The organism is Acinetobacter guillouiae CIP 63.46 (assembly GCF_000368145.1).
Lineage (GTDB): Bacteria > Pseudomonadota > Gammaproteobacteria > Pseudomonadales > Moraxellaceae > Acinetobacter > Acinetobacter guillouiae.
Genome location: NZ_KB849281.1, coordinates 73,712 through 131,382, shown reverse-complemented (window position 1 = coordinate 131,382; position 57,671 = coordinate 73,712). Strand labels below are relative to the sequence as shown.

Annotated in this window: 57 protein-coding genes and 1 pseudogene (1 of these 58 cut by a window edge); 31 read left to right on the top strand and 27 right to left on the bottom strand. The window is 37.8% G+C overall.

Features of this window, described 5'->3' with window-relative positions:
• From F981_RS00640 to F981_RS00630, 3 genes are all read right to left on the bottom strand, one after another.
• Window positions 1-27 carry the start of a GNAT family N-acetyltransferase gene (locus F981_RS00640; RefSeq protein WP_004717236.1) on the bottom strand. The gene continues 525 nt to the left of window position 1, outside the view, so only the first 27 of its 552 coding nucleotides appear in the window; its start codon is at window positions 25-27; its stop codon lies beyond the left edge, outside the window.
• A 153-nt stretch (window positions 28-180) separates the two neighbouring features.
• Entirely contained in the window at window positions 181-735 is a 555-nt protein-coding gene (locus F981_RS00635) for a GNAT family N-acetyltransferase (RefSeq protein WP_004717234.1), read from the bottom strand.
• 24 nt (window positions 736-759) lie between these two features.
• On the bottom strand, window positions 760-1,254 hold the full coding sequence (locus tag F981_RS00630; protein WP_004717233.1) for an Lrp/AsnC family transcriptional regulator: 495 nt from the start codon (window positions 1,252-1,254) through the stop codon (window positions 760-762).
• Between the two features lie 116 nt (window positions 1,255-1,370).
• Here F981_RS00630 and F981_RS00625 point away from each other — a divergent pair, with 116 nt between their 5' ends.
• The 6 genes from F981_RS00625 (at window position 1,371) to F981_RS00600 (ending at window position 9,773) form a co-directional block, all read left to right on the top strand.
• Window positions 1,371-1,976, top strand: a complete 606-nt coding sequence (locus F981_RS00625; protein WP_004717231.1) for a LysE family translocator — start codon at window positions 1,371-1,373, stop codon at window positions 1,974-1,976.
• A gap of 483 nt (window positions 1,977-2,459) precedes the next feature.
• Window positions 2,460-3,212, top strand: coding sequence for an electron transfer flavoprotein subunit beta/FixA family protein (locus tag F981_RS00620; RefSeq protein WP_004717229.1), 753 nt, complete (start codon window positions 2,460-2,462; stop codon window positions 3,210-3,212).
• Between the two features lie 17 nt (window positions 3,213-3,229).
• On the top strand, window positions 3,230-4,162 hold the full coding sequence (locus F981_RS00615; RefSeq protein WP_004717227.1) for an FAD-binding protein: 933 nt from the start codon (window positions 3,230-3,232) through the stop codon (window positions 4,160-4,162).
• A gap of 734 nt (window positions 4,163-4,896) precedes the next feature.
• On the top strand, window positions 4,897-5,715 hold the full coding sequence (locus F981_RS00610) for a zinc ribbon domain-containing protein (RefSeq protein ID WP_228129004.1): 819 nt from the start codon (window positions 4,897-4,899) through the stop codon (window positions 5,713-5,715).
• 526 nt (window positions 5,716-6,241) lie between these two features.
• Window positions 6,242-9,265, top strand: coding sequence for a DNA gyrase subunit A (gyrA, locus tag F981_RS00605; RefSeq protein WP_004717223.1), 3,024 nt, complete (start codon window positions 6,242-6,244; stop codon window positions 9,263-9,265).
• Between the two features lie 193 nt (window positions 9,266-9,458).
• Complete coding sequence (locus tag F981_RS00600; protein WP_004717222.1) at window positions 9,459-9,773, top strand: YqfO family protein; 315 nt, start codon at window positions 9,459-9,461, stop codon at window positions 9,771-9,773.
• Window positions 9,774-9,830: 57 nt separating this feature from the next.
• Here F981_RS00600 and F981_RS00595 read toward each other — a convergent pair whose 3' ends face one another.
• Together F981_RS00595 and F981_RS00590 are read right to left on the bottom strand one after the other, a co-directional pair.
• A complete protein-coding gene (locus F981_RS00595; RefSeq protein ID WP_004717220.1) occupies window positions 9,831-10,589 on the bottom strand; it encodes a nitroreductase family protein in 759 nt (252 codons plus the stop codon).
• Between the two features lie 98 nt (window positions 10,590-10,687).
• Window positions 10,688-11,488 (bottom strand): enoyl-CoA hydratase, encoded by an 801-nt coding sequence (locus tag F981_RS00590; RefSeq protein WP_004717217.1) that lies wholly within the window; start codon window positions 11,486-11,488, stop codon window positions 10,688-10,690.
• A 101-nt stretch (window positions 11,489-11,589) separates the two neighbouring features.
• On the opposite strand from F981_RS00590, the gene F981_RS00585 reads away from it, so the two are divergent.
• Entirely contained in the window at window positions 11,590-12,156 is a 567-nt protein-coding gene (locus tag F981_RS00585; RefSeq protein ID WP_004717215.1) for a nicotinate-nicotinamide nucleotide adenylyltransferase, read from the top strand.
• Window positions 12,157-12,218: 62 nt separating this feature from the next.
• Complete coding sequence (locus tag F981_RS00580; RefSeq protein ID WP_004717213.1) at window positions 12,219-12,782, top strand: YceI family protein; 564 nt, start codon at window positions 12,219-12,221, stop codon at window positions 12,780-12,782.
• A 92-nt stretch (window positions 12,783-12,874) separates the two neighbouring features.
• Here F981_RS00580 and F981_RS00575 read toward each other — a convergent pair whose 3' ends face one another.
• Window positions 12,875-13,786, bottom strand: a complete 912-nt coding sequence (locus F981_RS00575; protein WP_004717212.1) for a LysR family transcriptional regulator — start codon at window positions 13,784-13,786, stop codon at window positions 12,875-12,877.
• Window positions 13,787-13,883: 97 nt separating this feature from the next.
• Between F981_RS00575 and gstA the strand changes: the two genes are divergently transcribed.
• The 3 genes and pseudogenes from gstA (at window position 13,884) to F981_RS23825 (ending at window position 15,094) form a co-directional block, all read left to right on the top strand.
• On the top strand, window positions 13,884-14,489 hold the full coding sequence (gstA, locus tag F981_RS00570) for a glutathione transferase GstA (RefSeq protein WP_004717210.1): 606 nt from the start codon (window positions 13,884-13,886) through the stop codon (window positions 14,487-14,489).
• An 11-nt stretch (window positions 14,490-14,500) separates the two neighbouring features.
• Window positions 14,501-14,701 (top strand): 2-hydroxymuconate tautomerase family protein, encoded by a 201-nt coding sequence (locus F981_RS00565; protein WP_004717208.1) that lies wholly within the window; start codon window positions 14,501-14,503, stop codon window positions 14,699-14,701.
• Between the two features lie 19 nt (window positions 14,702-14,720).
• A pseudogene (locus F981_RS23825) lies at window positions 14,721-15,094 on the top strand (nuclear transport factor 2 family protein).
• 39 nt (window positions 15,095-15,133) lie between these two features.
• Here the strand turns inward: F981_RS23825 and F981_RS00555 are convergent.
• Window positions 15,134-16,024: a LysR family transcriptional regulator ArgP gene (locus F981_RS00555; protein WP_004717203.1), complete on the bottom strand. Its 891-nt coding sequence runs from the start codon at window positions 16,022-16,024 to the stop codon at window positions 15,134-15,136.
• Between the two features lie 181 nt (window positions 16,025-16,205).
• On the opposite strand from F981_RS00555, the gene F981_RS00550 reads away from it, so the two are divergent.
• Window positions 16,206-16,805: a LysE/ArgO family amino acid transporter gene (locus tag F981_RS00550; RefSeq protein WP_004717202.1), complete on the top strand. Its 600-nt coding sequence runs from the start codon at window positions 16,206-16,208 to the stop codon at window positions 16,803-16,805.
• A 154-nt stretch (window positions 16,806-16,959) separates the two neighbouring features.
• Here the strand turns inward: F981_RS00550 and F981_RS00545 are convergent, their stop codons facing one another.
• From F981_RS00545 to dapD, 6 genes are all read right to left on the bottom strand, one after another.
• Entirely contained in the window at window positions 16,960-17,421 is a 462-nt protein-coding gene (locus F981_RS00545) for a peroxiredoxin (protein WP_004717201.1), read from the bottom strand.
• Between the two features lie 9 nt (window positions 17,422-17,430).
• Window positions 17,431-18,123, bottom strand: a complete 693-nt coding sequence (locus tag F981_RS00540) for a Dph6-related ATP pyrophosphatase (protein WP_004717197.1) — start codon at window positions 18,121-18,123, stop codon at window positions 17,431-17,433.
• Between the two features lie 65 nt (window positions 18,124-18,188).
• Complete coding sequence (locus F981_RS00535; protein WP_004717195.1) at window positions 18,189-18,599, bottom strand: hypothetical protein; 411 nt, start codon at window positions 18,597-18,599, stop codon at window positions 18,189-18,191.
• Between the two features lie 13 nt (window positions 18,600-18,612).
• Complete coding sequence (gene queC / locus F981_RS00530) at window positions 18,613-19,284, bottom strand: 7-cyano-7-deazaguanine synthase QueC (protein WP_004717194.1); 672 nt, start codon at window positions 19,282-19,284, stop codon at window positions 18,613-18,615.
• A 36-nt stretch (window positions 19,285-19,320) separates the two neighbouring features.
• Window positions 19,321-20,031 carry a 7-carboxy-7-deazaguanine synthase QueE gene (gene queE / locus F981_RS00525; RefSeq protein WP_004717192.1) on the bottom strand — a complete coding sequence of 237 codons (711 nt, stop codon included), beginning with the start codon at window positions 20,029-20,031 and terminating at the stop codon, window positions 19,321-19,323.
• Between the two features lie 109 nt (window positions 20,032-20,140).
• Window positions 20,141-20,962 (bottom strand): 2,3,4,5-tetrahydropyridine-2,6-dicarboxylate N-succinyltransferase, encoded by an 822-nt coding sequence (gene dapD / locus F981_RS00520; RefSeq protein WP_004717190.1) that lies wholly within the window; start codon window positions 20,960-20,962, stop codon window positions 20,141-20,143.
• Between the two features lie 304 nt (window positions 20,963-21,266).
• Between dapD and carO the strand changes: the two genes are divergently transcribed.
• The gene (gene carO / locus F981_RS00515) at window positions 21,267-22,010 is read left to right on the top strand and encodes an ornithine uptake porin CarO (protein ID WP_004717188.1); all 744 of its coding nucleotides are present in this window, start codon (window positions 21,267-21,269) and stop codon (window positions 22,008-22,010) included.
• An 89-nt stretch (window positions 22,011-22,099) separates the two neighbouring features.
• Here the strand turns inward: carO and F981_RS00510 are convergent, their stop codons facing one another.
• The 7 genes from F981_RS00510 to F981_RS00480 form a co-directional block, all read right to left on the bottom strand.
• Window positions 22,100-23,317, bottom strand: a complete 1,218-nt coding sequence (locus F981_RS00510; RefSeq protein ID WP_004717186.1) for an OmpP1/FadL family transporter — start codon at window positions 23,315-23,317, stop codon at window positions 22,100-22,102.
• A gap of 238 nt (window positions 23,318-23,555) precedes the next feature.
• On the bottom strand, window positions 23,556-24,485 hold the full coding sequence (locus F981_RS00505; protein WP_004717184.1) for a CysB family HTH-type transcriptional regulator: 930 nt from the start codon (window positions 24,483-24,485) through the stop codon (window positions 23,556-23,558).
• Between the two features lie 55 nt (window positions 24,486-24,540).
• On the bottom strand, window positions 24,541-25,602 hold the full coding sequence (locus F981_RS00500; protein ID WP_004717183.1) for a sulfate/molybdate ABC transporter ATP-binding protein: 1,062 nt from the start codon (window positions 25,600-25,602) through the stop codon (window positions 24,541-24,543).
• A 10-nt stretch (window positions 25,603-25,612) separates the two neighbouring features.
• Complete coding sequence (cysW, locus tag F981_RS00495; protein WP_004717181.1) at window positions 25,613-26,509, bottom strand: sulfate ABC transporter permease subunit CysW; 897 nt, start codon at window positions 26,507-26,509, stop codon at window positions 25,613-25,615.
• On the bottom strand, window positions 26,506-27,339 hold the full coding sequence (gene cysT, locus F981_RS00490; RefSeq protein WP_004717179.1) for a sulfate ABC transporter permease subunit CysT: 834 nt from the start codon (window positions 27,337-27,339) through the stop codon (window positions 26,506-26,508). Before cysT ends, cysW begins: the two co-directional genes overlap by 4 nt.
• 80 nt (window positions 27,340-27,419) lie before the next feature.
• The gene (locus F981_RS00485; RefSeq protein ID WP_004717176.1) at window positions 27,420-28,025 is read right to left on the bottom strand and encodes an RBBP9/YdeN family alpha/beta hydrolase; all 606 of its coding nucleotides are present in this window, start codon (window positions 28,023-28,025) and stop codon (window positions 27,420-27,422) included.
• A 43-nt stretch (window positions 28,026-28,068) separates the two neighbouring features.
• The gene (locus tag F981_RS00480; RefSeq protein WP_004717173.1) at window positions 28,069-29,079 is read right to left on the bottom strand and encodes a sulfate ABC transporter substrate-binding protein; all 1,011 of its coding nucleotides are present in this window, start codon (window positions 29,077-29,079) and stop codon (window positions 28,069-28,071) included.
• Window positions 29,080-29,242: 163 nt separating this feature from the next.
• Between F981_RS00480 and pabC the strand changes: the two genes are divergently transcribed.
• From pabC to F981_RS00440, 8 genes are all read left to right on the top strand, one after another.
• On the top strand, window positions 29,243-30,064 hold the full coding sequence (gene pabC, locus F981_RS00475; protein WP_004717170.1) for an aminodeoxychorismate lyase: 822 nt from the start codon (window positions 29,243-29,245) through the stop codon (window positions 30,062-30,064).
• A complete protein-coding gene (gene mltG, locus F981_RS00470; RefSeq protein WP_004717168.1) occupies window positions 30,057-31,118 on the top strand; it encodes an endolytic transglycosylase MltG in 1,062 nt (353 codons plus the stop codon). Before pabC ends, mltG begins: the two co-directional genes overlap by 8 nt.
• A 9-nt stretch (window positions 31,119-31,127) precedes the next feature.
• Window positions 31,128-31,727, top strand: coding sequence for a dTMP kinase (gene tmk / locus F981_RS00465; protein WP_004717166.1), 600 nt, complete (start codon window positions 31,128-31,130; stop codon window positions 31,725-31,727).
• A gap of 448 nt (window positions 31,728-32,175) precedes the next feature.
• Window positions 32,176-32,592: a PaaI family thioesterase gene (locus F981_RS00460; RefSeq protein WP_004717165.1), complete on the top strand. Its 417-nt coding sequence runs from the start codon at window positions 32,176-32,178 to the stop codon at window positions 32,590-32,592.
• Between the two features lie 485 nt (window positions 32,593-33,077).
• Complete coding sequence (locus F981_RS00455; protein WP_004717163.1) at window positions 33,078-34,058, top strand: hypothetical protein; 981 nt, start codon at window positions 33,078-33,080, stop codon at window positions 34,056-34,058.
• Between the two features lie 4 nt (window positions 34,059-34,062).
• A complete protein-coding gene (locus F981_RS00450) occupies window positions 34,063-34,944 on the top strand; it encodes an arginase family protein (protein ID WP_004717161.1) in 882 nt (293 codons plus the stop codon).
• A 108-nt stretch (window positions 34,945-35,052) separates the two neighbouring features.
• Window positions 35,053-35,433 carry a hypothetical protein gene (locus F981_RS00445; protein ID WP_004717160.1) on the top strand — a complete coding sequence of 127 codons (381 nt, stop codon included), beginning with the start codon at window positions 35,053-35,055 and terminating at the stop codon, window positions 35,431-35,433.
• An 18-nt stretch (window positions 35,434-35,451) separates the two neighbouring features.
• On the top strand, window positions 35,452-36,225 hold the full coding sequence (locus tag F981_RS00440) for an AraC family transcriptional regulator (protein WP_004717158.1): 774 nt from the start codon (window positions 35,452-35,454) through the stop codon (window positions 36,223-36,225).
• 269 nt (window positions 36,226-36,494) lie between these two features.
• Here the strand turns inward: F981_RS00440 and nadB are convergent, their stop codons facing one another.
• Window positions 36,495-38,138 carry an L-aspartate oxidase gene (nadB, locus tag F981_RS00435; protein ID WP_016539132.1) on the bottom strand — a complete coding sequence of 548 codons (1,644 nt, stop codon included), beginning with the start codon at window positions 38,136-38,138 and terminating at the stop codon, window positions 36,495-36,497.
• Between the two features lie 226 nt (window positions 38,139-38,364).
• Here nadB and F981_RS00430 point away from each other — a divergent pair, with 226 nt between their 5' ends.
• The 4 genes from F981_RS00430 to F981_RS00415 all read left to right on the top strand — a co-directional run bounded on the left by F981_RS00430 (window position 38,365) and on the right by F981_RS00415 (window position 44,641).
• Window positions 38,365-39,765: a Do family serine endopeptidase gene (locus F981_RS00430; protein WP_004717154.1), complete on the top strand. Its 1,401-nt coding sequence runs from the start codon at window positions 38,365-38,367 to the stop codon at window positions 39,763-39,765.
• Window positions 39,766-40,132: 367 nt separating this feature from the next.
• Complete coding sequence (mdlC, locus tag F981_RS00425; protein ID WP_004717152.1) at window positions 40,133-41,719, top strand: benzoylformate decarboxylase; 1,587 nt, start codon at window positions 40,133-40,135, stop codon at window positions 41,717-41,719.
• Between the two features lie 33 nt (window positions 41,720-41,752).
• Window positions 41,753-43,444, top strand: coding sequence for a D-lactate dehydrogenase (gene dld / locus F981_RS00420; RefSeq protein ID WP_004717150.1), 1,692 nt, complete (start codon window positions 41,753-41,755; stop codon window positions 43,442-43,444).
• Window positions 43,445-43,498: 54 nt separating this feature from the next.
• Window positions 43,499-44,641, top strand: a complete 1,143-nt coding sequence (locus F981_RS00415) for an alpha-hydroxy-acid oxidizing protein (RefSeq protein WP_004717148.1) — start codon at window positions 43,499-43,501, stop codon at window positions 44,639-44,641.
• Between the two features lie 436 nt (window positions 44,642-45,077).
• On the opposite strand, the gene F981_RS00410 is transcribed toward F981_RS00415, so the two are convergent.
• From F981_RS00410 to F981_RS00400, 3 genes are all read right to left on the bottom strand, one after another.
• Window positions 45,078-46,547: an aldehyde dehydrogenase family protein gene (locus tag F981_RS00410; protein ID WP_004717145.1), complete on the bottom strand. Its 1,470-nt coding sequence runs from the start codon at window positions 46,545-46,547 to the stop codon at window positions 45,078-45,080.
• Between the two features lie 4 nt (window positions 46,548-46,551).
• Window positions 46,552-47,880: an MFS transporter gene (locus F981_RS00405; protein WP_004717144.1), complete on the bottom strand. Its 1,329-nt coding sequence runs from the start codon at window positions 47,878-47,880 to the stop codon at window positions 46,552-46,554.
• 371 nt (window positions 47,881-48,251) lie between these two features.
• Window positions 48,252-49,154 (bottom strand): LysR family transcriptional regulator, encoded by a 903-nt coding sequence (locus tag F981_RS00400; RefSeq protein WP_016539133.1) that lies wholly within the window; start codon window positions 49,152-49,154, stop codon window positions 48,252-48,254.
• Between the two features lie 395 nt (window positions 49,155-49,549).
• Here F981_RS00400 and benA point away from each other — a divergent pair, with 395 nt between their 5' ends.
• From benA to F981_RS00375, 5 genes are all read left to right on the top strand, one after another.
• Entirely contained in the window at window positions 49,550-50,941 is a 1,392-nt protein-coding gene (benA, locus tag F981_RS00395) for a benzoate 1,2-dioxygenase large subunit (RefSeq protein WP_004717140.1), read from the top strand.
• Complete coding sequence (gene benB / locus F981_RS00390; RefSeq protein WP_004717138.1) at window positions 50,938-51,447, top strand: benzoate 1,2-dioxygenase small subunit; 510 nt, start codon at window positions 50,938-50,940, stop codon at window positions 51,445-51,447. Before benA ends, benB begins: the two co-directional genes overlap by 4 nt.
• Window positions 51,448-51,543: 96 nt before the next feature.
• The gene (locus tag F981_RS00385; protein ID WP_004717137.1) at window positions 51,544-52,800 is read left to right on the top strand and encodes a DcaP family trimeric outer membrane transporter; all 1,257 of its coding nucleotides are present in this window, start codon (window positions 51,544-51,546) and stop codon (window positions 52,798-52,800) included.
• Between the two features lie 236 nt (window positions 52,801-53,036).
• Window positions 53,037-53,261: a PDZ domain-containing protein gene (locus F981_RS00380; protein WP_228129011.1), complete on the top strand. Its 225-nt coding sequence runs from the start codon at window positions 53,037-53,039 to the stop codon at window positions 53,259-53,261.
• 90 nt (window positions 53,262-53,351) lie between these two features.
• A complete protein-coding gene (locus F981_RS00375; protein ID WP_004717131.1) occupies window positions 53,352-53,798 on the top strand; it encodes an acyl-CoA thioesterase in 447 nt (148 codons plus the stop codon).
• Window positions 53,799-53,894: 96 nt separating this feature from the next.
• Here F981_RS00375 and F981_RS00370 read toward each other — a convergent pair whose 3' ends face one another.
• Window positions 53,895-54,428, bottom strand: coding sequence for a carboxymuconolactone decarboxylase family protein (locus F981_RS00370; RefSeq protein WP_004717130.1), 534 nt, complete (start codon window positions 54,426-54,428; stop codon window positions 53,895-53,897).
• Window positions 54,429-54,545: 117 nt separating this feature from the next.
• Between F981_RS00370 and F981_RS00365 the strand changes: the two genes are divergently transcribed.
• Window positions 54,546-55,409: an AraC family transcriptional regulator gene (locus F981_RS00365; RefSeq protein ID WP_004717128.1), complete on the top strand. Its 864-nt coding sequence runs from the start codon at window positions 54,546-54,548 to the stop codon at window positions 55,407-55,409.
• A 108-nt stretch (window positions 55,410-55,517) separates the two neighbouring features.
• Here the strand turns inward: F981_RS00365 and F981_RS00360 are convergent, their stop codons facing one another.
• Together F981_RS00360 and F981_RS23820 are read right to left on the bottom strand one after the other, a co-directional pair.
• On the bottom strand, window positions 55,518-56,378 hold the full coding sequence (locus tag F981_RS00360; RefSeq protein WP_004717127.1) for a glycerophosphodiester phosphodiesterase family protein: 861 nt from the start codon (window positions 56,376-56,378) through the stop codon (window positions 55,518-55,520).
• 84 nt (window positions 56,379-56,462) lie between these two features.
• On the bottom strand, window positions 56,463-57,671 hold a 1,209-nt coding region (locus F981_RS23820; RefSeq protein ID WP_004717124.1), incomplete at its 5' end, for an autotransporter outer membrane beta-barrel domain-containing protein.

Sequence of the window (57,671 nt, the reverse complement as noted above, 5' to 3'; positions counted from 1 at the left end):
ACGATCTGTACATAATTCATAAATCATTTTTATTGAACATCCTGATCAAAGTACTGCTTAGATAGAAAAGGGCGATAATTTTTAACGTATTTCCTCAGTCTTATTTAGCTCGATATGCAGATCTTTGTTTTACGATATAAAATTTTGCATCGCCCAAGATAACCCGCATATTGACCAGCGTTACAGCTTTGGATTTTGTATACAGTAAAGTACATGTTCAGCCAAAGCATGGTTTTTGTCTAAAGCGGGATGCATAAAGTTCTCGACATAATCCATACCAAGTCGTTGCATTACTTTTTCCGAAGCTTGATTCAGTACAGATGTGAAAGAAACAACCTGTTCTAAAGCTAATTTTTCAAATGCAAATGCTAAACATTGCTGAGCGGCTTCCGTCGCATAGCCCTGATGCCAATATTGTTGTGCAAATCGCCAACCAATTTCAACACAAGGAGAGAAAGTAAATTTTTCCGCTTGATTGGCTAGACCCACAAAACCGATAAATTGCTGATTTTCTTTTAACTCAACCGCCCAAAATCCCCAACCACATTCGGTAATTGAGTCTTGAAATCGATGTGCCAAAAGGTCACTTTCATTTTTTGACAAGGTCGCTGGAAAATACCGCATAACCTCTGGATCAGCATTTAAATCTGCAAAAGCTTCAAAATCACGAGTTTGCCATTGTCTAAGGATAAGTCTGGGTGTTTCTAATCGAACAGGGCGATTAAATGTTTTCATATTCACCTAATACGTATTTTTGAATTACAGATCTTCAAGAGGTAGCTGAAAGCTTTGTTTAATAATTTGACTTGGGACATCCGTTTTTACACTGGTAATACCATTCTTTTTGGTCAAATGTGTCGATTGAAATTTACGATAGCTTTCTAAATCAGGTACTACCACTTTTAACATCGCATCACATTCACCCAGAATAATATAACACTCCATGACTTGAGGCAGTTCTTTCATTGCTTCAATAAAGGTATCAATGGTTTCAGCATCTTGGCCTAACAACCAGATTCTTGAGAATAACATCAATTGAAAGCCAATTTTTTGTGGATCCACCACTGTTGTATAGTTTTGGATAACTTTGGCTTCTTCTAAGAGTCGAACTCGTCTTAGACATGATGAGGGCGAGAGCCCAATCTCACGAGCAAGATCATTATTTTGGATTCGACCATTGGCTTGTAAAGCACGAATGATATTTTTATCAATACGGTCTAGCTTAATTAGAATAGTCTTAGATGAAATTTTCATAAATTAGAATTTAATTTGAAAAATAATCATCATTATAGAATATTTGAAATCCTATTTTAAGCATTTTAAAAGATACTGTTTTCTTCTCGCAGTCAAACTTCAGAAAGGGAAAAGAGATGTCTGTATTTGTACTTTTTGCCTTAACGGTACTTCCGTTAATTTTCACACCAGGACCAGATATGTTATTTATCCTGTCACAAGTGATAGGTAAAAATGCGAAAGCAGGCATGATGGCGACAATCGGTATTTGTTCTGGCTATCTGGTTCATTCGATTCTGGTTGCGCTTGGAATTGCTGCAATTATTGTTTCATTCCCAGTATTGTTTGAGACGATTCGATATTTGGGGATCGCCTATTTATTGTATTTGGCATTTCATTTGATTAAATCAGTATTTAGCCAAAAGACATTACGTATTGAGCAGAAAGCAGTTTCAAATCCTATTCGCAAAGGCTTTGTTACGGCATTGTTGAATCCAAAAGGCATGTTGATCTATTTTGCGATTTTGCCACAATTTATCGATAAATCAGGCAACACTGTGTTTCAAGGCTTAGCCTTGTCAGCAATTTTTATTGCTTTGATATTCTTGGTGTATTGTGGTTTGAGCCTTTTGATTGCTCAATTGACCAAAGAGCAGCACATCAATGAACGTAAGCAAAAATGGATTGATGGTGGTTCAGGGACTTTGTTGACCATTGCAGCCGCATGGTTATTGGCAAATTAATTCAAGCAGAAACAAACGGGTGATTCTGAAAAGAAGCCCGTTTTTGTATATTTAGTATTTTGTTACAAGTTTAATGCCAAAAAGTTCACAAATTTAATCAATAAACATACTTAGAAAAATTGCTGAATCTGTCTAAAATGACAGAGTGTAGCAGTATCGATGAACGGGTGGTGTCATCCCTTTGATTGATTGATAATTTATCTTAATTCTTTTGATTATTTATACAGAATCTATACAAATAATGTTATTTATCAATATATAAATATTGTCGAAATAGTAGCCTTACGTGTCTAAGTTAAAATATTTAGAAAAAATGTGAACTGTACGTTCAAGCTTTTTTATGACTTTTTACAGCAGTTTTGCGAATTGTGACTTGACCGAAATGCCAATCACATTGCAAGATAGGACACCTAAATAATTTTAAATGAAGCGTTATTATAACTCTTCTTAACATTTACTTTTGCTAAAACAGCCGAGGATTACATGAAGGCTCTTGTTGCTGTAAAACGTGTGGTTGATGCCAACGTTAAAGTTCGCGTTAAACCGGACAATAGTGGGGTAGACCTTACTAACGTTAAAATGTCAATTAACCCATTCGATGAAATCGCAGTTGAAGAAGCGGTTCGTTTAAAAGAAAAAGGAACAGTTTCAGAAATCGTTGTTGTTTCTATTGGACCAAAAGAAGCGCAAGAACAAATTCGTTCTGCTATGGCGCTTGGTGCAGACCGCGGTATTTTAGTTGAGGCTGATGACAGTCAACTTGGCGCTTTAGAAGTTGCTAAAATCCTAAAAGCTGTTGTTGAACAAGAACAACCACAACTTGTGCTTTTAGGTAAGCAAGCAATTGATGATGACTCTAACCAAGTTGGTCAAATGTTGAGTGCTTTACTTGGCGCTGGTCAAGGTACATTTGCTTCTGTAGTAACTGTAAATGGCGATAAAGTTCAAGTAACTCGTGAAGTTGATGGCGGTTTACAAACTGTTGAGTTAAATACTCCAGCGATCATCACCACTGACTTACGTTTGAATGAGCCACGTTATGCTGCGCTTCCAAACATTATGAAAGCACGTAAAAAGCCACTTGATACGAAAACTCCTGCAGATTTCGGTGTTACAGCAACTTCTAAACTTAAAACAGTTAAAGTTGAACCACCTGCAGAGCGTAAAGCTGGTGTACAAGTGAAGTCTGTAGACGAGCTTGTTGAAAAACTTAAAAATGAAGCGAAAGTGATCTAATACAGAAGGATAAAATCATGAGTATTTTAGTTATCGCTGAGCACGACAATAAGACACTTAACGGTGCAACTTTAAACGTTGTTGCTGCGGCTCAAAAAATCGGTGGTGATATCACTGTATTGGTTGCAGGTTCTGGTGCTCAAGCAGTTGCAGATGCTGCTGCGAAAGTTGCTGGTGTAAGCAAAGTTTTGCTTGCTGATGATGCAGCTTATGCAAACCAATTGGCTGAAAACGTAGCGAAACTTGTTGCTGAATTAGGTAAAGGTTATTCACATATCCTTGCTGCTTCAACAACTACAGGTAAGAATATCTTGCCACGCGCTGCTGCACTTTTAGACTCAAGCATGATTACTGACATCATTGCTGTTGAAGGTCCTAAAACTTTCAAACGTCCAATTTATGCAGGTAATGCAATTGCTACAGTTCAATCTGACGAAGCAATTGTTCTTGCAACTGTACGTGGTACAGCTTTTGATCCTGTTGCTGCTGAAGGCGGTTCTGCTGCAGTTGAATCTGCAGCTTCTACAGGTGATGCAGGTATTTCTAAGTTCATTTCTGAAGAAATTGTGAAATCAGAACGTCCTGAATTAACTGCTGCGCGTATCGTTGTATCGGGTGGTCGTGGTGTTGGTTCTGGTGAGAACTATCATAAAGTACTTGATCCACTTGCTGACAAGCTTAGTGCTGCTCAAGGTGCTTCACGTGCTGCGGTTGATGCTGGCTTCGTTCCTAACGATATGCAAGTTGGTCAAACTGGTAAAATCGTTGCGCCTGATCTCTACATCGCTGTAGGTATTTCTGGTGCGATCCAGCATTTGGCAGGTATGAAAGATTCTAAAGTGATTGTTGCAATCAACAAAGATGAAGAAGCACCAATCAATGCTGTAGCTGACTACTGGTTAGTTGGTGATTTGAATACTGTTGTTCCTGAATTAGTTTCTAAACTTTAATTCTCGAATTAAGTTTCAAAAAACGCGCTTAGGATTTCCTAAGTGCGTTTTTTTATTTTAGAAATTTATTGAATACGTAGATGGATGGTGTGCACGGATAAATAAAGTCGTGATGGTGGGTTATTCTCTATTCTAATAAAGAAACTCTGAGTAGCTTCTCTCATCAGCCCTTTTTATAGTGTAAATCAATTTAAAAGCTCCTTTATCGTCATTTTTCCCCATAGGTATAAGGAACCTTGCAAAACTAATATGATTCACGCTATATGATCTTTTCTTGATTTATAAAAGTGGTTTTAAACATAAGCTGTCATAAAATAAAAACAGTGATCAAAAATGCTATTTTCATTTTTTCTGATCTTAAGTTTTATGTTTAAGATGCTGTATCTTGAGTGATTATTTTATCAATAAGTAATTGATGTAGGGAGATCAATGCTTTGGCTAAAAGAACAAGAGAGAATCAGTGGATAAATACCTTGAAGTCCAATTTTAAACCCGATAAGATCAAAGCATAAACACAATTAAATTTTCAATCGTATACTGGCGACATACAGAAAATTCCAGTGTAAATCAGCTATTACAGATACAACATCGCATTTAATCCTGTAGTGGCTTTTGACCATTTTTTTAATTCTATACTTATTGGCGCGTTAGACTGGCTGATTCTGTCGTTTTAGACGCTGCGCTTTTCCATTACTGCTCAATTCCATATCATCTCACCTAGAATAGCTATAAATATGAAGTGTCCCAAATGTTACGCTGAGAATATCAATGAAGCCATGAAATGTGGTGTTTGTGGTACTCGTTTAAAACATGTTAAACAGACCAACGATTTGACAGGCAATAGCAATGTTGAATTTTCTGTACGCCGTGAAAATAAGCAAGGACAGTCAAATCCCACGCATAATATAAAACCTCGTCAGACTCCGCCGAACAATGAAACAGAAAGCAATCAGCATACATCTGTAGGTGATAAGGCGAGTGCGTTACTTGAATCATGGCAGCAGAAAGTCGTAAATACACAAAGAGAGTCTCAAAATCAGCCTAAAAAGAAAAATTTTAAAATTGTCTGGATACTTTTAGCCGTATTTATGTTTGGTCCCGCAGTGCTTGGGGTTATTTCAAGTGTGGTTATCCCTATTGTGATGTCTGTAATTGGGTCATCCAATCAAGATGACGCTGCGACAACAGATGAAGCACTACCTGCAAGTGAAGAGGTGGTGTCTAACGAATACCAAGCACGTTATTTTGATATGCAAGCTTATCAAGCGCGTTTAGTACAGTATTATGACGCCAAGCATCGTTTTGCGACGAGCCTAAAAGATATTGAAAAGTTTGAACAGACCCAGTTTAGTGATTTTATTTTTGATCAAATTGAAATCACACAGCAAGGGATTTTAGTGGGTAAATTCACTGATGCGCCTGCAAGCCGAATATATATGGTTCCACAGCTTGAAAATAATCAAATTCGTGATTGGCAGTGTTATCGCGTAGCAATCAGTGATGATTTGCTGCAACACTGTGAATTGCTTCAGGCAGATCCATATAAATTATAGAAATTTACAACACTCTATATTTGGATGTGTTTAGATTTTTCTGATCAGTGGGGTTGGACTCCGTATTGCTTTGCTCATATTTTTTGCCATATCGGATTTTATATGGCAATTTTCAAGTTTGAGTTGTTTTAATCGATCCGAAATAAAACTGTTTGATGTGATTTATTTTTTACTGATAAACATCGCAAAAAAAGTGAATGAAGCACGCCATTGAGTATGATTGGATAGATAAAAACAGGTCAGGTTTTGAGATAAAAATACCCATTCATTTATAAATTTAGCGATGCTTGATTGACCGCCTAATCAGGTGGTTTTTTATTGTCAATAAATCGTTAAAATTGTTTAAAAATACTACAAAAAATCATGATTATAGTGTGGTCGGATAGGCACAAAATCGCTTGGTTTTATGCTATACTGTGCGACTGAATTTTAGATTTTGGCTCAACGCTTTTTGAGCTAAATTTTGACTAGCTAGATTATATAAATGAGCAGTTGCTGCTTGCACTGTTTGTAATAAGGAGTATGCATGAGCGTATCGGAAATTAGACCGATTGCCATTGAGGATGAACTAAAAAGCTCATATCTCGATTATGCCATGAGTGTTATTGTATCTCGTGCATTACCAGACGTGAGAGATGGTTTAAAACCTGTTCATCGTCGTGTGCTGTTCGCTATGCACGAGTTAGGCAACGACTATAACAAAGCCTATAAAAAATCTGCGCGTGTTGTTGGTGACGTAATCGGTAAATATCACCCACATGGTGATTCAGCTGTTTATGAAACAATTGTTCGTATGGCTCAAGATTTTAGCCTACGTTATCAATTGGTTGATGGTCAGGGTAACTTTGGTTCTGTCGATGGTGACAGCGCAGCAGCAATGCGTTATACCGAAGTCCGTATGCGTAAGCTCACCCATGAAATGTTGGCTGACTTAGAAAAAGATACAGTCGAGTGGGAAGATAACTACGATGGCTCTGAGCGTATTCCTCAGGTTATGCCAACACGTATTCCTAACTTATTGATCAATGGTGTGACAGGTATTGCTGTCGGTATGGCGACCAACATGGCGCCACACAACATGACAGAAGTAGTTAATGCATGTTTGGCTTATGCAAATAATCCGAACATCTCAATTGAAGGATTGATGGAATATATTTCTGGTCCAGATTTCCCTACAGGCGGCATTATCTATGGTAAATCAGGAATTGTAGATGCTTACCGTACAGGTAAAGGTCGTTTACATATTCGTGGTAAATACCATTTTGAAGAAGACCAAAAAACTGGTCGTACGACGATTGTTTTCACTGAAATTCCTTATCAGGTCAATAAAGCAAGAACCATTGAACGTATTGCTGAATTGGTAAAAGAGAAAAAACTTGAAGGTATTTCAGAACTTCGAGACGAATCTGATAAAGACGGGATGCGTATTGCAATTGACTTAAAGCGTGGCGAAAACGCTGAAGTTATTGTCAATAACTTATTTTTAAATACTCAACTTGAAAATTCATTCAGTATCAACATGGTTTGCCTAGACAATGGCCAACCTAAACTGATGAATTTAAAAGACATCATTGCGGCATTTATTCGTCACCGTCAAGAAGTGGTGACACGCCGTACCATGTTTGAATTACGTAAAGCGCGTGAGCGTGGTCATATCTTAGAAGGTTTGACTGTTGCTTTAGCCAATATTGATGAAATCATCGAAACCATTAAGACTTCTGCGAATCCAGCTGAAGCACGCGAGCGTTTACTTGCTGGCGAATGGGCGGGTGGAAATGTTGTTGCATTGCTAGAAAAAGCAGGCGCGATTTCAGTTCGTCCGGATGAGATCGAAGGTGAAGATCCAAGTCGTCCATTTGGTTTGGATGGTCAGCTTTATCGTTTATCTCCAGCTCAGGTTGGTGCAATTTTAGAATTACGTTTACATCGTTTAACCGGTCTTGAACAAGATAAGTTACAAGCTGAATATTCTGAAATTTTAGCTCAAATTGCTGAACTTACAGCAATTTTAAATGACTTCAATCTTTTGATGAATGTGATTCGTGAAGAACTTGCATTGGTTCTTCAACAGTATGGCGATGCACGTAAAACGGATATTGTTGAATCACGTATTGATTTTTCTCGTGAAGATTTAATCCCAGAAGAGCAAGTTGTTTTAACTGTTTCAAAAACAGGTTATGCAAAAACTCAACCATTGTCTGATTATGCTGCACAGCGCCGTGGTGGACGTGGTAAATCTGCAACTTCGATGAAAGAAGATGATTATATTCAACATTTAATCGTGACATCGAACCATGCAACTGTATTGTGCTTTACCAATGTAGGTAAAGTTTATCGCTTAAGAGTATTTGAAGTACCTCAAGCGTCACGTGGTGCAAAAGGCCGCCCAATGGTGAACTTATTACCACTGGATGCAGAAGAGACTATTACAGCGATTCTTCCTGTAATTGATGCTCCGAAGAAATTTACCGAGCGTTTAACTGAGTTTAGAACTTTTGTCCGTGCCAACGTTGCTCAACTGCGTGAAAACACAATTATCGACTCACATTATGAAGCACTAAAAGCTGCGTTTGCAGAGCTTGGTGAAAATCCAGATGACTTATCAGATGCTTTACGTAAGCAACTCAAAGAAATTGGTATTGAGCTTTCTGCTTCTGATCTTGATGATGAATTAATTGCTGAATTTGCTGAACGTGTAGAAAGTGTGCGTAAAAACTTCTATGTATTTATGGCAACAGCATCAGGTACAGTAAAACGTGTTGAATTAGAGCAGTTTGGTAATGTTCGTTCAAATGGTTTACGTGCGATTGAGTTGAAAGAAGAAGATACTTTAATTGGTGTTGCAATTACTGATGGTGAACAGCAAATCATGTTGTTCTCAAATGAAGGTAAAGCAATTCGTTTCTCTGAAACTGATGCTCGTGTGATGGGTCGTACTGCGAAAGGTGTTCGTGGTATGCGTGTGGCATTGGCTGCGGCACAAACAGAAGAAGATGTTGAAGTTGATGTAGATTCAGATGATGAAGATACTGCAGATTCAAATACCAATGTGGTTAGCCGAATCGTTTCGTTAGTTGTTGTACCAGAAACTGGCGAAGTATTATGTGCTTCTGCAAATGGTTATGGTAAACGTACGCCAGTAGATGACTTCCCAACCAAAAAACGTGGTGGTAAAGGTGTTATTGCTATTAAAACATCTGAACGTAATGGTGAGTTAGTGGGTGCTGTTGCCATCGATGAATCTAAAGAATTGATGTTGATTTCTGATGGTGGAACGCTGGTTCGTACCCGTGCTTCTGAAGTAGCGAGAACAGGTCGTAATGCCCAAGGTGTCCGTTTGATCCGCCTAGGTAATGAAGAAGTCTTGGTCGGTGTGGTTGCAGTTGAAGCTGTCGAAGCTGATGATGAGATTATCGATCAGTTAGATGCGATCGAAGGCGAGACTGCTTTAGAGTCAGAGAGTTTAATTGATTCTGAAAAATTAGTTGATGATGAAACTGTTATGGATGAAGGTGAAACTGAGTCTGATAATACTGAATCTGACGAGTAATTTTTATGGAAATAAGAGAGCGCTTAGGCGCTCTTCTTTTTGTATTCTGATCAAGCTTATAAAATCTACAGTTCTGATTAAATCTTATGAATTGAGCTAACTATACACAGTTTTTTTCTAACGAAAACCAAATAAAAAATAAATAAAAGTAAATGCGAACAAAGCTATAATCGAGTTTTTGAACATAAAATAAATGCTTAAATTGATCTACTACGTTCCAGAATCACACCTTGAAGCAACCAAACTTGCAATTTTTAAAGCAGGAGCGGGTGGTATTGGCAATTATGAACATTGTGCTTGGCAAGTGTTAGGAACAGGACAATTTAAACCGTTAAGTGGTGCAAAGCCTTTTATAGGTGAGTTAGATCATTTGGAGCAACTGCCTGAATGGCGAGTGGAAACCATCGTTCCTGAAGATAAGGCAAAACAAGTGGCAATCGCTTTAAAAGCAAGTCATCCCTATGAAGAACCTGCTTTTGAGTTTATTCAAATGATTGATATTGAATAATAGTTTAAAAATCTCAACCCTCTTCTGAATAGAGAGGGGGGTATTGATTAGCTAAAATTAAACTTTTTGAATAAACAAATCACGATCAAAACGGTATTGTGGGAAGAATACGCCATCTTCAGCACGTTCACCAGCACTAATCACCATGACTGGAAATTCTTTATCACCTAGATTGAGGATCTTGCGAACTAAGGGTTCATCAAAACCTTCCATCATGCAACTGTCAAAACCATAAGCACGTAGAGCCAATACCAAGTTTTCACAAGCCAAGGCTGTCGTTTTACTGGCCCAAAGCTTTGCATCAGCTGGGTTAAACGCAGTAACAGGAAGTTGTTTATCTAAAGTACGTGCAACTTTAAAAGCCACTTTTTTAAAGTTACCTAAAGCATTTAGATAACCTGTTTTATAGTTATATGCGATAAATTTATAATATTGTTTTACTGCTCTTGGCGCTTCTGGCATTGGGAAATGGGTTAAATTGTTTTTTGCCATTTCATCAATACGGTCAATACGTGCCACACATACAATCAGTTCTGCGGCTGTTTTTGCTGATAATTGGCTTAAACAAGCTTTGACTAATTGTTTCTTTTTCGCTTGAGACTGAACCACATAGAACGTCCAAGGCTGAAGATTGGATGAGTTTGGTGCCAATAAAGCCAAATCTAAACAAGCATCTAAAACATCGGCAGGGATTTGCTTTTCAGTGTATTTACGTACTGAGCGACGACTTTCTATGACTTTACGGAAATTTTCAATATCGATATCTTGTGGAGCGGGTTCATAATAGCGCTTCTTGGTCGTTGTATCTTGTGACATGATCTTTACCCATAATTAAATGAACTGTTTTATTGGATTCAAAATGACCAAAGCCACTGAATAATACTCATGCAGTGGCTTTGATCAGATTCACTCAATTAATTAAATTGAGAGAAATTTGGCTTACGCTTTTGCATAAATGCAGCAACGGCTTCAGCCATTTCAGGTGATTTAACGCGTTGCATAAAGATCACCGCTTCATCATCCACGCATTGAATAATTTCTTCAAGATTATGTTTCATTAACGCTTTGGTTTGCTTGATCGAAGCCAATGGAAGTGCTGCAAGGGTTTGTGCTTGATGTAAAGCGTGACCATATACATCGTCTTCAATACTATTGATTAAGCCAGCATTGAGTGCTTTTTCACTGTTAAATTTTTGCGCAGTTAACAGCAATTCAGCCGCTTTATGATATCCCGCTTGTTGAATCAACAGTTTGCTTGAAGCACCCTCTGGAGAAAGTCCTAAGCTGACAAATGGAATTTGGAACAGGGCTGTATTGTCTGCATAAACGAGGTCAGCATGTAAAAGTACTGTTACTCCGATCCCAATCGCTACACCACGGACTGCACAGATCAATGGTTTAGATAAACGTGCAGCAGATTTTAATAATACAAATGGAGGGCCATCACCTTCTTTACCTTCAAGTGGTTGTTGAATGAAAGCCATAAAGTCTTTCATATCATTACCCGCACTAAAGTCAGCATCTGCACCACGTAAGATCACTACACGAACATCACGATCTTGATCAGCTTCATCTAAGGCTTTTGCAATCCATAGATACAATTCACCATACAGTGCATTTTTTGCTTCTGGTCGATTAATTGCTAAAGTCAGTACACCATTCTCTAAATTTGCGTTTAAATGTTGATGTGGCTGTTGAATACAACTAAGTGTCATCGTACTATCCTTGCTTTAAAATTTAATTGGATTTTATGCCCTCATTATGTCGCATATTTGAAATTCTGTTGCAACTGATGAGTTCATAAAAAATTACTTTTATGACTTATAAATTTGATTATCTTGTTTATATTGGACGTTTTCAGCCCTTTCATCTCGCGCATATGCAAACCATTAAAATTGCATTACAACAAAGCCAATATGTAATTTTGGCCTTGGGTTCTGCGCAAAATGAACGGAATACTAAAAATCCTTTTCTGGCATCAGAACGGGAACAAATGGTTTTGTCTAATTTTTCTGAAGCGGATCAAAAACGAATCAAATTTGTACATGTTATTGATGTTTATAACGATACTAAATGGGTGGAACTGGTTAAGTCCTTGGTCAATGCTACTGTTCTAGAGACCGATAAGATTGGCTTAATTGGTCACTTTAAAGATGATTCATCTTATTACTTAAAACTATTTCCAGAATGGCAAATGGTTGAATTGGATAGTTTAGTCGGCTCTATCTCTGCGACCCCGCTACGTGAAGCGTATTATCGTGGTGAAATTTATCAGGTCGAGTTTCCTTTGGGCACAGCGGAGTTCTTAGAGAAATTTCAGAAAACGGAAATTTACCAACAATTAAAGTACAAATACCAAACGCAAGACAAATCAAATCTTTAATGTTTTTTGTGTGCATTGCAATACACTGAATAGAAATATATAGAATATGAATGGAGTATTGCATGCAGTTTAAATCAGTCGCTATAAACGGGGCTTTATTGGGTAGCTTCGTTATTTCGATTTCAAGCTATGCAGCGTCTTGGACATTGACCCCCAATAGTGATGTTGGATTTCATATCGACTCATTGGGTATGAACATTGTCAAAGGGCAGTTTAAACGTGTTCAATCTTCTCTTAACTTTGATACGAGCACTCCGCAAAAGGCATCTACTGAATTTGTGATGGATGTAAATAGCCTAAGCATTAATAAATCTTCCTTGAAAAACATGATTATGGGTGAAGACTTATTTTACGCTGCTAAATATCCTTCCGCTTCTTTTAAAAGTACGGCATTTAAACCGCTTGCTAATAATAAATATCTAATTTCAGGTAATTTAACCTTGCGTAATGTCACTAAGCCTGTAACTTTTAATGCGACAATTAAACCCAATGTAAATAATTCAAAATTGCTGGATTTTAGTTCTACTACAGTCATAAAGCGTAGTGATTTCGGAATGAAAAAAGCTGTGGGTGGCGTTGGAGAAAAAGTGAATATCCAAGTGTCTGGGCAGTGGAAAGCACAATAGAAAATATCAGACCTAGAAAAGATCAAAGATAGAAAAGACCAGGGTGCGTTATTTTTTTAATCTCATCGTTATTTCGAGCCTGTTTTTTAAGTCTAATATTTTAGATGTTCAATTAAAAAATCAATGAATAAGCGGATGTGTCGTTGTTCATATTTATTTTTAGGATAAAGCAGGGAAAATTGTCGTTGAGTACCTGAATATTGTTGTAGGACTTCGACCAGCTTTCCTTGTTTTAAATCATTTTCAATAATAAAACGACAGGTTTGCAATAGGCCACCACCATGTTGAGCTAAGGTAATGGTCGCTAAAATATCTTCACTGCAATTCAAGTGTCCTTGCGTTTGAATCTCTACAACTTCATTTTCAATGAGCATAGACCAAGGCACTTCTTTTCCTGTGCTAGGTAAGATAAATTGAATACATTGATGATGCTGTAAATCGGCAATCTCAGTAGGTGTGCCATGTTTCTTTAAGTATTCAGGAGAGGCGACAATCAGCAAGTCGGCTTTTTCTAAACAACGAGCAATTAAATTGGATTCAGGCACATTACGCCCCCGAATTGCAAGATCAAAACCTTCCGTAATGAAATCTACATTTTTATTGGTGAGCTGTATATCCAAGTTAATTTCCGGGTAAAGCTGCTGAAATTTAGGTAAGAGAGGTAGAACTCTAAAGTGACCAAAAGGTGTTGGTAAACTCATCCGAATTGTTCCAGAAGGTTGAGCTGATTTATTTTTTAATCTTAATTCAACCTCAGCAATTTGTTTGATTGCCTGCTGACATTCTAAGAAATATTCCTCACCCGCTTGGGTTAAACGAACATTGCGTGTAGTTCGATTAAACAGTTGAATTCCTAAGCGACCTTCTAAACGAGCAATTGATCGACTTACCGCTGCGGGTGTTAAACCAGCTTGATAGGCAGCCTTGGAAAAACTTCGCTGTTCTGCAACGAGACAAAATATTTCAACACTACTCAACATTGTTCGTTTTAATGTTGTGTTCATTATATACACCATGTAATAACTGAATTGATATTGTGAGTATTTATTGTTCATGATGTTAAGAATAGCATGAAGTTAAAGCAACTTAAGGAATAAGCAGATGCAACTTTTTTACACAGCGGGTGCATGTTCACTTGCCCCTCATATCGTATTACAAGAAATTAACCAAGACTTTAATTTAGTGAATGTTTCTTTTAAAAATCACCAAACGGAACAAGGTCAGGATTTTTTGAAAATTAACCCGAAAGGTCAAGTGCCATTTTTAATCAGTGATGATGGCTTGCATTTGAGTGAGGGTGCGATCATTAGCCAGTATTTGGCTGAGACTGCTAAACGTAGTGATTTATTACCTACATTTGGCGATTTAAAGCGCTATAAAGTATTGGAGTGGATGAACTACATTAGTTCGGAATTACATAAATCGTATGCACCATTTTTTCAAAAAGGGTTTGATGATACGAGTAAAAATATTTTCAAAGAGAAATTATTAAAACAATACACATGGGTAGATGAGCAAATTCATGATTCAGAAAATCTGTTGGGGCAAGGATTTACCATTGCAGAGATTTACTTATTTGTTGTGACTCGTTGGGCAACATTTATCAATTTTGACTTAAGTCATTTGAAATCTTTACAAGCTTTTATGGAGCAAATGCAACAACATCCATCTGTACAAAAAGCAATGAAAGCTGAAGGTCTTCTTTAGGAGAAACATCCATGCCATATATTCTAATTCAAGTGACAGATGAAGGGGTGACTCAAGCGCAAAAGAAGCAATTGATTCAAGGTGCAACTGAGTTGTTGGTGAATGTGTTGAATAAGGATCCTGCAAAAACATTTGTAGTGATTGATGAAGTGCATACCGACAATTGGGGGGTGGCAGGGCAAACTGTAACAGATATACGCCAAAAATCATAAAGACAATGGAGAGTATATTATGGCTAAAACATTAGAGGATATACAGCAACTTATTCAATTGTATTTTGACGGTTTATACAACTGTGATATTGCTAAATTGCAGCAAATTTTTCACGCTAAAGCATGTTATGTTTCTGCAGTTGAAGAGCCACTGGTTATTTTAACGATGTCTGAATATTTTGCTATTGTTGAAAAGCGCATTTCTCCTTCATCTTTAAAGCAAGTAAGAAAGATAAAATTTGTTCCATTCAAATACTGAGTGAAACTACCGCAGTTGTAAGCTTGGAATGTGTCATTGAACCAAAGTATTTTTATGATGTTTTAACATTGGTTTTTAGTGAAAATCGCTGGTGGATTATTTCTAAAGTTTTTCATTATAAATTATTAAAATAAGATACTTTAATTTGGGTCAAGTCGTAGCTGCTATAAAGCTTAATCCAAAATAGATTGAGTATTACTAATTAAATCCAATGTGAGTTTTTCCAGTTGTTTAGATTGTTGTTTCCAATGATGCCAATATAGATGTAAATCAGTTCTTGCTTTGGGCATGATTTCAAGTAATTGTCCTGTTGCTAATTCTTTTTGAATTTGCATTTTAGGCACCATGCCATAACCTAAATCGAGCAAAATTGCATCCACAAAAGATGTTGCAGAAGGAATAAAGTGGCATGGATAACTGTTTGGCATTAAGCCAAAAACGTGTTGTAAAACTTCGGCATGTACATGGTCTTTATCATTAAAAATAACAGCAGGGATATGCCGTAACGTTTCACGTTGAATGCCATGCTGAAAGTAAGTGTGGATAAAATTCGGTGTAGCAACCATCCTATAAGTCATTTTACCTAAATGAATCGCCTCACAGCCTTTCATTGGTTTCGATTCGGTCGAGATACAGGCATTGACCAATCCCGCTTCAAGAAGGTGATGGGTTTGGGTTTGATCATCAATTTTTAAGTCTATAACAATTTTTTCTGTGAGTAAGGTGTGTTGAATTGTGGGTAATAGCCACGTCACCAATGAATCGGCATTAGCCGCGATATTTAATTTAAAAAATTGTGATTGTGAGCTTTGCCCTTGAAGATTCTGAATTAAATTTTGTTCCATCAAGCGATGATGTTGCAGGAAAAGTAACACTTCCTGACCTGCTTGAGTGACTTTACATGGTCTTTCTCGAATGATCAGCACTTGCCCAAGTTGTTTTTCCAAAGTTTGCAAACGTAGTGTTACCGCTGATGCTGTGATATTTAAACGAATAGCAGCTTGCTCAAAGCTACCTGTTTCGGCAACCGCTAGAAAAGCTTCACTATGCTTACTTTGTAACATGCTGATCCTTTAAAAAAATGGGCGTTTTTTATATAAAGATATAAGTTATTTTAAAAATGTCACATCATGATTAACTAAGAAAAACTTAGCTAAGATGATATTTATTTATAAATACTCATTTAAAGAGATAAGTTTGGATAATAGCACAGTCCATTCAAAACTTTAAAAGTGTAGTTTTAAAATGTTGCAAAGTTATATGCAGGGGTTGGCTATTGGGTTTAGCCTGATTATTGCAATTGGCGCTCAAAATGCGTTTGTACTCAAACAAGGTTTAAAGAAGCAACATGTATTTTGGGTTTGCGTGGTCTGTGCCGCATCTGACTCGATTTTAATTTTATTAGGTGTACTTGGATTTTCAAAAGTCATTCAAACGCATCCAGAGTTTGTCGATTGGGCAAAATATTTTGGAGCAACATTTTTATTGATCTATGGGGCGCAACATTTTCTACAAGCTTTTAGAACATCGACAGGTTTAAAACCGAGTGAAAAAAATGAATCCAAGCTGATGAAAATGCTTCTGATTTGTTTAGCTTTAACTTGGCTTAATCCACATGTTTATTTGGATACAGTGGTTTTAATTGGTTCTATATCGACAAAGTTTGAAACTACCGCACTTTATTTTGCGATTGGTGCAGTAACAGCATCGTGGTTATTCTTCTTTAGCTTAGGTTTTGGTGCACGCTTTTTACTCCCGGTTTTTCAAAATCAACGCGCATGGCAAATATTAGATTTTATTATTGCATTGGTTATGTGGGGAATTGCAATCTCTTTGCTGCTTTGATTGGTATTGTTGGATCAAGTCAGAGTAATGATCTTTTTATGAGGAAAGAGGGAACAATCTATATCGGGCTTGAGGATGTTCTCAATAAGAAGATTTAAAGTCCCTGACTCGTTTAAAGTCATGTTAACTTTAGAGCGAGTAGGGACTTTTGCAGTTAAGCTTTTTGTAGTGCTTTTAAGTCTTCTAAAACTTGTTCAGCATGTCCAGCCGCTTTAACTTTACGATACTCTTTAACCAGTTTGCCTTGATGATAAATAAATGTTGAGCGCTCAATCCCCATCACTTGTTTACCATACATATTTTTTTCTTTAATCACATCAAAGTGTTTACATAATACTTCTTCTTTGTCACTGATCAGATTAATGGTCAATGCTTGCTTCTCCGTAAAGTTTTGATGTGCTTTTACAGAGTCACGAGATACACCAATGATGGTGGTATTTAAAGCACCAAATTGATCTTTTATACAAGAGAAACCAACCGCTTGAGTGGTACAGCCAGGTGTAGAATCTTTTGGATAAAAATATAAAACTAACCAATCTGTAGAGAGCTCGGTGAGGTTGATTTCACCCGTAGTCGTTGGGAATTTCTGATTTGGAAGTTGTATTTGTTCAGTCATTATTTATCCTTAAATGCTGTTGTGTTTAAGTTCAAGTGCTAAAAAGGCATAATTTTCATGATAGAGAATATCACCTTTATTCAGTAAAAGCGGCTTTTTAAAAATTGGACCATCTATCAGTGTGGTATGAAATTCACCAGCTTCACCACATGGATCAATCCCACGTTCGATTAATTCATCCACAAAATCAGCTGTTAAAACTCTACCCAAATCTTCAACCCGCATACCGAGGTTTAAATTAATCGTCACAATGATGCTGACAAAACCCAGTTGAATAAATTCACCCACAATGTCGAGCCGTGGTTTTTGCCATAATGGCATGCATAACTGTAATTGGCTTTGCTCACAGACAGATTGGTTCCATTGCGCATGTCCAATCAGATCAATATCACCTGTAACAAGTGCTTCTGCACCCAACTGTTTGGCTTGATTGAGAAGATTTACAAATTGATGTTCATAGTCATTCCACGTGGCTGATGCTTTAAGTATAGGTAAACCAATCAGCTCGGCTTGGGCATCAATGATATCAAGTGGCATGGCATGAGAACGAGATCTTTGTCCGTGTTCTTCTAACATGACAATGAGAGCTACGGCTTGCCCACTTTGCAAAGCGTGATATAAAGCCAGGCTACTATCTTTCCCGCCACTATATGAAGCAACAAATTTTTGTTGCTGTATCACAGTATTCCATTGGTCCTGCATATGGTTTTGTATCATCCAATTGTAAAAAGAGCCTGCATGGGCAGGCTCTTTGCAATGAGAAGAAATTATTTCTTCGCTTGTGCAGCTTTCATTGCTTCTTCAGTTAAGGTTTTTAATTTACCTGTTAACTGAGGACCAAAACATGTTTGAAGGTCTTGGTTATTTTTTTGAACGAAAGCAAGTGTTGCTGGGCTTTTCTTTTGGTTAATGGCACTTTGAATTTGCCATTTTTGATCGTTGGTTAACTTACCATCAGATTCAACAGCACAGCTACAGTATTTGCTTACTTCAGCAGACGTTAATTTACCACCTTTAGCTGTTTCTGTTTTACACACACCAATAAGTGCAGATTTAACATTTGCGCTTTTATAGGCTTGTTGAACTGCATTTGATTCAGCAGCAAAAGCCGTAGATCCCATTAAAGCCGAAGCTGAAAATAAAGCAGAAAGAATAAGACTTGATTTTAAATTTTTCATAAACAGTACCTTGTTATTGCGGTATATAACGTGTTGGGTCTGCAATACCTGCATCCTTAAAACCTTCTTTACGAAGTCGGCAGCTATCACATTTGCCACAAGCACGTCCTTGGTCATCTGCTTGATAGCATGAAACCGTTTGACTATAGTCTACGCCATGTTCGATGCCTAAGCGTATTATATTCGCTTTGGATAAATGTAACAGAGGTGTTTCAAACTTAAGCGGTTTTCCTTCTACGCCTACTTTCGTTGCAAGACGAGCCATGTTAGCAAAGGCCTCGATAAACTCTGGGCGACAATCAGGATATCCTGAATAATCAACAGCATTGATACCAATCACGATTGCTTGAGCATCAAAAACTTCTGCTGCTGCAAGTGCATAAGACAAGAAAATGGTGTTACGTGCTGGAACATAAGTTACAGGAATACCATCTGTTTCATGATCAGGAACATCAATGTTAAGGTCTGTAAGCGCTGAACCACCTAAATTACCTAAATCGATATTAATCACACGATGTTCTACACCTGCACGTTGCGTTAAAGCGCGGGCTGCATCGAGTTCAGTGGTAGAGCGTTGACCATACATAAAACTTAGGGCAATACAGTCATAGTTTGCTTGAGCCCAAGCCAAACACGTCGTTGAGTCTAAGCCACCAGATAATAAGACTACGGCACGAGGGCGCATATCCAACTCTCCAAATATTAATAATTGACGATAAATTTAACGACCAGTTTCATCGTTCCAAAGCAATTTATGTAATTGCAACTGGAAGCGAACAGGGAGATGGTCTTCTAAAATCCATTGTGCTAAATCGCGTGCAAGCTGAGGCAAGCGTGCCGCACCTTTTTCCACTGCAAAAGCAGGAGAAAACCATACTGTGCTGACTTTTTGCGCTAAAGCGTATTGTTCAACTTGCTGTTTAGACCACTCATAGTCTTCACGATTACAAATCACAAATTTGATTTGATCATGTTGAGTTAAATGATCAAGATTGCTGAGTAAATTCCGTGCAACCTCACCCGAAGTTGGGGTTTTTAAATCTAAAACTTTTGAAACACGTGGGTCGACTTTAGAGACATCTAAAGCGCCGCTGGTTTCTAAAGAAACTTCACAACCTAAATCTGCTAAACGTTGCATTAAGGGTAAGGCATTGGGCTGAGCGAGCGGTTCGCCACCTGTGACACAGATATAAGGAGTTTTATAATCTAATGTTGTTTGAATTATTTGGTCAAGCGATTGGCGTTCGCCACCTTCAAAAGAATAGGTGGTATCGCAATAGGTACAGCGTAATGGGCAACCTGTTAAACGAATAAAAACAGTCGGTAAACCCGCAGTGTTGGCTTCACCTTGCAATGAATAAAAAATCTCCGTGATACGCAGCCCCGCAGACGGATCAGAAACAGGAATAGTCGAAGAACGAAGAGAATTCATGAAATTTACCACAGATTACAAAATGAAAAATCTCTACGATCACGATTGACCGTAGAGATGAGAAGCGATTGCTACGCTAGATAACTAAAATTCCACGAGGGAATATAAATTAGTCTTCGCGAAGCAATTCGTTCAAGCTTGTTTTAGCACGCGTTTTAGCATCAACTTTCTTGACAATAATTGCAGCATATAAGCTATATGTACCACATTTAGATGGTAGGCTGCCTGAAACAACGACAGATCCAGCTGGTACACGACCATAATGGATTTCACCTGTTTCACGGTCAAAAATCTTAGTCGATTGACCAATGAATACGCCCATTGAAATAACTGAGCCTTCTTCAACAATCACGCCTTCAACGATTTCAGAACGTGCACCAATAAAGCAGTTATCTTCAATGATTGTTGGGTTTGCTTGAAGTGGTTCAAGAACACCACCAATACCTACACCACCTGAAAGGTGAACATTTTTACCGATTTGAGCGCATGAACCTACAGTCGCCCATGTATCAACCATTGTGCCTTCATCTACATAAGCACCAATGTTTACATAAGAAGGCATCAATACGACATTTTTCGCTTGGAAAGAACCTTTACGCGCAACAGCAGGTGGTACAACACGTACACCAGCAGCTTTAAATTGTTCTTCAGTCCAACCAGTAAATTTAGTCTCTACTTTGTCATAGAAACGAAGATCACATGATTCAATTGGCTTGTTATCGTTTAATTTAAAAGACAATAAAACAGCTTTTTTCAACCATTGGTGAACAATCCATTCACCGTCAATTTTTTCAGCTACACGAAGTGTGCCGTTATCTAAGCCAGCAATGGCTTCTTCAACAGCTTGACGTACGTCAGCAGGACAATCTACTGCTGTAAAGTTGGCACGGTTTTCAAACGCTTGTTCAATGATCGTTGAAAGCTGAGACATGATCTTCCTTCCCAAAAAATTTTAAAAGATTCTACACCAAATTGGACTCAGATTAGATATAAAATCTAGTTTCAATCGAAAAAACTAATCTTATAATTTAAAATAAAACAACCAAATAAGTGAATTGTTAAGTTTTTATTTAATTTATTTCTTTTAAAAACAACAATTAATATCTAATTGTATCAAAAAATAACAAAAAGTAATCAATTTCTCTATTAATTGTGCGGAGAGAATCACATATTATCGTTTCGAGTCCAACACATTAATGATTAAAGAACAAACTCTATTTTTTGAGGAGACATAAATGAAAGTGTTAAAATTATTGGCTGTTACAGCTGCATTATCTGCTTCTGGTTTAGCAATGGCTGATGGGTCTGTTGTTGACCAAGGTTATGCATTTGAAGCAAACCAATTAATCCCTACAGGCGCTCGTCTTGAAGTCGGTACAACTGGTTACGGTGGTGCTTTACTTTGGACTGCTAACCCTTATGTTGGTTTAGCATTGGGTTATAACGGTGGTGATATTTCTTGGTCTGATGATTTAAAAATCAATGGATCTAAGTATGACTTAGACATGGACAACAAATTAGCGTATTTAAATGCTGAGATTCGTCCTTGGGGTGCAAGCCAAAATGTTTGGGCACAAGGTCTATATGTTGCTACTGGTGTAGGCTATGTAGATAATGAATATGGATTAGAGCGTCGTATTTCTCAGGGGCGTAATTTCTCTGTGAATAATACTGACTTTAATGCTGCATCAGATGTTCAGATAAAAGGTAAGCAAAAATACGATAACCAATTTGCACCATATGTAGGTTTTGGTTTTGCTCCAAAAATCAACAAGAACTTCGGTGTATTTGGTGAAGTAGGTGCATACTATACAGGTAATCCTACTGTTTCACTGCAACAAATAAGTGGTACAGACCAAGTAAACGGTAATGGCGATCGATTAAGTGATGCTATCCGTGGTGAAGAAAATAAAATTTCAAATGATGACAAATATAAATGGTTACCAGTTGGTAAAGTGGGCGTAAGCTACCATTGGTAATTTATTGTTGATCATGTAATAAAAAACGAGCTTCGGCTCGTTTTTTATTTTGAGCTTGGTATTTATTTATAGCTGAATTTTTAGATGAATCAAAAGCGATAGCCAAATCGAATTCCATGTGCAAAAGCATCATTATGGCCCACTTCAGATAAAGTTGAGTTTTGAATAATTGAAGTATTGGCATCTAAGTCGCTAACTTTTGCTTTATTGAATTTAAAATATTTAACACCATAAGAAATATAGCTCTGAGGATTGATGTTATATAAAGCACCCAAGCCTAAAGCATAAAAACCATCTGAAGGATTCAGTGTTCCAGCGGGATTAGCATTGCCTGAGTCCCATGAAATATCTGTAGTGGCAATCCATTGTTGTGAAAATACATGCGCAAGCCCAAGCTTTGCAGACCATTGATCCTTGTTATAATCAATCAGATTAAAAGGTTTGATCAGCTCAGGATATTGTTCGGCAGCAATCTTAACCACTGCACCAAATTGTCTAGGTTGAATTTCAAAATCTTTCCAATTGACCCACCTCAAATTGCCATAAAGAATATTCGATGACGTTAAACCTGTCTGAAGATCGAGATTGACGGATTGAGGCGTGGTGATTTGTGTTTTAGCAAAAGGAATAATACTTAAAACTTGCGCTGAAACATCCTCAGTGATTGCAGATTGATGATTGATCTTGGAACGATAGGTAATCGCAGTTTTTACCGCATACTCCGGAATTTGATAACTTAAACCTGCAAGCCAACCATGACCTGAACTTTGTTTAAGCTGTGCATGATAGCCACTCATCGCTGAATAGTTCGCTCCAAAGACTTTGAGTTCGCCCTCAAACTGTTGATAAATGCCACCTGCGTATATATTCCAATTCGCACTAGGCTGATAACCCAATAACATCGAAAGATTTTGGCTTTTAAAATTAAATTGAGCCGACTCTAAAAGTCGCTTTCCAGCAAAGCTTTGCGGGCGATATTCATAACTAAGATCCACACCATAAGGCTGATCATAAATCAGTCCAAATGAAAGTTGTGGTGCAATTTGTAGTTTTGCAGCAGCCTTGACAAAATGGTAATTGTTGACAAGATTGCCTGTTGAAAAATCTTCAACGCCGAGTTGTTTGAATTGCTCATGTTGAGGGAGTTGCCCTGAAACATCTGCATAGAGCTCTGCATAAGACAATTCTACATAATGATTCGGTTCTAAAAAAGCAAGGATAGACTGGTCTGATTTCTCCATACCTGCGGCATGGCTAAAAAGAGGAACAAAGCTTCCAAGGGTTAAGCCCCAAGCAATAGAATTCATTCATTCCCCCCGAAATAAATTGATCAGTGATAAAGATAAGACTAAATTTTATACTAAAAAGGCATGCTTATAATAAAATATTAAATAAAATCAAATAGATTAATTATTCTTAAGAGTTTGTGTTTTATTTTTAAATGATAAAAAAGAGAGCCGTAGCTCTCTATCTTTGATCGTCATGACTATTTGATGGTTTATTCCTTGATGACTTAATTTTTTTCTTAGTCATTTATCTCAAAGTTTAATCATCAGGATACGCAATTTTTTTCAATGCTTTGATATCGGCTTCCGGTGAGCAGAGTGAAATAAACTCATAGCCATAGCCACGAAGTAAATGGCCTTTACGAACCGCAATCCATGTTGTATTTAAACCGAAAATATCAGTATCGATTTGTTTTAGACGTTTATCGCGTTCTGTGTCATAAGCGACATCATTGACAATACCGACACCCATTCCCAGTTCAACATAGGTTTTGATCACATCGGCATCCAGTGCTGACATGACGATATCTACATCTAAATTGGCATCTTCAAATGCTTTATCAATTTTAGAACGTCCTGTAAAACCACCATGGTAGGTGATAATTGGAAATTCAGCCAATTTTTCTAAGGTAATCTCTTTAGGATTAAGCTTAGTCAGTGGGTGATCTTGTGGTGTAATAATACTGTGTTTCCAGTTATAGAAAGATACGCTGCCCAAATTATCTTCAGTGGTTAGTGATTCAGTTGCAATACCGATATCAGCCAAACCAAGCAATAACATTTCAGATATTTCAACAGGACTGGCTTGTTGCAAAATCAAATGAACTTTGGGAAATGCTTTTTTAAATAAATTAACAATCGGTGGTAACACATAACGTGCTTGTGTATGTGTTGTTGCGATTGTAAGCGTACCTTCATCAACTTTATTAAAATCATCGGCAAGACGTTTAATATTGTCAGCATCAATAAGCATGCGTTCAACAATACTTAACAATGCTTGACCAGGTTCTGTCAAACCTAATAATCGTTTGCCTTTACGAACAAACAGCTGTACACCCAATTCATCTTCTAAATCTTTAATATGCTTACTGACACCAGATTGTGAAGTATAAAGTGCAGCAGAGGCTTCGGTTAAGTTGTAATTTTGACGAACTGTTTCTCGGATAATTCGTAATTGTTGAAAGTTCATGATGTTCGATACCTCAAATGTGGATGAATAGGGGTAATATTCATCCTGTCGTCGATTACGCGACTTGATTTTCAAATAGGTGAAGTGTAGATGCACTTACCCAAACTGTTTGATTTGGTCGATATTGATGTAATTTTGCTTCATCAGGATTTAAAGCAATTTCAATCAGTTGTCCTTGACGATCTTGTAACTCTGCCATGACTTTACCCGCAATCCACAACTCACGTAAGAAGGTTGCTTGAATTGTATTTTCAGTCGGTTGTGTGTGAATTTTCAATTCATTTGGGCGGGCAAAGGCAATCACTTTACCATTTGCGGTTTGTGTAGCCGAAGGCAGTTGGATGCGATCTTCACCAATTTGAATGATGCCTTGATGGTTTTCACCTTCAAAACGGTTTGCTTGACCTAAAAAGTCAAATACAAACGGGGTTGCAGGCTTTTCATAAACTTCACGCGGTGAACCAATTTGTTCAATATCACCTTTGTTCATCACCACGATTTGATCAGCAACTTCTAAGGCTTCTTCTTGGTCATGGGTTACAAAGATTGACGTGATATGTAATTCATCATGTAAAGTCCGTAACCAACGGCGTAATTCTTTACGTACTTTGGCATCCAATGCACCAAAAGGTTCATCTAAGAGCAATACACGTGGTTCAACAGCCAAGGCACGTGCCAATGCAATACGTTGACGTTGACCACCAGACAATTGCGCTGGATAACGATCTGCCAAGAAACCAAGTTGTACCAAATCCAATAAACGGGTAACACGTTTTTTGATTTCAGTTTCATTTGGTCGAGTCGCCTTTGGACGAACACGTAAACCAAATGCAACATTGTCATAAACAGTCATATGACGGAACAGTGCGTAATGCTGAAATACAAAACCAACTTGACGTTCACGCACGTGAATATTGGTTGCATCTGTACCTTCAAGGATGACTTGTCCTCTATCCGTTGATTCCAAACCAGCAATAATACGCAGTAATGTGGTTTTACCACAGCCAGAAGGACCAAGCAGGGCAACCAATTGACCTTCTGGAAAATCTAGCGATATGTTTTTAAGTGCATGGAATGCACCGAAGTTTTTTTCAATATTTTTAACTTGAATACTCATGTGCAATTCCTTAAGAAACAGTTGATTCTTTACTTTCGCGATCTTGTTTTTCTTGGCGATATTCAACCCATGTTTTTAAAATCAAGGTAATGATGGCCAAAAATGCTAACAATGTTGAGACGGCAAAAGCAGCACTAATCGAATTTGGTTCGTTATATAAAATTTCAATATGCAACGGCAAGGTATTGGTTTCACCACGAATATGACCTGAAACCACAGATACTGCACCGAATTCACCCATGGCACGTGCATTACACAAAATCACGCCATAAATGAGACCCCATTTAATATTTGGAATGGTAATTTTCCAAAAGGTTTGCCAACCCGAAGCACCGAGCACAATTGCAGCTTCTTCTTCTTCTGTTCCTTGTGCTTCCATCAATGGAATTAATTCACGTGCAACAAAAGGAACAGTAATAAATACAGTTGCGAGGATAATGGCCGGTGTCGCATAGAGGATTTTAATATCATGTTCAATTAACCATGATCCAATCCAACCTTGTGAGCCAAAGATCAAAACCAGCATTAAACCAGCAATGACGGGTGAGACTGAAAATGGTGTATCAATAATGGTGGTTAAGAATGATTTTCCACGGAAATTAAACTTGGCAACACACCATGCTGCTGTAACACCAAAAATCACATTCAAAGGTACTGCAATGGCTGCAGTCAATAATGTGAGTTTGACCGCAGATAGGGTATAAGGATCAACCAGTGAAGCAAAGTAGACTTGAATCCCTTGTTTAAATGCTTCAACAAAAATAAGCACCAACGGTAGAATTAAGCAGCCTAAAAAGAAAATCAGACCAATAATTAGTAGGGTATTACGTACCCAGGCAGGTTCACGTGTCGCATCACGAGATTGCAGTTTTTCAGCCAAAGCATTGCTGTTGGTATTTAAGCTCATCGTGCGGTTCTCCCTGTACGTCGACTTGCCCAAGCTTGTACCAAGTTAATCAGGAACAAGATAAAGAAAGAAATCACCAGCATCACCACTGCAATTGTCGTCGCACCTGCATAATCATATTCTTCAAGACGGGTAATGATCATTAACGGAGCAATTTCAGTTTCGTAAGGAATATTGCCTGCAATAAAGATGACCGAACCATATTCACCTACACCGCGAGCAAATGCCAATGCAAAGCCAGTCAGTAATGCTGGAAATAAAATCGGTAAAATGATTCTTGTCACGATCTGAAAACGATTTGCACCCAATGCAGAAGCGGCTTCTTCTAGCTCAGTTTCAAGATCACTTAAAACTGGCTGTACTGTACGAACCACAAAAGGAATACCAATAAAAATTAAAGCAAGCGTAATACCTAGTGAGGTATAGGCAATTTTAATCCCTAAAGGCTCAAGCAAGTGACCAATCCAACCTGTTGATGCATATAAAGAGGTTAACGCAATACCTGCGACCGCTGTAGGTAATGCAAAGGGTAAGTCCACCAATGCATCTACTATACGTTTACCAGGGAATGAATAACGGACTAAGCACCAAGCCAATAAAAAGCCGAAAATGACATTGATCAAGGCTGCAATTAGGGCGGTGGTAAAACTGAGCTGTAATGATTTTAAAATACGTTCAGAGCTCAAGATTTCCCATAAACCATCCCAACCTACGCCTAATGATTTTATGAATACGGCAGACAGTGGTATCAGTACGATTAATGATAGATACGCTAGGGTGAAGCCTAGTGAAAGACCAAAACCTGGCAGCACTCGGGATCGCTGCGACATGATGACTCCTCAAAAGAGAGAAAGCTTATTGAAATCAATAAGCAAATTTAAAACGATTTTGCAAGCTTAAAAGGCAATGATTAAATTGCAAATTTAAATAACAACTTGTTGTCATCAGTATTACTGATAAAGAAGTTTTGCTTATCAAAAATTAAATGATCATAAATTTCAGGAAAGTGTCCAAAGCCTGATGCAACATTGATATGCCCAACCTGACCTAAATTTCGAGGCCTAATTTTCCACGCTTTCGCAAGCTTCTGTGCATCTTCAAAATTTAACCAAGGATCATTTTCAGAAATAATCATTTCAGCAGGGACCGTAATTTTCAATTCATGAAAATAAGCTTCATAATCACCGATACTGTTTCGAGCAAAACCAGCCTCACCAAAACGTGCTGGATTAGCTGGTGCAACTAAAATAATTTTTCTTACTTTAGCTACAATTTCAGGATGCTGAGCCAAAGCAGCAACCGTGGTTAAACATCCGAAACTATGTGCAACAATTTGAACAGGTTGCGTAGCATTGACGACAGTCGCAACAAATTGGGCAATCCAGTCTTTAAGAATAGGTAAGTTCCAATCCTGTTGTTGTACGCGCGAGCAAGACATGAGTTCACGTTGTAATTTAGATTGCCAGTGATCGTAATCACTACCACCAATGCCTGGAACAATAATTGTATGAATCATGTCTATGCTCCTGTTTCCTTTCGCTTAAGTTTATTTTAAACAGTTATTTACTGCTTGCATTGGCTTTTACGATTTGATCAAAAACACCATTATTTTCAAAATGTTGCTTTTGAACTTTAGTCCAACCGCCAAACTCTTTATCAATTGTGACCAATTTTAACGGTTTGAATGTTGTCGAATACTTTTGCAAGATTGCTGCATTACGCGGACGGTAGAAGTTTTTCGCTGCAATGTCTTGACCAGCAGGTGAATACAGATAATTTAAATATGCTTTCGCTAAGTTTAAGTTACCGTCTTTTTCAGCATTCTTTTCAACAATTGCGACAGGTGGTTCTGCCAAGATCGATAGTGATGGGGTAATGATTTCAAATTTACCTGGTTGTTCACGTGTAGATAAATACGCTTCATTTTCCCAAGCCAATAACACATCACCAATGCCGCGTTCTGCAAATGTCGTCGTCGAACCACGTGCACCAGAATCGAGTACTTTAGTTTGTTTATAAATTTGACGTACAAACTCTTGTGCTTTTGCGTCTGAACCATATTTATGTTTTGCCCAAGCCCATGCTGCTAAATAGTTCCAGCGTGCTCCACCTGAAGTTTTAGGGTTTGGTGTTACAATTTCTACACCTGGTTTTACCAAATCGCCCCAGTCTTTGATGCCTTTCGGGTTACCTTTACGGACGAGGAAAACGATTGTTGATGTGTACGGTGTAGAGTTTTGTGGGAATTTCTTCTGCCAGTCTTTTGGCAATAAATTTGTATTTTGTGCAATCGCATCGATATCTGCGGCCAATGCTAAAGTCACAACATCTGCTTGCAAACCATCAATAACCGCACGCGCTTGTTTACCAGAGCCACCATGTGATTGTTTAAACTGGATGTCTTGACCAGTTTTAGATTTCCAAAACGTTGCAAATTGTTTGTTAAAATTATCGTACAATTCTCGTGTTGGATCATAAGATACATTTAAAAAATCTTTTGCAGCAACGCTGAAAGATGTGGTTGAGATCAGTACTGCTGCCACAGCGAATTTAAGTTTAGAGAACTGCATTTTTTTGCCCCATTTAATTCTGAAGTTCGGTAAGATGGAGTGAGCATAACGCTAGTCTTTATCCATAAAAAATAATAAAAAACGAATTTTATATGAATAAAAGAGAAAAAGAAAATGCTTATATTGCTTATAGTATTCGTGCAAAGCCATAGGAAATTGCTTAATGATCTGTTTTAAAAATGCTCAATTTGTTGATTCTATTTCACTTTTAGATCGAGCATTTCATTATGGAGATGGTTGTTTTACCACAGTACGATTACATCAAGATGTTATGGAGTTGGAACTTTTACATCGTGCTCGATTGAAGTTGGCGGCTGAACGTTTATTTTTAGATGTGAATTTTGAGTTATTGGATCAGACGCTACAATGTTTAAGACAAAAAAATGGAATATTAAATGGCACATTGAAGGTCATCATTAGTCGGGGTGATGGTGATCGTGGTTATGCGATGCCTGAGCATGAGGCCGATCTTTATGTGGTTTATTATCCAAAAACAACTGCATGCTTCCAGCCTGAATTAATTCACAGTGGTGTATTGGATCAAGCGATTGGCTTATTGATGCCGAATTTAGTGGGTTTAAAAACCTTAAACCGTTTAGAACAAGTGTTGCTGAAAAAAGAAGCTCAGGCAAAAGGTTGGTTAGAAGCATTAGTCACAGATGTACAAGGTTCAGTTGTTGAAGGTGTGAGCAGTAATTGTTTTATTCGGATAAACAATAGATGGATTACGCCTGAACTTCGTTATAATGGCGTACATGGTGTGATGCGTGCCGAAATTTTGTCACGGATGCATTATTATGGTGTCACCTGTGAACAGCGTTTTATCGATATGGATGAAATTCGACATTTTCAAAGCCTGTTCTTTTGCAATGCCCTCAGTCCAATGAAAGTGGTCGAAACGTTGAATCATCAACATCTAGACACTCAATCCTGTGTTGAGTTATTTAATACTTTAAATTTAAGTCAGTTTAATTCTCATGCCTAAAACCAAACCTAAGCCAAAATCTAAAAAGAAAACTCAAGCCCAAGTGAGCAATAACATCTATAAAGGCATTGCGATTGTTCTGGTTGTTTTTTTGATTATTACTGCAACCATTTTAAAAATGAGTATTTTTAAAGCGTATCCAGTGACGGGTCTAAAACAAAAGCTGTCTATTTCAAATGGTGAAACCTATACCGGTTTTATTGATCAATTGGCCAAAGAAGATAAGGTCAGTTTTCCAATCATTCTTAAGCTTTATCGGAAAATTTTCATTCATGACACCATGAAAGCTGGTGTGTATGAAGTCACTAAAGGTATGAATGTACGCCAAGTATTAGAAATGGTTTCTAATATTGAAAATGCCCAGATGAGTCGACTTTTGGTGATAGAAGGGACGACAACGAAGCAATTAATTCAGTCATTAAAAAAAGATCCATTGGTTGAAAAATCGGTGATTCAGCTTCCGAGTGGTGAAATGCTGAAAGCCTTAAATATTCCTTATGATCACCCAGAAGGTTTATTTGCACCTGATACTTATTTCTTTGATAAAGGTGCAACAGATAAGCAAATCTTGACTGACCTGTACCAACGTCAAATGAAAATTTTAGATGAAGCTTGGGAAAAACGCGCGCCAGACTTACCTTATAAAAATAAATATGAAGCCTTAATCATGGCATCAATTATTGAAAAAGAAACCAGTGTAGACAGCGAGTTACGTCAGGTTTCAGGTGTGTTCTATCGTCGTTTAAAACTGGGCATGCGTTTACAAACCGATCCTACCGTGATTTATGGGATGGGTGATAAATATACGGGTAAGATTTCAAAGCAGGATTTACGTACTCCGACTGCTTATAATACATATACGATCAATGGTTTACCGCCAACTCCGATTGCATTACCCAGTAAAAAAGCCATTGAAGCAACGATGCATCCAGATACTTCTGAAAACATTTACTTTGTTGCCACAGGTAATGGTGGGCACAAATTTACAGCCAATCTGAATGATCATAATCGTGCAGTGCAAGAATATATTCAAGTTATGCGGTCTAAGAATTAAGGAATGAGCATGTTTATAAGTTTTGAAGGTACTGAAGGTGTAGGAAAAACCACGCTCATTCAAAAGTTATTTGATTACTTTCAACAACAAGGTCAACAGGTTGTTTTAACACGTGAGCCTGGTGGTACGCCTTTAGCTGAACAAATCCGTTCATTATTGCTGTCTGTTAATCATGAAGAACAGATGAGTAATGACACGGAGTTATTGCTGATGTATGCAGCACGAGCACAACATTTGGCAGCTGTGATTTTACCTGCCTTGGCAGAGGGCAAGATTGTACTGTGTGACCGTTTTGTCGATTCAAGCTTTGCTTATCAATGTGCTGGTCGCGGGTTAAGTCGAGAGAAGTTACAACTGCTCAATGAAAATTTTGTCTCTAAAATGCCAGATATTACTTTTTGGTTGGATGCGCCAATTGAATTGGGAATGAACCGTGCACGTGCACGCGGTGCCTTAGATCGCTTTGAACAAGAAAAAGTGGTGTTTTTTGAATCAGTACGCAGTGGTTTTTCTGAAATTCATTTGCGTGATTCTCAACGAATGAAACGCTTAGATGCGACTCAAGCACCAGAGCAAGTATTTGCTGAGGCGTTGAACTACTTAAAATAAATACCAATCAATCCTCTACATAAGTGAAATTGAGCAATTTATTCTGTTGATTTGAATGATAAAGGGGCTGTTGGCATTTCATAAATGGCTTGCGTTGTAGGTTAAAATTGAGCAGGCAAGGCATGAAACGAAGAGAATAGCGAGACTATTTTCGAGTTTCATAACGTAGACTGAGATAATTTTAGCCACAACCCTGAGCAAGAACAAAGCACTGCTTTGTTTGCAGCGCAAGGCGCAGCGGGGGACTAGAGTGTTTTTTGCTGCTACATGTTACCTTGCGAAACGATGTTTCTCATTATTTAGAATGACTAAATTTCGTATTTCGTGCCTAGTATTGCCTAAAAAACACTTATAGTCGCAAACATAGACGAATTGTCAACAGCCCCTAGTGTTTTGGACCGAAAAAGTCTTTATATTGTTTTAGGTCAAGGATATAAAGACTTTAATTATGAAAAGCTCGAAAGCTGAAATCGTAGAATTCTTACAGCAATTTTTTTCACCTAGCTTACAACGTTGTGAAATTGAAGAAGTAACCGAAAAAGGGGCTTCTTTGGTTTGGCATGTCAGTGATCAAGATATACGACCAGGTGGAACTGTTTCAGGTCCAACCATGATGGCCTTGGCCGATTTTGCACTCTATGTTGCGATTATGGGTGAAATTGGTTTAGTTGGTTTGACGGTTACGACCAATATGAATATTAATTTTTTACGCAAGCCAACGGGTGGTGTTGATATTCGTGGCGTGTGTAAATTGATGAAAGTGGGTAAAGCTTTAATTGTAGGTGAGGTCTGGATTTATTCTTTAGGTTCGGATGATCCTGTTGCACATGTGACAGGAACTTATTCTGTTCCACCACAAAAATAAAGCATTTAGGGATTTTAAAAATGCGTATTGGGTGAATTTTTTTAATCCCTGCTGTATTTCCTGATGGTGTTTTAATAATCACTATTTTTAGTGATGGTTAAATTGTTTTGATTATCAAGCTATATTCTTGGTTATAGCGTCATTAACAATAGACTTCTTACGTTAGTCCTTTTTAAAGCCATAGATCATCATAAAATCCCCCTCATCCTAGCCTTCTCCCGAAGGGAGAAGGGACTTTCAATACCAATCTGATTCACTCAACATGGTCATTTTTTGATTTAAGAAAGATCTTTAATGGATACTTAGATCATGTATGGGCATGGATCATAAATATCAAAAACAATAATAAATAATCAATTGTATTGATTGATATAGATGCAATTACAACTTGAGTGATATATTGAGTTCTGCAAGGGATAATGCTAATTTATTCATAATAAATAGTTTATTTTGAAAATTAATATAGATTAAATGGAATAAAGAATATGTCATCAGGTCATGAAGTCGTAGATTTGTTTAAGGAACAGGTTTTTCCTTTATCAGATAAATTGACGGAGATGTTGAATGAACACTATTCACATCAAACTGAACGCCGTGGTTGCGGTTATACGCAGGCTACACGCGTATTGGCTGAGTACATTAATTTTCCGCGTGATCAAGTTGAAGCAACTGATTTAAAAATATTTAAAGATTATGATTTTAAGAAATTAAAAAAAATTCTTGAGCAAAAAAATGCTTATGGTTTAGATATCGATGATTGGCATAACTTAGATCAAAATAAATCGATTCAAAATTTTCTTATTCAAGCCAAAGATGATGAGTTTAAAGCCTTAGTTGAACAAGAAGTTGCAATCCAAGCAAACTTAAGACGCTTATCGCAACAAGCACAATTAGAAGAAAGTCATGTGATTTGCGCTATGTTGGAAGATGTGATTTTACCCAAAACAGCAGATGAAACAGGTTATGTTGAAATTGCGACGCTAGACGGTAAGCCTAAAGTGGGTTCATGTCCAATGGCGGAAGCATTTTTCTTAAAGATTGCCCATCGTTCGATGTTAAGACAAGGCTCAATCAATATTTTTGTAGATGATCAAAATCGTCCTCTGTTGATTGAAAAAATGAACATGGGGGATAATCATTCCTGTATAAATTTACAACCTTTATTGATGAATGGAATTCGTATTCCGATTGGTTCTTTATTTTCTGTCGATTATGATATTGAACAAATTGCAAACAAAGTCCCCAATCAAGAGTTTAAAGGCTATATTATTCCCTATAAAGAGATTCAAGGTTTTTGGTTTTTGCGATTAACCACTTTAGCCATTTCACCTGAGAATCGACAAAGGGCATTTACGACACATTTTGAACAACAAGTGAATAATGGACTTTTTAGTCCTGACACAACACTTATAAAACAACTCAATGATGTTGCAAAATCACAATTGAGAGCACTCAGTCTCGGATAGCTTTATGTTAAATGTTTGTTTTTCTCCACGCTATTTTGCTCAAACACATACCAATAGCATGGAAAAACTTGTTGCAGTCGCAGAGCAACTACAGCAATTTAATGATTATAAATTTCATGAACCACAACAAATTGATCCAGAAATTTTAAAAGCCTTACATTCACCTAAATATGTCGAGGCTTTTTTAACAGGGCAACCCGCAAAACTGGCAACTTTTGCTGGTTTTAAGCCTTGGAATGAACAATTAAGAGATGCAGTACTCTCCATCAATGCTGGGCAATTGTTGGCAACTGAACTGGCATTCCAACATGGGATTGCCGCCAATATTGCGCAAGGGTTTCATCATGCCAATTATGAATATGGCGGCTCATATTGCACTTTTAATGGTTTGGCATTAATTGCACAACATTATGCAAATAAGCGCATCTTTATTTTGGATTGCGATCAGCATGGTGGTGATGGGACAGCTGATTTTACCCGCAGATTAGATAATTTATATAATTTTAGTATTTACGGTTTGGCTTTTGGCTACCCCACGTATGAACGTGCGGAAAGCCGCCACATTCATACCAAGCATGGAAGTTTTGCTCAATATACTATGGCATTGCATGAAGCGTTTCAGCGAGCGAATGAGTGGAAAGCCGATATTATTATTTATCAAGCGGGGATGGATTGCCATCAAGCAGATCCTTATGGTTCGGCATGGTTTACGACAGAGTTGATTCAAAAAAGAGAGGAAATAGTGTTTAACCTTGCCAAACGTGACAATATTCCGATCATGTTTGTACTTGCAGGGGGCTATCAGAACTTAGATGATTTAGCAAAATTACATGCTGAAACTTTTCATATAGCGCATCGTACTTATTATGGAAAAAATAAAGACTAAACTCGCTGTTAAATTTGGCTGGAATACCGTATTTTTTGGCTGAATTTAGTAATGTACGATCTGTATAAATCAATACAATGATAATTATTCTCATTTATGGTGGTTATCATGTTTATTCAAAATTTAGAAAACTTTCCAATCGTTCGTATTAGTTATCAAGCTGAAGATGCAGTTTCAGTTGATGAAACAATTGCAATTTATGAATCATTATTGAGTCGTAAAGAAACTTTTGTTTTTATCAGTGAAGGGGCTTTTCCTGAACAAAAAAATGATCATGAAGAACGCAAGCAAGTTGCAGCATGGGTTAAAGCAAAACGTGAAATTCTAAGCCAATATGTGAAAGCATTGATTCATATTGAACCTGATGAAAATATTCGACTAGAGACGCAAAAATTTGCCAATAACTTTATTAAGTTTACAGGCTACCCGATGTTTATTGTAGACAATCAACAACAAGCGCAGAAAGTCATCGACGCTGTTTTAAAGTGATAAATATATAGGCAAACCATGCTTGATAATGTGGATCCTTTTTTTGTAGATCAGATAGACCAAGCAATTATTGTATTAAAAATACATCAGCAAGTTCCTGATTGGGAGCTTGCGTCACATCAGCATGTAAAAAGCCAATTGATGATGACAGTGAATGGCTTAATTACTGTGGAAACACCATCTGGTATTTGGGTTGTTCCTGCGCAACAGGCTTTATGGATTCCATCAAATGTTCCACATAAAGTCAGTAGTTATGGTGTCTCTTGTGGTTATGTTGCATTTATTGACCCCCAACTTGATCATCTTTTAGAACCGAATTGCACCATGTTGCAAGTGACAAATTTGCTGAATGCCTTATTGGAAAGAGTAGAAACCTTGTCTGATACGGTGCTTTCAGAAAAAGACTTCCGTTTGCAGCAATGCCTGTTGGATGAAATTCAATCAGTTGTAAAGCCAACATTTTATTTACCCATTCCACAAGATCTTCGTTTAGTTAAATTGACCCGCCATTTATTAAAGCATCCTGAGCAGAATCAAAGTTTGGCTGAATGGGCAAAGTTATGTTGTATGAGTGAACGAAGCCTTACACGAACTTTTCATCAAACGACAGGGATGAGTATTAATCAATGGCGAAGAAAGTTACATGTTGTATTGGCATTACAGTGGTTAACAGAAGGAGATTCAGTGCATCAGGTTGCAATGAAATTAGGCTATGATAGTGATAGCTCATTTATTGTAATGTTTAAGAAAATAATGCAGCTTTCTCCTCGAAATTATATGCAGCAAAAATAAGGTTTTATTTTCAAATAGAAGTAGTTTTAGCATTTTATCAAAATGAATTTATAACTTTATGAATCATTAAAAGATTTGCACTGTCACATTTTAGCTTGAAGAGTTTAAATTGATTTGCGTAGACGATACCTCACCTTGTGCTACCACATCCTTGCGCTACAAACAAAGCAGTGCTTTGTTCTTGCTCAAGTGCTTTGATTTGCTCATTAAGTTACATTATATAAAAATAGCCAGAATGATCTGACTATTTTTTGTGATTTCAAAGGGTTTTAAACTGCTTCATTTACCAATGGTGTTTCGACTGTAAAGTTTGGTGGCGTTAATACCGTTTTTCTTAATTCAGGTGAAAGCTCCGGATAATCAAGCGTGTAGTGTAGACCACGTGATTCTTTACGCTGCATGGCACAACGAACAATCATCTCTGAAACCATGACCAAATTACGTAGTTCAATCAAGTTCTTACTGACATGATAATCCTGATAATATTCAGTAATTTCTTTCTTCAACATTTCAATACGATGCAATGCTCGTTGTAAACGTTTTGTGGTTCTTACAATCCCGACATAGTTCCACATGGTTTGGCGGAGCTCATCCCAGTTTTGCAGAATCACAACATCTTCATCAGGATTGGTCGATTGTGAAGCATCCCATTCAGGCACGGTCGGTATATCAAAGTGAGGATTAAACTTTGCTTCTATATCCTTGGCAGCACTCATACCATATACAAAGCATTCAAGTAGTGAATTGCTGGCCATACGGTTAGCCCCATGTAACCCTGTATACGACGTTTCACCAATTGCATATAAACCAGCTAAATCAGTTTGGCTATGCTCATCAACCACCACGCCGCCGCAAGTATAGTGTGCTGCTGGAACAACGGGGATCATATCCTTGGTGATATCAATACCGAGTTCTAATAAGCGCGCATATAAGGTCGGGAAATGTTCTTTAACAAATTCAGCCGGTTTATGACTGATGTCTAACCAGACATGACGGATGCCTAAGCGTTTAATTTCATAATCAATGGCGCGTGCAACAATATCTCGTGGAGCAAGTTCGGCACGTTCATCAAAGCGCAGCATAAAGCGTTCACCGTCAGGTAAACGTAAATACGCACCTTCACCACGCATTGCTTCCGTGATCAGAAATGAGCGTGCTTGAGGATGATATAAACAGGTTGGATGGAATTGATTAAATTCCATATTTGCGACACGACAGCCTGCGCGATATGCCATGGCAATACCATCACCTGTGGCAATATCTGGATTTGATGTATATAAATAAGCTTTCATGGCACCACCACAAGCAAGGGCAGTGAATGGCGCTAAAAAGGTATGAACTTTTTCGTTGTTTTCATCAAGTGCATAAAGACCCACCGCACGATTGGGCTGTTGTTTATGTCCTAATTTATGTGTGGTGATTAAATCAATCGCAATGTAATTTTCAAAAATATGAATATTTTTCTTTTCTTGAGCACGTTGAACCAGTGTGGTCGAAATGGCTTTACCTGTGGCATCGGCTGAATGAATAATGCGACGTTGTGAATGTCCACCTTCACGGGTCAGATGTAATTGTTCATCTTCATCTAATGTAAACTGCACACCATGGTTGAGTAAGAAATCGACAGAAGGTCGACCACCTTCAACGGTATGTTTGACGGCATCAATCTCACATAACTGTGCGCCTGCAATCATAGTGTCATCAATATGCTGTTGAATGGAATCTGTTTCATCAAGTACAGCAGCAACACCACCTTGTGCAAAATATGTGCTTGCATCGGTTAAGGTTGATTTCGCTAAAACAGCAATATTAAAATGTTCAGGCAAAGATAAGGCTAAACTTAAGCCTGCACCGCCACTCCCCACAATAACCACGTCAAATTGATGAGTTGTACTTAAATTAGACATGTCCATCAGCTAATTTGAAAAATGTTTGCTAATAACACTCTTTTTTTTAACAAATTACAATAGTCACATGTGTCAGATTTTAGTATAAATAAGATATTCCAAGGCTTTTAATATAAAATTAAGTAAAGTCTTGTTTTATAAAAAAATGTAAACATATTTTTACGTAACGATATTAAATAATATGTTACAAACATTTTTAAGCAAATAATCATCAGATGCAGGTTCGTGAGAAATGAGTAATGGTCTAATACAAAAAGGAATGTATGCAGCAGTATTTACTGTCGCTGCGGCAACATCACAAGTTCAAGCTTCAACACCTGTGGATTTTTCTAACTTGGTTGAACAAGTCAGCCCAGCTGTTGTGAGTGTTAATGTTGTTAAAAAGTTATCTCAGGAAGAGTTGTTACAGCAACAAGTACCTGAAATTCTAAAGCGTTTCTTTGGTAATCAAATCATTATTCCACAACAACGCGCGCCACAAGAAAAGACTGCGTATGGTAGTGCATTCTTTATTAGTAAAGATGGTTATTTACTGACAAATCACCATGTGGTTGAAGATGCATCTAAAGTGACGATTATGCTGAATGATCGCCGTGAAATTGATGCAAAAGTGGTGGGCAGTGATGAACGTACAGATGTGGCATTACTAAAAGTTGAAGGGAATAATTTCCCATCATTATCTGTGGGTAATGTAGATCAACTTAAAGTCGGGCAGCCTGTTCTTGCAATCGGTTCTCCATTTGGTTTTGATTATTCTGCATCAGCAGGGATTGTCAGTGCCAAGTCACGTAATATGATGGGTGAAACCTCTGTTCCATTTATCCAAACCGATGTAGCGTTAAATCCGGGTAACTCAGGTGGTCCGCTATTTAACCAACAAGGTCAGGTTGTCGGTGTAAACTCTCGTATCTTTAGTGGTACGGGGGGGTATATGGGCCTGTCATTCTCTATTCCAATTGATGTGGCAATGGACGTTGTTGATCAGTTGAAAAAGAATGGTAAGGTCACTCGTTCTTATCTTGGTGTAATGTTACAAGATATCGATCGAAACTTAGCGGAAGCTTATAAGTTAGATAAACCAGAAGGTTCGTTGATTACCCAAGTTGCGCCGAATTCACCTGCAGAAAAAGCGGGCTTTAAATCAGGCGATGTGATCCTAAAATATAATGGTTCACCAATATCACGTACTTCAGAATTATTGAATTATTTGAATCGTACTCAACCAAATCAATCTGTTAAGCTTGAAGTTTTACGTGATGATAAACCAAGAGTGATTACAGCAACTTTAACTGTTGCACCAGATGATACCCCTGCAAAAGTTGACAATACCAACACTTCGGCCAAGCCAAATAAAGGGCCTATCATTGGTGTTGCGATTCGTGCCTTAACTGAACAAGAAAAGAATCGTTTAAATGTTAAAGGTGGTGTGTTTATTCAAGATGTGACCAGAGGCGGCTTAGCTGCACAGTCACGGATTTTACCTGGTGATGTGATTACTCAAGTAAATAACAAGAAAGTAAATACACCAAATGATTTTGTTGATGCTATTTCAGAGCTACAGAAAAATACGGTAGCGCGTGTAGCGATTGTTCGTGAAGGGCAACATGCTATGATTGGATTACGTATTCAATAAATCCAACTGATCAGAATCAGCCACTCAAAGAGTGGCTTTTTTATATGATCAAGTTTATTTTGCAAATATTTTAAGAATAGCTTTTGAATCAATCCGATATAAAAACCTCAAAGTCAAAATATTTCATTTTTTAGTATTCAATAAATCTTAAGCATAAGATGTATTCCTCGTCCATAGTTTTAACTTCAGATTTGATGGTATAGATATACTTTGATTCAATTTTTTATATATAAAAATGTTTTTAATCAAATGTTTATAATTTTATATAGTTTGTATCTATAATCTATAATATTTATTATTTATTTTATCTATATTTTGTTGCGTATTATCATTAGAAAAATTAATTGAATGTTAAGGAAGGGCATACGTGAAAACTGTTCATCAATATACCTATGAAATATTGAGAAAAAATAATATTAAAATGATTTTTGGTAATCCTGGTTCGAATGAACTGCCTTTTCTAAAAAACTTTCCTGCTGACTTTCAATATATTCTGGGTTTACATGAAGGCGCGGTCGTTGGAATTGCCGATGGGTATGCCCAAGCAACGGGACAAACGGCGTTTGTTAATTTGCATTCTGCTGCTGGTACAGGAAATGCGATGGGGGCATTGAGTAATGCATGGAATTCTCATACACCTTTGGTAATTACAGCAGGCCAACAAACGCGAACGATGATGGGTGTTGAAGCGCTATTAACAAATATTGAAGCTGCTCAATTACCAAAACCTTTAGTTAAATGGAGTCATGAACCAGCAATTGCAAATGAAGTACCACACGCGATTAGTCGAGCAATACATATTGCTGGTGCAGAGGCTGCCGGGCCGGTATATGTTTCCATACCTTATAATGATTGGGATATTGAAGTAGATGGAGAAAATGAACATTTGCTTAAAAAGAACGTCACCAGTTCACAGTGTTTATCAGAGCAAGATTTATTATTTATAAGTCATAAAATAAATTCAGCTCAAAAAGTCGCTTTAGTTCTAGGTACGGATGTAGATCGACAATTTGCCAATCTTAGTGCAATCCGTTTCGCAGAAGCATTAAACGTTCCTGTTTGGGTTGCGCCATCTTCACCAAGATGCCCATTTCCAACAACGCATGCCTATTTTCAGGGGATTCTACCTGCAAGTATTGCGGGTATTTCCCAAATATTTAAAGAATATGATTTGGTTTTAGTATTTGGTGCACCTGTATTTCGTTATCACCAGTATGAACCTGGTCAATATCTATCTGAACATACAGAACTCATTGCATTCACTTGTGATATTCAAGAAGCAGCTCGGGCCGCAATGGGTTTATGCTATGTGAGTGATTTAGGCGATAGCCTGACACGATTAAGTCAGAAAGTTCATGCAAAAACTGATACGGTAGTTCACCGTCATACAATAGAACTGTCTCAGCCAAGTGAAAATGGCTATATAAAGCCAGAAAGGCTGTTTGATATGCTTAATATTCTCGCGCCAGACGGCACGATTTATACAAATGAATCTACTTCAACAACCAATGCATTATGGGATCGTTTAAGCCTTACTGAACAAGGAAGTTATTATTTCGCAGCTGCGGGTGGCCTTGGTTTTGCTATGCCTGCTGCGATCGGAGTTCAGTTGGCACATAAAACTCGTAGAGTAGTAGCACTGATTGGAGATGGTTCAGCAAATTATAGTATTACAGCATTATGGACTGCTGCTCAGTATAAAATTCCAGTGATCTTTATTATCTTAAAAAATGGAACGTATGGTGCACTGCGGTGGTTTGCAGGGGTTTTAAATGCTGAACATGTTCCTGGTATGGATGTCCCAGATATTGATTTTACACACATTGCCAAAGGCTATGGTGTAGATGCGTGTAGTGTAACGAATGACAGTGATTTTATTTCCGCTTTTAACAAAGCAGTCGATTCAGAGCAACCGACTTTGATTGAAGTCGTGACAGCTGAGTTAAGTAATTAATCATTATCAATACTTAAGCACGGAAAAACTTTTATGCAGACTAATTTTATTATTAAAGAATTGCATCAATTATTTAATCCACAGCAGATACTTATTGAAGATGTTGATAAAAGCTTTTATTTAAAAGGTTTTCGTGTTGGCAAGGGTGATGCACTTGCTGTGGTTATTCCTTATAGTTTATTCCAGCTATGGCAAGTTATTGAATTTGGAGTCAAACATAATTTAATCATAATTTTGCAAGCATCTAATACAGGTGTAACTGGTGGTTCTACACCACATTCTAATGATTATGACCGAGAAGTTATTGTTGTAAGTACAATGAAACTCAAAGGTATGCAGTTATTGGATGATGCCAAACAAGTTATTGCGTTTCCAGGGAAAACACTTACAGAATTGGAAAATGCGCTGAAACCTCATCAACGCGAGCCCCATTCAGTCATTGGTTCATCTTGTATCGGAGCGTCTGTAATTGGTGGAATTTGTAATAATTCAGGAGGTTCATTAATTCGTCGAGGCCCAGCGTATACTGAAAAATCTTTATTTGCTCAGGTTGATGGAAGTGGAAAGTTAAAACTCATTAACCATCTGGGCATTTACTTGGGGGAAGATCCAGAAGAAATTCTAAGAAATCTAGAACAAAAAAACTATGATCTACAAAAAGTTAACTTAGCGCATGGAAAAATTTGGGCTGAAAATTATGCCAAGACACTACGAGATATAACTTCCCCAACAGCGACTCGCTACAATGGAAATCCTGAGTATTTACATGAAAGCTCGGGCTGTTCAGGGAAACTAGTCGTTTTTGCAGTCAGACTTCCAACTTTTGAAGCAGCAGAAGAGGCAACCACATACTTTATTAGTAGTAATAATGAGACCGAATTAATAGATTTAAGACGGTATCTATTAACAGAAATGACGACTTTACCGAGTCAGGCTGAGTATATCCATCGGCATGCATTTGATTTAACACAACGTTATGCAAAACATATGTATAAGGCGATTGATATTTGGGGCGCTGAAAAGATTCCAGCCTTATTTAAATTTAAAGCGCACATAGATCAATTTTTTAGAAAATTCCCTCTTTTTCCCAATAATTTTACAGATCGTTTGATTCAACTATTTAATCGTTTAACCCCTTCATGGATCGAACCGCGTTTGCAAGCATCCAATCAACAGTATGAACATCATTTAATGATTAAAGTTGATCAACAGCAAAGTGATGAATTACGAGAGCTATTGAATCATTTTTTTAATGGCTCTAAAGATCAATTTTTCCAATGCACTAAAGCTGAAGAAAAAAATGCTTTTCTTATCCGTTTTGCTGTAGGTGGTTGTGTGGTTTATTACTGCGAAAGTACGGGAATTGATCCAAATCAACGCTTAGTTTCTTTTGATGTTGCTTTTCGACGGAATGATGATTGTTGGTCAATAGATTTACCAGACTATTTAAAACAACAAGTCATGATGGAGAGCTGTTGTGGTCATTTTTTCTGTTTTGTTTCACATCAGGATTACTTACTTAAGGAAAATGTTGATGCGATCCAATTTAAGCATGACGTACTTGCATACTTAGAACAGCGTGGAGCCAAATACCCCGCTGAGCATAATGTCGGCCATTTGTATAAAGCTTCTCTCGATTATCAGATTCATCTTAAAGAATTAGATCCAACCAATAGTTTTAATCCTGGTATTGGCAAGACAAGCAAATATAAACATTGGCATTAAACTAGGCCAAAATTTGAAATTTTTAATTGTAATAGGCTGAACAGGAACGCTCTTATGCCTCATAAAATGATCAATGTGGAAGACTACCAAAAACTTGCAAAATCGACTTTACCCAAAGTGATTTATGATTATCTGGAAGGTGGGGCAGATGATGAAAAAGGCTTACATCACAATCGACAGGTATTTGATCAATGGCGGTTTAAGCCGCAGCGTTTGGTCGATATTAGTGAACGAGACATTTCCTGTCAGTTGTTCAATCGTCTTTGGAGTGCGCCCTTTGCGATAGCACCTACCGGATTAAATGGTTCATTTTGGCCTAAAGGGGATGCTTTACTTGCAAAAAGTGCTGCTAAAGCCGATATACCATTTATGTTATCGACAGCTTCCAATATGTCGATCGAGGAAGTCGCCAGATCTAGTGATGGTGAAAAATGGTTTCAGCTTTATGTTGTACATCAAGAACTAGCCAAACAAATGGTGCAACGTGCTTTAGACTCGGGTTATACAACTTTGATTGTGACCTTGGATGTTGGTGTAAACGGTTATAGAGAACGTGACCTGCGTAATCAGTTTGGATTACCATTAAAATTTTCTGCAAGCTTAGTGCTAGATGGTATGTTACATCCGGCATGGTCGTTACGTTTTTTAGCCAATAGCAAGCCACAGTTAGCAAATTTTGTAAGCTCTAAGACAGATAGTCTAGACATTCAAGTCGCAATTATGAAGCGCCAAATGGATGCCAGTTTCAATCAAGAAAGCTTAAAACGTATCCGTGAGATTTGGCCTCATCAATTATTGGTAAAAGGTATAATTAGCGCTGAAGATGCTCAAATTGCTATTCAGTGTGGAGTTGATGGGGTAATTTTATCTAATCATGGTGGACGTCAACTTGATTGTAGTGTGTCTCCTATGGAAACCTTGCAAGAAGTTTCTAGATGTATTCAACAACCGATTTTGATTGATAGTGGTTTTAGGCGGGGTTCAGATATTGTCAAAGCATTGTGTTTAGGCGCTGATATGGTGTGTTTAGGTCGCCCCACACTCTATGGTTTAGCATCTAAAGGTGAAGTTGGTGTTGATGAAGTAATCCAACTGATGAAGCAGGATGTTGACCGCACATTAGCACAAATAGGTTGCCCATCTGTAAAGCGGTTGGGCATGAGTTATCTTCAATACAACTCTGATATTTTGAGTTAGTCTATTTATATAAAATACTCATAAGATAAAAAGAGCAGGTCACGGAACAAAAAAAATAGATATACCTGTTCAATATCGCAAAATCCATCAATGAGGAATTTCTTTAGTTGAGGTCAGTTTGAGTTTAATACAGTAAGTTGAAAAATTGGACCAAAATGATTAAGTTTTTGCTTTTATTACAATAACAAGCGATGGACATAGCATAATAAGTAGATAAAGAAATAGTTTAAAATGATCTATTTGATATGGCAAACAGTTCTACAGTGCCAGCGCCTTTGATCTGCTATCAAAGTATAAAAAAATGAATTTTAACGTTATCAAGATTATACGTAAAACTCAGAATTATTAGGTTTTTAATTAAGATGAAACCTTTATGCAAAAGGTTGAAAGTAAAAATATTTTACTTTCAACCTGAGTCCATCAGATCTCTCATCATTTAGAGCGGATATTGAATCCCTTTGTCTAAAATACTGATCCATTGACGTTGACTGAACTCATCAAAGTTAGCAGGACCACCAAAGCGGCCACCATAACCTGACTCACCCATTCCACCAAAAGGTACGTGATATTCATTATTTACTGTCTGATCATTGATATGAATCATGCCACTTTTAATTTCTTTGGCTAACTCATAGACCCAAGCAGTGTGTTTACTATGAATTGCCACAGCAAGACCATATTTCGATGAATTGACAATATCAACCGCTTCTTTGATGTCATCAAAAATAATGATCGGTGCTACTGGACCAAATATCTCATCGGTAAAAATCGGATCATTTTTATCGATATTCGTTAAAATAGTTGGATGGAAAAACAGTTGTTCACCTTTACCACCACATTCCAATATAGCACCTTGACTTACCGCATCCTCAACCATACGGCTCACTTTTACATGCTGAGCCTGATTAATAAGTGGACCTAATTGTGTATCAGGCGAGGAGGGGTTGCCAACTTTTAGTGATAATGCTTTTTCTTTCAGTTTTTTAATATAGACACTCGCAATGCTACGATGCACTAAATGACGTCCAGTCTGCATACAAATTTGCCCCTGATGTAGAAAAGTTCCCCAGACAGCATTATTTACAGCGATCTCTAAATCTGCATCTTCACAAATAATCATCGCATTATTGCCGCCCAGTTCAAGCGCACATTTTTTTAATTGTTTAGCACAATCCACGGCAATTTTCTTACCGACAACAGTTGAACCTGTGAAAGAGATCATATTCACTTGAGGGTGATTCACTATCGTCTCACCAATTTCACTTTCGCCATTCAATACCTGAAAAACTCCTGATTGCAAACCTGCCATTTCAAATAGCCAGGCTAAAAGAGAACCTCCCGTAACATTACTAAATTCTGAAGGCTTTAATATCACACTATTGCCCATTGCTAAAGCTGGTGCTATAGAGCGGATAGATAATAATAAAGGAAAGTTCCAAGGGGAGATTACACCGACAATACCGATAGGAACACGTAACCATACATTGGTTTTATTGGGGATAGCGGATGGAAAAACCTCACCTGATGCAGACATTGGCATAGATGAAGCCATGTATAATTGTTCGATACAGGCATTGGCTTCCCAGCCAGCTTTAAGCGCTGTTGATCCACACTCTTGAATGTTCCAATCAATAAAAGTTTGAATATTTTGCTCAAAAATTTGTGCGGCCTTTCTCAGGACCTTGGCACGTGTTTCAAATGTTGTATTTTTCCATATGTGTTGGGCTTGCATCGCTATTTGAACTGAAGTATTGACATTATCTACAGAAGAAAGCTGTACAGATGAAATAATCTCCCCAGTTGCTGGATTTATAATTTCACGTGAAGCGTTATTGGTTTTAACCCAAGTTCCTTGAAAAATATGTTCTTTCCAAATTTGTTCTATGATTTTTGTTTGTATATTCATGGCTTTATCCTTTCGTCGTGAGTTGAACTGGAGACATCTTCTGATGTGTAAATAAAGCAATAACAATTGCGCCTATAATTCCGGGCAGTGCAAATACCATGAAGTTTTGCTCAAATGGCAAATTCATTGCGAGTAAAAATCCGCCGAATAATGGGCCAGAAATTGCACCAAATCGGCCCATTGCTGCGGCAAAACTGACACCTGTTGAACGAATATTCGCAGGATAGAAGTCCGCAGCTAAAGTGTGAATAACAGACATGGAACCAACAGTTGCGCCACCTGCGATCACTAGCAATATGCTCAGGACAAATGCAGGAGGGTGAAATCCTAGGCAGCTAATCGAAGCTGATGCAAGTAAATAACCAAAAATTAATGTGGGTTTTGATCCCCATTTATCAGCGAGGATTCCAAAAATTAAAGTGCCTAGAATCGCTCCAATGTTGAGTGTTACTAAAAATGTGATACTAGAGCCGAGAGAATATCCACCGACATTCATCAGTTTAGGTAGCCAGGTGTTTAGACCAAATACCATAAGCATAACCATGGCAAATCCCGACCAAATCAGCAGAGTTCTGACAGTTTTGCCTTCTGTAAATAGACCAAGAACAGGTATTTTTTGCGAATTTGCTGTCATGTCTACGACATAGTGCATATTGTTTTCATGCTTATGGTTAGGATTTAATTTTTTTAGTGTGCTAATCACATCTATTTGACGGTTTTTATGAATGAGATAGCTGATGGATTCTGGAAAAGTCTTATACATTAATGGAATCAAGAAAATACATGTGCCAGCAATCCAAAAAGTTGCTTGCCATCCAAAAACTGGAATCAAAAACAAGCCTGCTAAGCCGGAAAGTATGGCGCCAACACCATAAAAGGCGAGTACTAAGTTAATCAAACGATTACGATGTGAACCAGGCGCCATCTCTTTAATAATTGTCACCAAATTGGGGACTGCACCACCTAGTCCGACACCCGTGAGTAATCTGCAAATAAAGAATGTTGTTGTATCATGTGCAAAGCCATTCATCGTGACGGCGAGACTCGATAAAATCGTACAAGCAATAATGATATTTTTTCGACCGAATTTATCAGCCGCCATACCGAGAGTAACAGCACCAAGCATCATCCCCATTAAAGATGCCGCACCCAGAAGTCCTGCTGTTTGGGGCGAAAGTTGCCATTCAAGCATTAAGTGGGGGAGAACAGAGCCATAAATTACAAGGTCATATCCATCAAATAACATAATAACAGCACACCAAAAGACTAAAATTTTATGGTGTTTATTGAGAGGAACCTTATCAATAAGGTCTACAGCATTAATATTTTGCATCGCTTCCTATCCTTTGGATAGAATCAAAAGTTATCTATAATTCAACGTAGTGAATTTCAATCCCTTTTAACTCAATAGCTTTTTCTCCAGGCATCCACTACCTGAAAAGATTTTATAATCAATCATTTCTCATGATCTTTATAAATCATATAGTTTATTATTTTTATAGATCAAATTAATAAAACATATTATGCAATATATGTTTTATCTATATTTATTTTCTATACTGAAATATTAAATTTTTAATGAATTGAAATATAAGAATAAATAATTATTGAAAAAAGCAGAGAATTACTAAAACAGTGTCCGTTATATTTGGCATTGCAACGCACCAACATAGAAGCAAGCAGTCAACGTCCAAGTCATTATTTTTAGTTCATTTCGTTGTGATCGGTTAAAATCTCTTTTAAAAAATTTATAAACCATTTTTGTGCAGAGGTATCAGCTGACTTTTTATACCAATGTAGAGTTACATCGAAACAAGGCAATTCAAAAGGCACATCAAAAATTTGAATATCAGAATTGTGTTTAAAATATTCACCTATTCGAGAAGGTACAGTGACAATTAAATTATGTTTGGCAATGAGCTCCCCTAAAATACTGAACTGAGGAACTTGTAGTTTAATTTTTCGTCTTAATCCTTGTTTACTTAAATAATTTTCTACTAGGTTATGACCTGTAGACGCGGGTACAACAGCATGATTGCCTTTTAAGAAATTATCTAAAGTAAATTTATTGCCTTCTAGAACGATCCCTCGACTGACTAAACAAGTATATTTTTCTTCAAATAACGTTAAAGTATTTAAACTTTTGTCTTCTAAATTTTTATTGCATATTGCCGCATCAACCTTACCAGTGATTAACCAATCCGATAATTTATTCATATCGACAGTCGTTATTTCCAATGTTATGTGGGGTGCATGGATTTCTAGGTGTGACAAAATGATAGGGAGGAAATATAAGCCACCGATGTCTGTTAAAGCAATTCTAAAGCACCTTTCACTCGTCTTGGCATCAAAGTTTTTTACTTCACTGACAACACCTTCAATCTCAACAAGATGATGATTCAATGATTCATACAACTGAGTTGCATAAGTTGTTGGAATCATACCTTCTTTTGTTCTGATAAATAGCTGATCTTTAAATAAATATCTTAATCTGGATAAATTGTGACTTACTGATGGTTGAGTAATATTTAAATGCACAGCAGCTGTACTCACGCTACGTGTATTGTAGATTGTGACAAAAGCCCGAATTAAATTTAAATCCACCATAATAGATACCATTAATATTTATTAGAAAAAATAACAATTTGACTAATAATACATAAAAAAATAAATTTAGCAAATCAGTCATAGAACTGACTTGTTAAGAGAAATTAACAATAGGGAATTTAAAGTAAGCAATGCTTTGATGATGGAAGAAATAATTTTATCAACGTCAAACATCTAGTTTTTTAATTTCTTTGAGTCACTTCTTATTTTATTCACTGATCATATTGCACTCAATGTTGAAATGATAAAAACAATCAGCTTTGTATTCTCAACTTAAGTTGATCACCATCATGTAGGCACTCAATATCGATAGGAACCGAGATATTTGCTCTACATGATTTACATCATTATTTCAGCTTGGTGGCTTCCCTCATTTGGAAAGTTGGAGAAAGGACATGCCACGTATTCCTATAATAAATACCAGCCATCTAGATCGTATCGATGAGTTGTTTGTAGACAATGTCGATACGGGTGAATTTAAACTTCATCGTTCAGTTTTTACTGATCAAGCGTTGTTTGAACTTGAAATGAAATACATTTTCGAAGGTAACTGGGTGTTTTTGGCACATGAAAACCAGATCCAAAATAACAATGACTACTACACGACCTATATCGGTCGTCAACCGATCATCATTGCACGTAACCGTGCTGGTGAACTCAATGCCATGATCAATGCCTGCTCGCACCGTGGTGCACAGCTTTGTCGTTATAAACGTGGCAATAAGGCCACCTATACTTGTCCTTTCCACGGTTGGACATTTAATAATTCAGGAAAATTGTTGAAAGTTAAAGATCCTTCTGATGCAGGTTACTCAGATGGCTTTAACAAAGACGGTTCACACGACCTAAAAAAAGTTGCGCGTTTTGAAAATTACAAAGGATTTTTGTTTGGTAGTTTGAATCCTGATGTTCCTTCACTTAAAGAGTTCTTAGGTGAAGCGACGAAAATCATCGATATGATTGTGGATCAGTCCGAAGATGGTCTAGAAATCTTACGTGGTGCATCTACCTATACTTATGAAGGTAACTGGAAGCTGACTGCCGAAAATGGTGCCGATGGTTATCATGTTTCCGCCGTTCACTGGAACTATGCTGCAACCACACAACAGCGAAAGGAAAAGCAGGCACAGGATAATATTCGCGCCATGAGTGCCGGTGGTTGGGGTAAGCAGGGCGGTGGCTGCTATGGCTTTGAACATGGTCATATGTTGTTGTGGACACAATGGGCCAATCCAGAAGATCGCCCGAACTATGCACGTTATGAGGAGTATATCGACAAGTTTGGTGGAGCAATGGCTAAATGGATTGTTGAGCGTTCACGTAACCTTTGCCTCTATCCAAATGTTTACTTAATGGATCAATTTGGTTCACAGATTCGTGTATTGCGTCCGTTAAGTGTGAATAAAACTGAAGTGACGATTTACTGCATTGCACCAAAAGGCGAAGCACTTGATGCACGTACCCGCCGTATTCGCCAGTATGAAGATTTCTTTAATGCATCAGGTATGGCAACACCTGATGACTTAGAAGAATTCCGTGCGTGTCAAGCTGGTTATGCAGGTATTGAACTGGAATGGAATGATATGTGTCGTGGCTCTAAGCACTGGATCTATGGTCCAGATGATGCAGCTCAGGAAATTGGTTTAAAACCTATATTAAGTGGCATCAAAACTGAAGATGAAGGCCTATACCTTGCACAACATCAATATTGGTTGAGCTCAATAAAACGAGCAATTGCCAGAGAAAAAGAACTTGCAGGGCAACAAGATTTGGGAGAAACCGTATGAATACCCCAATCAATTTAGACAGTATTAGTCTCGAGCAAGTGACCCAGTTTTTATATCGTGAGGCACGTTATTTAGATGAGGAACAGTGGGATGAATGGTTACAGTGCTATGCGCCCGAGGCTTCTTTCTGGATGCCTGCATGGGATGATGATGATCAACTGACAGAAGACCCACGATCAGAAATTTCATTGATTTACTATCCGGATCGCCAAGGTTTAGAAGATCGTGTATTTCGGATTAAAACAGAACGTTCATCTGCGACCATACCTGATACCCGTACCAGCCATAATATTTCCAATATTGAGATTGTGGAACGTGATGGTGACAAAGTCACGGTACGTTTTAATTGGAACACTTTGAGTTTCCGCTATAAAACCAACTACAGCTATTTCGGCATGTCATGTTATGTGATCGACTTTTCAACTGAACAACCCAAAATCTTAAGTAAGTATGTTGTGCTTAAAAACGATTATATCAACCAAGTGATTGATATTTACCACCTGTAAACACATTGCTCAGCCAAATGGAATGTTGGCTCAGTTTTAGCAGTTTTTAGACTTTTTGGAATCAATAATTTAAATAATCAAAAGGAAATGTTAAAGATGGATAGGTTAAATCAAGGGACTAATATATTTAAAATGATACTTATGGCGATTGTGGCTGGTGTATCGAGTAACAGCAGTTTTGCCAATATCAGTCAGAATGAACATAACGAACTCAGAAAAGAACTTATGGCACTTCAGAAAGAGGTTCAAAACTTAAAAAATGAGAATAGTCTGCAGTTACAATCTGCACCGTCGATGTCCATGATAGAAAAAAAGAGATCTACAGAGGTCAATATTTATGGATTTATACGCGCTGATGCAACCTATCAAGCTACTGGTGCATCGACAATGTATAATAATATCAATGCTGTACCATTAAAAAATACCCATGAGGAATATAAGCAACGTGATCGATTCCGTGCGACTGCTGCTGCTACACGTATCGGAGCAAACTTCAGGACTGAAACACCAGTAGGGGAAATAAAAGGTAAGATTGAAACAGATTTTTTTGGTGGTGCAACAAGAGATCAATTTCGTATACGTCATGCTTATTTGACATTTGATAAATGGTTAGTCGGTCAGACATGGTCAAATTTTATTGCACCTGAATATTTACCTGAAACTATTGAGCCTGCTTCATATGTTGGAGGATCCTTATTGCGAGTACCTGTGCTTAGGTATACAGATAAGATTACGGATCAAACAAATTTTGTTATTAGTATCGAAGACCCTAAATATACAGCTGCCACTGATCCTGACAATGAAATGAGATTACCTGCGTTCGTTGGACGTATTAACCATAATTTTGATAATGGCTCATTAATTTCAGGTCGTAGTTTCCTTGCAGAAAAGAAAACAGCAAATGATGAAAAGTTAGCTTGGGGAATCGGTTTGGGGGGAAAATATTTAATCTCTCCTAATACAATATTGAAGGCTGATTATTATCATGTAAAAGGAGATGGCCGGTTTTTAGCTTGGAGTAATAGTGGCTATGCTTTGGATATAAATAATCAGATGCATGAAAATGAGTTTGATACGATCTCGTTAGGAATAACGCATAAGTTTAATCCTAAATTACGTTCTACGATTGGTTATGGCTATATGAAAGCCAATGATAGTAGCACGTTTGCAAATTTAAAATATGATGATAATACACAAAATAAGCAACTTTGGCAGGGCTGGGCAAATGCGATTTATAGCCCATTTAAGTCGATAGATTTTGGATTAGAATATGTTTATGGACAGCGAGAAACTTTCAATGATTTAACAGGTGTAGATAATCGCTTTAATATGATGATTAGCTATGATTTTTGATCACTATATTTTTATAATAATTTGATGCTTGGTATATGTCTACATTAATCATCCAATTTTAGCTTCTTAGCTAAAGTGTTAATGATCTGTGGTTGGGAAAGTCTGCCAATTTAACTTATGCTCAAGCGGTGTAGTCATGAAATAGTTTGAAATTTATTTCGCATCAACGCCTGATGAATGTCATCAGGCGTTTTATATTTCAGAACATATATGCTCTATGAGTATTATAAACTTCTATAGGTTATGCTCTTTATGTATTTATTCATGATGTGACCAGAGATAGTTTGGCTGCACAGTCACGGATTTTACCTAGTGATGTGATCACACAAGTAAATAACAAGAAAGTAAATCCAACGAGTGGTTTTGTTGATGCTATTTCTGAGCTACAGAAAAATACGGTAGCGCGTGTTGCGATTGTTCGTGAAGGGCAACATGCTATGATTGGATTACGTATTCAATAAATACAACTGATCAGAATCAGCCACTCAAAGGGTGGCTTTTTTATGTCAAACTTATACGGATGGTTGAAAAAGTGGAAAAGGAAAGAAGATATGAGTTCAGTATTTGATTTAAAAATCGAAGTAAAACCAGAGCATATAGATGTCTTAGGTCATGTAAACAATGTGGTCTATGTACAATGGATGCAGGATGTTGCATCTGCACATATCGAAACATTGGGTGTTGGACTCGATCAATATTTAGAAATGAAACATGCAATGGTTGCCGTAGAACATCATGTTCAGTATCGCAAAGCAGCAATGTTAGATGATGATATTATTTTGAGAACTTGGTTATACGAGATCAACGCACTTTATTCTTTTCGTCAGTATGCTTTTTTTAATGCCAAAGACCAAAGCTTGCTCTTTACTGGCAATACCAAATGGGCATGTATAGAAATTGCTTCAGGGCGTCCGAAACGGATGTCACCGACTTTTATCCAAGCCTATCAACCCATTGATCCTGAAATAGATCCTTTTGATTTAAGTTCAATCATTTAAATTGCTTGGATTTTTAGATGAAGTGCAACAACGCATAAAAAAATCTTATATTTAATGAAAGCGACCTCCCTGTTAAACACGAGAGGTCGGTATGTTTTATATTAATTCGACTCGTGGAAAGTCTACTGGCGTATCTAGTGCAATATTGATGTAGTTGGTGAATATATTCAAAGCCACATGCGCCATGATCTCAACGATTTGTTGGTCATTAAAACCTACATTGCGAAGTGTTGCGATATCAGCATCAGTCATCTGAGCTCGTTGATTGACCACCTTTAAAGCAAAAGTCAGTGCTGCTGCTGTTTTATCATCAGCTGCTTTTCCTATTTGCGCTTCAGCCATTTCAGCAGCGCTAGCGCCAGCATTTTGACCGAGTACAGTATGTGCTGCTAAGCAATATTCACAGCGGTTTAAATTGGCGATTGCAACAGCAATCTGTTCACCTAATTTTGCACCAAGTGTACCTTTACCTAAGGCAGCAAAAGCGGACCACATGCTTTGTAAAGCTGCTGGCGAATTTGCCACTGCCTTAAACATATTTGGAGTCGTGCCAAAAGCTTGTTGAATTTGGGTTAATAAAGGTTGACTTGCTTGGGGTGCAAGTTGAGTGTCAAGGTTGATACGTGACATGTTATTCTCCTTAAAGGATCGTAGTGATAGTAGAAGTGCATCAAACTTTGATTATTATGTGTAAATTCACTGTATGATTAGATACAATATGTTCATAAAATATATCAATTCGTTCAAATGAAAACGATTCACCCCATTGATCGCCTTTCAGGTCTGCTTGATCGTTTCCGCATGCAGGCAGAGTTGTACCATACTGGTGTGTTATGTGGCGTCAGCCATTTTGATGCTTGTGACGGGTTTGGCTATTTACATGTCTTACGTCAGGGACAACTGGAAGTCAGTCATCCAGCTATGGCGCATTTGCCAAGACACATGCATTTTGATGAACCAACGCTACTTTTTTATCCTGGCCCAATTACACATCATTTTCATAACCCGCCCAGAGAAGGTGCTGATTTTACCTGCGCGCGGTTGATACTGGATGGTGGGCAACAGAATCCACTGGTAAGGGCATTACCTGCCGTAATTGCACTTCCTCTAGCGCGCGTACAAGGATTGGATCAGGCGCTTGCGCTATTATTTGCTGAAACAGACCATGCCCGTTGTGGGCAACGATTATTAGCGAATCGGTTATTTGAAGTGGTGGTGCTTCAACTATTACGTTGGCTATTAGATCATCCTCATGAAGCAGGGGTAAGCACTGGACTTATTATTGGTCTTTCAGATCCACGTTTGGCGCGCACGCTGGTGGGAATACATGAATATCCAGGTGAATCGTGGACACTAGAGCGTATGGCTGAACTGGCATGTATGTCTAGAACAGCTTTTGCCAATACCTTCCGTGATGTGATGGGACAGACACCAGCTGAATATTTAACAGACTGGCGTATTGCTTTGGCACAAAGTAGATTGCGTGAAGGGCATTCAATTAAAATATTGGCTGAAGAACTGGGTTATGCTAATCCATCAGCATTATCTCGCGCATTTTCAGTCAGGGTAGGCATGTCTCCCCGAGAATGGTTGACCAGCCATCCTGTCTAATGCTTAGTTAATGGTGATCTTTAACGAAAGTAAGATTGAGTAAGGCAGTTCAATTTATATTGAACTGCCTTACTGTAATGATCTATGAGTTGACTTAACTTAAACACTTCATCGATTGGAAAATTGAGCAGGGGAATCGACCATTACGGCTTCAGCACCTAACTGTTTTGCTATTCGATAGTCTGCTTCAGAATTGATACCGAACAGGACAATACGATTTGCTGCTTGTGTCCTAAAACAGTTCATAATTTCCTTATCCCAAACAAACTCTGCTTTTGAACGGCCTTCACCTAAGGTATAGGTTTCTACAACCTCAACCTGCCGTCTTAACTCCAAACCATGCCACCCAATTGGTTCTTGAGCAGCCTGACAATTATGGTTCAGCGCGACACGAGCTAAAATATCCCGAGTATCATCTCTTGCAACAAAATACGGAATTTGACCGACCTGTTTGACGGCATCTGTATAACGGCGTTCAGTAGAGTAGAGCCTTACTCGGTTAAGTGAGTTGGTGGAAACGAGTACACGTTTAATAGCCGTAGCAATTTGCACCGGATCTGCATCAGGCGATTTAATATCAATATAAAAAGTGGTTCGAGGAAATTGAGTAAGCACCTGTTGAAGTGTTGGGATACGGATTCCTTTACCTCTCCATGGGTAAATTGTTTGTTGTCCTGCATTGCGGGCGACATTCCATCCAGCATCCAAGCCCTGTAATTGTTTTACAGTATATGCAGAGACCAAACCTTGGCCATTACTTAAAGCATTCAGATTATTAGGGCGATAGAGTACAGGAACACCATCATTACTTAACTGTACGCTGATCCAGATCACATCTGCGTGATTCCTTAAAGCGAGATCAATTGCATAGGCTGTGTTCTCAGGTGCATCTGCCGTTCCACCGCGATGCGCAACAATTAGTGGTGATTGACCAGTTTGATTTGAGTAAGGTGCTGCATTTAATGCCATGCTATGTAATCCATGACCGAATATGCATATCAACATGATGTTTTTAAACAAGCTATTTTTCATAATAATATTGCAACCTATTGATTAAAATTTATAGCCATATTGGAGTCTTATGCCATTTTCACTATATTTTTTCGCGAACTGTCCTTCATAATTGACCGAAAACCCGTGGGTGTTGGCGATATCGACATTGAAACCAAAATTGATGATGCCTGTGTTCTGATTATTGGGAACATCTAAATAACCAGCATCTCCAGCAATCAGTGAGTTATTTGATATAAATGTTAATTTGCCCGCTTTATCATTATTTTTTAAACGGTTTTGCCATGCTAAGCTTGCATTTAAACTTAGAGATGTTGTATCCCATACGTTCCATTTTTGAGATATATCCAGACCGACAGTTGAAGATACACGGTCAATATTCGTTTTTTCACTATTTAGTGAATAGTATCCATTACTTTGTTGAATGGAATCATTTTCTAAGTAGTCGTATGCAACACCGATAAATGGTTCCATATATAGGTTATTGTGTTGCAATGCATAGCCCATCTCAGCGTTCAACTGATAAGTACGACCATTGTATTTTGCATTAAATTGACCATCATTCTGATCATTAAATCGTGATTTAACCTCATTACGTCCCAATGTACCACTGAAACGAAAATTGATTTGATCAATTTGAGTCCCTGTATAGATACCGAACTGATAATTATCGATTTTAGCTTTGGCATTATTTTTGTTATTTAAATCTTTGCTATTAATGGCTGCCGTTATTCCGATTGCCCAATCTCCAAGTGTAGTATCTGCGCCTAAAGCTAGACCCTGCCTCTGAACATTATAATCATGCATCTTGGCATTGCTGAGATTATTCCATTCCCCCAGACGAGACTTGCTTTTTGAGTCTGAAAAATCTATCCAAGCATTATTACTGTTCTCCTGATTACGTTGAATATAGCGTAGACGTTGATTGGTTAAACGACGATTGTGATCCATATCCTGAAATTCTTCTGCCAGAATATCGCCATGAATTGATGCAATTTGGGTCGCTTTTTCAGCTCTAGCTTGCTCCAATAACTTTGCTTCAGCGGCAGCTTTATCGGCAGCGGCTTTATCGGCAGCGACTTTTTCCGCGGCAGCTTTATCGGCAGCAGCTTTTTCAGCAGCGGCTTTTTCCGCGGCAGCTTTATCGGCAGCGGCTTTCTCAGCAGCGGCTTTCTCAGCAGCAGCTTTTTCAGCAGCAGCTTTATCGGCAGCGGCTTTTTCCGCGGCAGCTTTATCGGCAGCGGCTTTTTC

Excerpts from the sequence above, each read along its gene's own strand:
- F981_RS00635 (WP_004717234.1), bottom strand. The coding sequence starts at position 735 with ATGAAAACATTTAATCGCCCTGTTCGATTAGAAACACCCAGACTTATC.
- F981_RS00630 (WP_004717233.1), bottom strand. The coding sequence starts at position 1,254 with ATGAAAATTTCATCTAAGACTATTCTAATTAAGCTAGACCGTATTGAT.
- F981_RS00625 (WP_004717231.1), top strand. The coding sequence starts at position 1,371 with ATGTCTGTATTTGTACTTTTTGCCTTAACGGTACTTCCGTTAATTTTC.
- F981_RS00620 (WP_004717229.1), top strand. The coding sequence starts at position 2,460 with ATGAAGGCTCTTGTTGCTGTAAAACGTGTGGTTGATGCCAACGTTAAA.
- F981_RS00615 (WP_004717227.1), top strand. The coding sequence starts at position 3,230 with ATGAGTATTTTAGTTATCGCTGAGCACGACAATAAGACACTTAACGGT.
- F981_RS00610 (WP_228129004.1), top strand. The coding sequence starts at position 4,897 with ATGAAGTGTCCCAAATGTTACGCTGAGAATATCAATGAAGCCATGAAA.
- gyrA (WP_004717223.1), top strand. The coding sequence starts at position 6,242 with ATGAGCGTATCGGAAATTAGACCGATTGCCATTGAGGATGAACTAAAA.
- F981_RS00600 (WP_004717222.1), top strand. The coding sequence starts at position 9,459 with ATGCTTAAATTGATCTACTACGTTCCAGAATCACACCTTGAAGCAACC.
- F981_RS00595 (WP_004717220.1), bottom strand. The coding sequence starts at position 10,589 with ATGTCACAAGATACAACGACCAAGAAGCGCTATTATGAACCCGCTCCA.
- F981_RS00590 (WP_004717217.1), bottom strand. The coding sequence starts at position 11,488 with ATGACACTTAGTTGTATTCAACAGCCACATCAACATTTAAACGCAAAT.
- F981_RS00585 (WP_004717215.1), top strand. The coding sequence starts at position 11,590 with ATGACTTATAAATTTGATTATCTTGTTTATATTGGACGTTTTCAGCCC.
- F981_RS00580 (WP_004717213.1), top strand. The coding sequence starts at position 12,219 with ATGCAGTTTAAATCAGTCGCTATAAACGGGGCTTTATTGGGTAGCTTC.
- F981_RS00575 (WP_004717212.1), bottom strand. The coding sequence starts at position 13,786 with ATGAACACAACATTAAAACGAACAATGTTGAGTAGTGTTGAAATATTT.
- gstA (WP_004717210.1), top strand. The coding sequence starts at position 13,884 with ATGCAACTTTTTTACACAGCGGGTGCATGTTCACTTGCCCCTCATATC.
- F981_RS00565 (WP_004717208.1), top strand. The coding sequence starts at position 14,501 with ATGCCATATATTCTAATTCAAGTGACAGATGAAGGGGTGACTCAAGCG.
- F981_RS00555 (WP_004717203.1), bottom strand. The coding sequence starts at position 16,024 with ATGTTACAAAGTAAGCATAGTGAAGCTTTTCTAGCGGTTGCCGAAACA.
- F981_RS00550 (WP_004717202.1), top strand. The coding sequence starts at position 16,206 with ATGTTGCAAAGTTATATGCAGGGGTTGGCTATTGGGTTTAGCCTGATT.
- F981_RS00545 (WP_004717201.1), bottom strand. The coding sequence starts at position 17,421 with ATGACTGAACAAATACAACTTCCAAATCAGAAATTCCCAACGACTACG.
- F981_RS00540 (WP_004717197.1), bottom strand. The coding sequence starts at position 18,123 with ATGCAGGACCAATGGAATACTGTGATACAGCAACAAAAATTTGTTGCT.
- F981_RS00535 (WP_004717195.1), bottom strand. The coding sequence starts at position 18,599 with ATGAAAAATTTAAAATCAAGTCTTATTCTTTCTGCTTTATTTTCAGCT.
- queC (WP_004717194.1), bottom strand. The coding sequence starts at position 19,284 with ATGCGCCCTCGTGCCGTAGTCTTATTATCTGGTGGCTTAGACTCAACG.
- queE (WP_004717192.1), bottom strand. The coding sequence starts at position 20,031 with ATGAATTCTCTTCGTTCTTCGACTATTCCTGTTTCTGATCCGTCTGCG.
- dapD (WP_004717190.1), bottom strand. The coding sequence starts at position 20,962 with ATGTCTCAGCTTTCAACGATCATTGAACAAGCGTTTGAAAACCGTGCC.
- carO (WP_004717188.1), top strand. The coding sequence starts at position 21,267 with ATGAAAGTGTTAAAATTATTGGCTGTTACAGCTGCATTATCTGCTTCT.
- F981_RS00510 (WP_004717186.1), bottom strand. The coding sequence starts at position 23,317 with ATGAATTCTATTGCTTGGGGCTTAACCCTTGGAAGCTTTGTTCCTCTT.
- F981_RS00505 (WP_004717184.1), bottom strand. The coding sequence starts at position 24,485 with ATGAACTTTCAACAATTACGAATTATCCGAGAAACAGTTCGTCAAAAT.
- F981_RS00500 (WP_004717183.1), bottom strand. The coding sequence starts at position 25,602 with ATGAGTATTCAAGTTAAAAATATTGAAAAAAACTTCGGTGCATTCCAT.
- cysW (WP_004717181.1), bottom strand. The coding sequence starts at position 26,509 with ATGAGCTTAAATACCAACAGCAATGCTTTGGCTGAAAAACTGCAATCT.
- cysT (WP_004717179.1), bottom strand. The coding sequence starts at position 27,339 with ATGTCGCAGCGATCCCGAGTGCTGCCAGGTTTTGGTCTTTCACTAGGC.
- F981_RS00485 (WP_004717176.1), bottom strand. The coding sequence starts at position 28,025 with ATGATTCATACAATTATTGTTCCAGGCATTGGTGGTAGTGATTACGAT.
- F981_RS00480 (WP_004717173.1), bottom strand. The coding sequence starts at position 29,079 with ATGCAGTTCTCTAAACTTAAATTCGCTGTGGCAGCAGTACTGATCTCA.
- pabC (WP_004717170.1), top strand. The coding sequence starts at position 29,243 with ATGATCTGTTTTAAAAATGCTCAATTTGTTGATTCTATTTCACTTTTA.
- mltG (WP_004717168.1), top strand. The coding sequence starts at position 30,057 with ATGCCTAAAACCAAACCTAAGCCAAAATCTAAAAAGAAAACTCAAGCC.
- tmk (WP_004717166.1), top strand. The coding sequence starts at position 31,128 with ATGTTTATAAGTTTTGAAGGTACTGAAGGTGTAGGAAAAACCACGCTC.
- F981_RS00460 (WP_004717165.1), top strand. The coding sequence starts at position 32,176 with ATGAAAAGCTCGAAAGCTGAAATCGTAGAATTCTTACAGCAATTTTTT.
- F981_RS00455 (WP_004717163.1), top strand. The coding sequence starts at position 33,078 with ATGTCATCAGGTCATGAAGTCGTAGATTTGTTTAAGGAACAGGTTTTT.
- F981_RS00450 (WP_004717161.1), top strand. The coding sequence starts at position 34,063 with ATGTTAAATGTTTGTTTTTCTCCACGCTATTTTGCTCAAACACATACC.
- F981_RS00445 (WP_004717160.1), top strand. The coding sequence starts at position 35,053 with ATGTTTATTCAAAATTTAGAAAACTTTCCAATCGTTCGTATTAGTTAT.
- F981_RS00440 (WP_004717158.1), top strand. The coding sequence starts at position 35,452 with ATGCTTGATAATGTGGATCCTTTTTTTGTAGATCAGATAGACCAAGCA.
- nadB (WP_016539132.1), bottom strand. The coding sequence starts at position 38,138 with ATGGACATGTCTAATTTAAGTACAACTCATCAATTTGACGTGGTTATT.
- F981_RS00430 (WP_004717154.1), top strand. The coding sequence starts at position 38,365 with ATGAGTAATGGTCTAATACAAAAAGGAATGTATGCAGCAGTATTTACT.
- dld (WP_004717150.1), top strand. The coding sequence starts at position 41,753 with ATGCAGACTAATTTTATTATTAAAGAATTGCATCAATTATTTAATCCA.
- F981_RS00415 (WP_004717148.1), top strand. The coding sequence starts at position 43,499 with ATGCCTCATAAAATGATCAATGTGGAAGACTACCAAAAACTTGCAAAA.
- F981_RS00410 (WP_004717145.1), bottom strand. The coding sequence starts at position 46,547 with ATGAATATACAAACAAAAATCATAGAACAAATTTGGAAAGAACATATT.
- F981_RS00405 (WP_004717144.1), bottom strand. The coding sequence starts at position 47,880 with ATGCAAAATATTAATGCTGTAGACCTTATTGATAAGGTTCCTCTCAAT.
- F981_RS00400 (WP_016539133.1), bottom strand. The coding sequence starts at position 49,154 with ATGGTGGATTTAAATTTAATTCGGGCTTTTGTCACAATCTACAATACA.
- benA (WP_004717140.1), top strand. The coding sequence starts at position 49,550 with ATGCCACGTATTCCTATAATAAATACCAGCCATCTAGATCGTATCGAT.
- benB (WP_004717138.1), top strand. The coding sequence starts at position 50,938 with ATGAATACCCCAATCAATTTAGACAGTATTAGTCTCGAGCAAGTGACC.
- F981_RS00385 (WP_004717137.1), top strand. The coding sequence starts at position 51,544 with ATGGATAGGTTAAATCAAGGGACTAATATATTTAAAATGATACTTATG.
- F981_RS00375 (WP_004717131.1), top strand. The coding sequence starts at position 53,352 with ATGAGTTCAGTATTTGATTTAAAAATCGAAGTAAAACCAGAGCATATA.
- F981_RS00370 (WP_004717130.1), bottom strand. The coding sequence starts at position 54,428 with ATGTCACGTATCAACCTTGACACTCAACTTGCACCCCAAGCAAGTCAA.
- F981_RS00365 (WP_004717128.1), top strand. The coding sequence starts at position 54,546 with ATGAAAACGATTCACCCCATTGATCGCCTTTCAGGTCTGCTTGATCGT.
- F981_RS00360 (WP_004717127.1), bottom strand. The coding sequence starts at position 56,378 with ATGGCATTAAATGCAGCACCTTACTCAAATCAAACTGGTCAATCACCA.